The organism is Microcoleus sp. FACHB-SPT15 (assembly GCF_014849525.1).
Classification (GTDB): Bacteria; Cyanobacteriota; Cyanobacteriia; order Cyanobacteriales; family Coleofasciculaceae; genus Symplocastrum; species Symplocastrum torsivum.
Window position 1 is genome coordinate 1 of the sequence record NZ_JACJNU010000059.1, and the last position, 57,671, is coordinate 57,671.

The 57,671-nt window shown below is 44.7% G+C and carries 46 protein-coding genes (1 of these 46 running past the window's edge); 24 read left to right on the top strand and 22 right to left on the bottom strand.

What is annotated here, in order from left to right; all coding sequences use genetic code 11:
- Positions 1-67: 67 nt before the first annotated feature.
- From H6F98_RS34660 to H6F98_RS22965, 3 genes are all read left to right on the top strand, one after another.
- Positions 68-289, top strand: a complete 222-nt coding sequence (locus tag H6F98_RS34660; RefSeq protein ID WP_199348833.1) for an NYN domain-containing protein — start codon at positions 68-70, stop codon at positions 287-289.
- Positions 290-329: 40 nt separating this feature from the next.
- Entirely contained in the window at positions 330-1,025 is a 696-nt protein-coding gene (rnc, locus tag H6F98_RS22960) for a ribonuclease III (RefSeq protein ID WP_192221043.1), read from the top strand.
- A gap of 538 nt (positions 1,026-1,563) precedes the next feature.
- Positions 1,564-2,139 (top strand): pentapeptide repeat-containing protein, encoded by a 576-nt coding sequence (locus H6F98_RS22965; protein ID WP_242058658.1) that lies wholly within the window; start codon positions 1,564-1,566, stop codon positions 2,137-2,139.
- A gap of 105 nt (positions 2,140-2,244) precedes the next feature.
- Here the strand turns inward: H6F98_RS22965 and H6F98_RS22970 are convergent, their stop codons facing one another.
- Entirely contained in the window at positions 2,245-3,246 is a 1,002-nt protein-coding gene (locus H6F98_RS22970; RefSeq protein WP_242058659.1) for a tetratricopeptide repeat protein, read from the bottom strand.
- Positions 3,247-3,454: 208 nt separating this feature from the next.
- Between H6F98_RS22970 and H6F98_RS22975 the strand changes: the two genes are divergently transcribed.
- The 8 genes from H6F98_RS22975 to H6F98_RS34500 all read left to right on the top strand — a co-directional run bounded on the left by H6F98_RS22975 (position 3,455) and on the right by H6F98_RS34500 (position 17,521).
- A complete protein-coding gene (locus H6F98_RS22975) occupies positions 3,455-4,669 on the top strand; it encodes a DUF790 family protein (RefSeq protein WP_192221044.1) in 1,215 nt (404 codons plus the stop codon).
- A 111-nt stretch (positions 4,670-4,780) separates the two neighbouring features.
- Positions 4,781-5,857, top strand: a complete 1,077-nt coding sequence (locus H6F98_RS22980; RefSeq protein ID WP_313929924.1) for a sulfonate ABC transporter substrate-binding protein — start codon at positions 4,781-4,783, stop codon at positions 5,855-5,857.
- A gap of 19 nt (positions 5,858-5,876) precedes the next feature.
- Complete coding sequence (locus H6F98_RS22985) at positions 5,877-9,317, top strand: PAS domain S-box protein (protein ID WP_192221045.1); 3,441 nt, start codon at positions 5,877-5,879, stop codon at positions 9,315-9,317.
- Entirely contained in the window at positions 9,310-9,705 is a 396-nt protein-coding gene (locus H6F98_RS22990; protein WP_192221046.1) for a response regulator, read from the top strand. The genes H6F98_RS22985 and H6F98_RS22990 overlap by 8 nt, the downstream gene beginning before the upstream one ends.
- Before the next feature lie 228 nt (positions 9,706-9,933).
- On the top strand, positions 9,934-11,715 hold the full coding sequence (locus H6F98_RS22995) for a PAS domain S-box protein (RefSeq protein WP_192221047.1): 1,782 nt from the start codon (positions 9,934-9,936) through the stop codon (positions 11,713-11,715).
- Between the two features lie 296 nt (positions 11,716-12,011).
- The gene (locus H6F98_RS23000; protein WP_206759669.1) at positions 12,012-15,596 is read left to right on the top strand and encodes a PAS domain S-box protein; all 3,585 of its coding nucleotides are present in this window, start codon (positions 12,012-12,014) and stop codon (positions 15,594-15,596) included.
- Positions 15,597-15,872: 276 nt separating this feature from the next.
- Positions 15,873-16,253, top strand: coding sequence for a hypothetical protein (locus H6F98_RS23005; protein ID WP_199348835.1), 381 nt, complete (start codon positions 15,873-15,875; stop codon positions 16,251-16,253).
- 404 nt (positions 16,254-16,657) lie between these two features.
- Complete coding sequence (locus H6F98_RS34500; RefSeq protein ID WP_313929925.1) at positions 16,658-17,521, top strand: DUF29 domain-containing protein; 864 nt, start codon at positions 16,658-16,660, stop codon at positions 17,519-17,521.
- 101 nt (positions 17,522-17,622) lie between these two features.
- Here H6F98_RS34500 and H6F98_RS23015 read toward each other — a convergent pair whose 3' ends face one another.
- Positions 17,623-17,964, bottom strand: coding sequence for a DUF760 domain-containing protein (locus tag H6F98_RS23015; protein WP_192221049.1), 342 nt, complete (start codon positions 17,962-17,964; stop codon positions 17,623-17,625).
- 531 nt (positions 17,965-18,495) lie between these two features.
- Here H6F98_RS23015 and H6F98_RS33690 point away from each other — a divergent pair.
- Positions 18,496-23,217, top strand: a complete 4,722-nt coding sequence (locus H6F98_RS33690) for a PAS domain S-box protein (RefSeq protein WP_242058660.1) — start codon at positions 18,496-18,498, stop codon at positions 23,215-23,217.
- On the top strand, positions 23,210-24,676 hold the full coding sequence (locus H6F98_RS23040) for a response regulator (RefSeq protein ID WP_192221050.1): 1,467 nt from the start codon (positions 23,210-23,212) through the stop codon (positions 24,674-24,676). Before H6F98_RS33690 ends, H6F98_RS23040 begins: the two co-directional genes overlap by 8 nt.
- A 27-nt stretch (positions 24,677-24,703) precedes the next feature.
- Here H6F98_RS23040 and H6F98_RS23045 read toward each other — a convergent pair whose 3' ends face one another.
- Both H6F98_RS23045 and H6F98_RS23050 read right to left on the bottom strand, forming a co-directional pair.
- Complete coding sequence (locus tag H6F98_RS23045; protein ID WP_192221051.1) at positions 24,704-24,919, bottom strand: hypothetical protein; 216 nt, start codon at positions 24,917-24,919, stop codon at positions 24,704-24,706.
- A gap of 75 nt (positions 24,920-24,994) precedes the next feature.
- A complete protein-coding gene (locus H6F98_RS23050; RefSeq protein ID WP_192221052.1) occupies positions 24,995-25,972 on the bottom strand; it encodes an AEC family transporter in 978 nt (325 codons plus the stop codon).
- A gap of 154 nt (positions 25,973-26,126) precedes the next feature.
- Here H6F98_RS23050 and H6F98_RS23055 point away from each other — a divergent pair, with 154 nt between their 5' ends.
- Both H6F98_RS23055 and H6F98_RS23060 read left to right on the top strand, forming a co-directional pair.
- A complete protein-coding gene (locus tag H6F98_RS23055; RefSeq protein WP_242058661.1) occupies positions 26,127-26,954 on the top strand; it encodes a D-alanyl-D-alanine carboxypeptidase family protein in 828 nt (275 codons plus the stop codon).
- A 118-nt stretch (positions 26,955-27,072) separates the two neighbouring features.
- A complete protein-coding gene (locus tag H6F98_RS23060; RefSeq protein ID WP_192221053.1) occupies positions 27,073-27,756 on the top strand; it encodes an ATP-dependent Zn protease in 684 nt (227 codons plus the stop codon).
- Between the two features lie 65 nt (positions 27,757-27,821).
- Here H6F98_RS23060 and H6F98_RS23065 read toward each other — a convergent pair whose 3' ends face one another.
- Together H6F98_RS23065 and H6F98_RS23070 are read right to left on the bottom strand one after the other, a co-directional pair.
- On the bottom strand, positions 27,822-28,808 hold the full coding sequence (locus tag H6F98_RS23065; RefSeq protein WP_192221054.1) for a diguanylate cyclase: 987 nt from the start codon (positions 28,806-28,808) through the stop codon (positions 27,822-27,824).
- 732 nt (positions 28,809-29,540) lie between these two features.
- Positions 29,541-29,738: a heavy-metal-associated domain-containing protein gene (locus H6F98_RS23070; protein WP_242058662.1), complete on the bottom strand. Its 198-nt coding sequence runs from the start codon at positions 29,736-29,738 to the stop codon at positions 29,541-29,543.
- A 1,107-nt stretch (positions 29,739-30,845) separates the two neighbouring features.
- Here H6F98_RS23070 and alaS point away from each other — a divergent pair.
- Positions 30,846-33,545: an alanine--tRNA ligase gene (gene alaS, locus H6F98_RS23075; RefSeq protein ID WP_192221055.1), complete on the top strand. Its 2,700-nt coding sequence runs from the start codon at positions 30,846-30,848 to the stop codon at positions 33,543-33,545.
- Between the two features lie 226 nt (positions 33,546-33,771).
- Positions 33,772-34,083: a hypothetical protein gene (locus tag H6F98_RS23080; protein WP_192221056.1), complete on the top strand. Its 312-nt coding sequence runs from the start codon at positions 33,772-33,774 to the stop codon at positions 34,081-34,083.
- 266 nt (positions 34,084-34,349) lie between these two features.
- Here H6F98_RS23080 and H6F98_RS23085 read toward each other — a convergent pair whose 3' ends face one another.
- The 6 genes from H6F98_RS23085 to H6F98_RS23110 all read right to left on the bottom strand — a co-directional run bounded on the left by H6F98_RS23085 (position 34,350) and on the right by H6F98_RS23110 (position 40,357).
- Positions 34,350-34,889, bottom strand: a complete 540-nt coding sequence (locus H6F98_RS23085; RefSeq protein WP_192221057.1) for a Uma2 family endonuclease — start codon at positions 34,887-34,889, stop codon at positions 34,350-34,352.
- Positions 34,890-35,065: 176 nt separating this feature from the next.
- The gene (locus H6F98_RS23090; protein ID WP_192221058.1) at positions 35,066-35,491 is read right to left on the bottom strand and encodes a hypothetical protein; all 426 of its coding nucleotides are present in this window, start codon (positions 35,489-35,491) and stop codon (positions 35,066-35,068) included.
- Between the two features lie 39 nt (positions 35,492-35,530).
- On the bottom strand, positions 35,531-37,531 hold the full coding sequence (locus tag H6F98_RS23095; protein ID WP_192221059.1) for an FHA domain-containing protein: 2,001 nt from the start codon (positions 37,529-37,531) through the stop codon (positions 35,531-35,533).
- Between the two features lie 83 nt (positions 37,532-37,614).
- Positions 37,615-38,895, bottom strand: coding sequence for an RNA-guided endonuclease IscB (gene iscB, locus H6F98_RS23100; RefSeq protein ID WP_192221060.1), 1,281 nt, complete (start codon positions 38,893-38,895; stop codon positions 37,615-37,617).
- A gap of 260 nt (positions 38,896-39,155) precedes the next feature.
- The gene (locus tag H6F98_RS23105; RefSeq protein WP_192221061.1) at positions 39,156-39,695 is read right to left on the bottom strand and encodes an FHA domain-containing protein; all 540 of its coding nucleotides are present in this window, start codon (positions 39,693-39,695) and stop codon (positions 39,156-39,158) included.
- A gap of 416 nt (positions 39,696-40,111) precedes the next feature.
- A complete protein-coding gene (locus H6F98_RS23110) occupies positions 40,112-40,357 on the bottom strand; it encodes a hypothetical protein (protein WP_192221062.1) in 246 nt (81 codons plus the stop codon).
- A gap of 219 nt (positions 40,358-40,576) precedes the next feature.
- On the opposite strand from H6F98_RS23110, the gene H6F98_RS23115 reads away from it, so the two are divergent.
- Positions 40,577-40,723 (top strand): hypothetical protein, encoded by a 147-nt coding sequence (locus tag H6F98_RS23115; RefSeq protein ID WP_192221063.1) that lies wholly within the window; start codon positions 40,577-40,579, stop codon positions 40,721-40,723.
- A gap of 14 nt (positions 40,724-40,737) precedes the next feature.
- Here H6F98_RS23115 and H6F98_RS23120 read toward each other — a convergent pair whose 3' ends face one another.
- The 4 genes from H6F98_RS23120 to H6F98_RS23135 form a co-directional block, all read right to left on the bottom strand.
- The gene (locus H6F98_RS23120) at positions 40,738-41,526 is read right to left on the bottom strand and encodes a DUF928 domain-containing protein (RefSeq protein WP_206759670.1); all 789 of its coding nucleotides are present in this window, start codon (positions 41,524-41,526) and stop codon (positions 40,738-40,740) included.
- Positions 41,527-41,801: 275 nt separating this feature from the next.
- Positions 41,802-42,749: a DUF5996 family protein gene (locus H6F98_RS23125; protein WP_192221065.1), complete on the bottom strand. Its 948-nt coding sequence runs from the start codon at positions 42,747-42,749 to the stop codon at positions 41,802-41,804.
- 448 nt (positions 42,750-43,197) lie between these two features.
- Positions 43,198-43,644, bottom strand: coding sequence for a hypothetical protein (locus H6F98_RS23130; RefSeq protein WP_192221066.1), 447 nt, complete (start codon positions 43,642-43,644; stop codon positions 43,198-43,200).
- Positions 43,645-43,989: 345 nt separating this feature from the next.
- A complete protein-coding gene (locus H6F98_RS23135) occupies positions 43,990-44,706 on the bottom strand; it encodes a hypothetical protein (RefSeq protein WP_192221067.1) in 717 nt (238 codons plus the stop codon).
- Here H6F98_RS23135 and H6F98_RS23140 point away from each other — a divergent pair.
- Positions 44,695-44,946 carry a hypothetical protein gene (locus tag H6F98_RS23140; protein WP_192221068.1) on the top strand — a complete coding sequence of 84 codons (252 nt, stop codon included), beginning with the start codon at positions 44,695-44,697 and terminating at the stop codon, positions 44,944-44,946. The genes H6F98_RS23135 and H6F98_RS23140 overlap by 12 nt on opposite strands.
- 2 nt (positions 44,947-44,948) lie before the next feature.
- Here H6F98_RS23140 and H6F98_RS23145 read toward each other — a convergent pair whose 3' ends face one another.
- Both H6F98_RS23145 and H6F98_RS23150 read right to left on the bottom strand, forming a co-directional pair.
- On the bottom strand, positions 44,949-45,812 hold the full coding sequence (locus H6F98_RS23145) for a Uma2 family endonuclease (protein WP_192221069.1): 864 nt from the start codon (positions 45,810-45,812) through the stop codon (positions 44,949-44,951).
- An 86-nt stretch (positions 45,813-45,898) separates the two neighbouring features.
- On the bottom strand, positions 45,899-46,822 hold the full coding sequence (locus tag H6F98_RS23150) for a DMT family transporter (protein WP_192221070.1): 924 nt from the start codon (positions 46,820-46,822) through the stop codon (positions 45,899-45,901).
- A gap of 174 nt (positions 46,823-46,996) precedes the next feature.
- Here H6F98_RS23150 and H6F98_RS23155 point away from each other — a divergent pair, with 174 nt between their 5' ends.
- Both H6F98_RS23155 and H6F98_RS23160 read left to right on the top strand, forming a co-directional pair.
- Complete coding sequence (locus H6F98_RS23155; RefSeq protein ID WP_313929926.1) at positions 46,997-47,593, top strand: type II CAAX prenyl endopeptidase Rce1 family protein; 597 nt, start codon at positions 46,997-46,999, stop codon at positions 47,591-47,593.
- A 39-nt stretch (positions 47,594-47,632) separates the two neighbouring features.
- A complete protein-coding gene (locus tag H6F98_RS23160; protein WP_192221071.1) occupies positions 47,633-48,007 on the top strand; it encodes a DUF1823 family protein in 375 nt (124 codons plus the stop codon).
- A gap of 227 nt (positions 48,008-48,234) precedes the next feature.
- Here the strand turns inward: H6F98_RS23160 and H6F98_RS23165 are convergent, their stop codons facing one another.
- On the bottom strand, positions 48,235-49,803 hold the full coding sequence (locus tag H6F98_RS23165; RefSeq protein WP_192221072.1) for a PAS domain S-box protein: 1,569 nt from the start codon (positions 49,801-49,803) through the stop codon (positions 48,235-48,237).
- A 1,332-nt stretch (positions 49,804-51,135) separates the two neighbouring features.
- Here H6F98_RS23165 and H6F98_RS23170 point away from each other — a divergent pair.
- On the top strand, positions 51,136-51,387 hold the full coding sequence (locus tag H6F98_RS23170; RefSeq protein WP_192221073.1) for a hypothetical protein: 252 nt from the start codon (positions 51,136-51,138) through the stop codon (positions 51,385-51,387).
- A gap of 134 nt (positions 51,388-51,521) precedes the next feature.
- Here the strand turns inward: H6F98_RS23170 and nadB are convergent, their stop codons facing one another.
- Together nadB and psbU are read right to left on the bottom strand one after the other, a co-directional pair.
- Positions 51,522-53,291: an L-aspartate oxidase gene (gene nadB / locus H6F98_RS23175; protein WP_192221074.1), complete on the bottom strand. Its 1,770-nt coding sequence runs from the start codon at positions 53,289-53,291 to the stop codon at positions 51,522-51,524.
- A 218-nt stretch (positions 53,292-53,509) separates the two neighbouring features.
- On the bottom strand, positions 53,510-53,965 hold the full coding sequence (gene psbU, locus H6F98_RS23180) for a photosystem II complex extrinsic protein PsbU (protein WP_192221075.1): 456 nt from the start codon (positions 53,963-53,965) through the stop codon (positions 53,510-53,512).
- 379 nt (positions 53,966-54,344) lie between these two features.
- Between psbU and H6F98_RS23185 the strand changes: the two genes are divergently transcribed.
- Together H6F98_RS23185 and H6F98_RS23190 are read left to right on the top strand one after the other, a co-directional pair.
- Positions 54,345-55,217, top strand: a complete 873-nt coding sequence (locus H6F98_RS23185) for a cyanophycinase (protein ID WP_192221076.1) — start codon at positions 54,345-54,347, stop codon at positions 55,215-55,217.
- 323 nt (positions 55,218-55,540) lie between these two features.
- The gene (locus H6F98_RS23190; RefSeq protein WP_192221077.1) at positions 55,541-57,238 is read left to right on the top strand and encodes an ABC-F family ATP-binding cassette domain-containing protein; all 1,698 of its coding nucleotides are present in this window, start codon (positions 55,541-55,543) and stop codon (positions 57,236-57,238) included.
- 93 nt (positions 57,239-57,331) lie between these two features.
- Here the strand turns inward: H6F98_RS23190 and H6F98_RS23195 are convergent, their stop codons facing one another.
- On the bottom strand, positions 57,332-57,671 hold the 3' portion of the coding sequence (locus H6F98_RS23195; protein ID WP_192221078.1) for an ATP-binding protein. It continues 2,096 nt past the right edge of the window; only the last 340 of its 2,436 coding nucleotides appear in the window; the start codon falls outside the window, past its right edge; it ends in the stop codon at positions 57,332-57,334.

Here is a 57,671-nt window from a genome sequence, read left to right on the forward strand (position 1 = left end):
AAAGATTTAATCGATGCAATCGCCAACGCCATGCTTAATGTGACCCAGGAAAATATTCGTAACTGGTTTGCTCATTGTTGCTACTGTACCTCATAGATATGAGAATTGCTATAACATAGTTATCCTTGTATCAGGTGATGGGGACTTTGCCAACTTAGTTCGTGAACTGCAAGATAAGGGCAAAAAGGTCATAATTTTTGCTCAACCTCAAGTTAGTCAAAAGCTGATTATACTTGCTAATGAATTTTACTTAGTCAGCCAAATCCCTCTTTGTGGGCAGGCTGCCTGAAGTTGGTTGGTTGGATATCCCGAACTGTAAGAAGATAGAAATGCGAAAACTTCCAACTTTTAAAGATGAAAAGCTTCTGTGCCAAGCCCTCACCCACCGCTCTTATGCCAACGAAAATCCTGGAGTAGGCGAAGATAATGAGCGTTTAGAATTCTTGGGTGATGCCGTGCTGGGTTTTTTGGTTGGTGAACTTCTCTATCGTTACTCTAATGAGCGTTACCCAGAAATGAGTGAAGCTGAACTGACTCGTCTGCGCTCTAAGTTGGTGGACGAGAAGCAATTAGCTAAGTTTGCTATCCAGCTAGGCATAGACCAATTGATGCGATTGGGTAAAGGCGCATTCAAAGAGGGAGGTCGCCAAAACCCTTCGTTGCTTAGTGATACCTTTGAAGCCTATATCGCTGCCTACTTTCTGGACTCAGGTATAGAAGCTGTCCGCAAGTTTGTTAAACCACTGTTTACCGAGGTATCTGACAGTATTGTTTTTCCTCAATCTGATGCAAACCCTAAAAGCCTTGTAGACTCCAAGGGGCAATTTCAGCAATGGGCGCTGGCGAAATTTGTCCAAACTCCTGAATACATCATCACCGCTGAATCCGGACCAGATCACGCGAAGGAGTTCACTGTCGAAGTGCGCGTGAATGGCAGAGTATATGGTGTTGGCAAAGGTCGTCGCAAACAAGATGCTGAGAAATGTGCTGCTGAAATCGCGCTCAAGAAAGTCGGGCTAGTTTAGAGTAAGGCTTCTACAGAAAGGTAATAGCTCAGAATGTTGTGATAGATCTAACCAGCTATTTCTTGGTAGAAACTCTACGATCGCATCTGCTAAACCTCCAACGAGGAATTTCTCCTTGAAGAGATGATACATAACAAAACTACACCCTGTACTCAAGCAGACAGCATAATAAACTTCTGTTAAACGCTGGCTCTAAACAATTATCGCTGCTATAGAATTTTGGTAAAGTTGGCTACAAACCACTAGCTGCTACCACTGGTTAGCACTAAGCAGCCCTTAGCTTTCTAACCTAGGTTAAAAACGCCGAATACTACTTACTGACCACTATTCAGTAGCTATCTAGTCATAGCCGCCTCAACCGCCAGCTTATTGCAAGTTGGGCGGGAAATTTAACTTCATTTTAGACATGGTGTGAGATTTGTTCAGCTTGTTGATATTGCGGCTGAGGTGAGTGCATTGCTAAAGACAGCAATGAAGCCTGAAGCAAGAACTCTCCTAATCAACGCCGCTTGGATTAAAAAGATTTAGGAAAACAAGGATGATGAAAACGCAAGACCTTTTGAACCATTACGCCGCGAGAGAGTGGGATTTTCGGGAGGTGAATTTGGCTGAAGCTGCCCTCAGTGGCGTTAACTTGAGTCGGGCTGATTTGAGTCGAGCTGATTTGAGTCGGGCTGATTTGAGCCATGCTGAATTGAGTGGCACCTCTCTCCATCAAGCTAACCTGACGAATGCCGACTTAAGTGGGGCTGATTTAACTGGCGCAAATTTAACCGAAGTCAATCTAATTGGCGCTGATTTGAGTGGGGCAAACTTGAGTGGTGCTGATTTGAGTGGGGCTGATTTACGTTGCGCCAACCTTCATCATGCTAATCTCAGTGATGCTAACCTGACGGACGCTGAACTGAGTGGAGCAGATTTGAGCGGGGCTTCCTTGAGGAATGTAACCGTAAAGGGCGCTTCCTTAATTGGTGCTGATTTAATTGGTGCTGACCTAACTGGATCAGATGTGATTAAGACAGAGGCGAATCGGGAAGCAACGCCGAGTGGTGTATCCCACAAGTGGGTGACGTGGAACGGCAGTTGCCCAACAAACGGCAGTTGCCCAACATAGGAATAGTTTGACTGATTGGTAGTTCATGCCCGAAGAACAAACAAAACCCCAGCAACTGTGCTGGGGTTTTGTGATTTAGAAATTATTCATAGTTTTCTAAAGGTTTCAGCCACCAAAAACCAAAGCTTTAAACTCCTCATTGTCCCGGATACTGTCAAAGTCTGAATCAGTTTTAGCTAGCGCTTGATATTCAACGGGATTAAGCTCAATCACTTGTTTTAGGGAAGCGATCGCTAACTCTACATCACCCAGCAACGCATAGCAGCACGCTTGGTTGTACAATGCATATTCATCCTCTGGCTCAGGTTCTAGCGCTTTGTTGTAGCCAATAACAGCTTCCTGATAACATCCCAACTGCCGCAGCAACTCACTGCGCTTGTACCAACTCCAGAAATCTGACGGTTTGATTTCTAACGCTTTGTCGTAACTGGCGATCGCTTCTTCAAGGTGTCCCCAGTGACGTAAGGCATCGCCCCGACGATACCAACTCCAATAATCTGAGGGTTCACTCTTCAGTGCTTGGTCGTAGCTGTTAACGGCTTCCTGGTATTGTCCCACCTGCCGCAGAGCATCACCCAATCGGTACCAACTCCAGTAGTCATCAGATCGTACTTCGAGCGCTTTCTTAAAACTTGCGATCGCTTCTTCAAACCAATCCAAGTCCTCCAACGCTACACGTCCTCGGTTGTACCATGCCCAGTAGTCTCGTGGTCGTGCTTCCAAGGCTTTGTCATAGCTAGCAACTGCATCCTCATACCGCTCAAGGTGACGCAATATGCTCCCTCGCTCACACCATGCCCAGTAATCAGTCGGCTTATCTTCCAGCGCTTTGTCGTAGCTAGCCAGGGCTTCTTCGTAACGTCCCAAGGCATCCAAAACATCAGCCCGCCAGTACCAAGCCCAATAATCATGAGGCTTGTATTCCAAAGCTCTGTCGTAGCTGAAGAGCGCGTCTTCGTAGTGCCTACTATCACGCAACGCATTGCCCTGCTGATACCAATCCTGATAGCTATCGGGCCGGCACTCCAGAACTTTGTAGACCGTGTAGGATAAAGGTCGCTGCCTAGGCATCACTCTACTCATCTTCAACTCTCTTGTTCGTGACATCGGTTTGGCAAAACCAGCTACTGAATCTTAAGCAAATAGCTTTCAGCGATTAGCTCTCAGCTAGGAGTTGAATGAGTTTAACCTCCACAATCATAGGAGCCTCAAACCCACTAATAGCTGACCGCTCTCTAATGAACAGTAGCATTGCTTTGAGGGCATTAACAGGATGGCTTGTCAGTGTCTCGACTATCAAGTATCAAGTTAATCAATGTTACCGACTGAACTACTCATTAATCGACAAAATGGTGAAGAAATCATTCCAAAACGGTTGCCGATTAACCCGGAAAGCTGTGCGATCGCGAATGAAATAATTGCTGGGTTCCAGGAAGCCGTTGGTGGTACCCAAGGGGAACTCGATCGCAAGTTGTCAGAATTGGAAGGTGACAGCCCCGACTACCGCCTCAAACGAGGGCTTGCCCATCTTCTCAAAACCAGCTTCTGCACCTTTGAAATCGTCAGCCCCCTGGAACCTCCTTTACTGCGGCAGAGAGTCTTCGCCCTTGCTGCCCAATCCGTTCCCAGCCCTCAAGCAACAGAGGCAACCCTCGAACACTTGAGCCTTGCCCTTAGTAAAGAGCTAAACCACGAAATTGTACCTCAGCAAATTCGAGCTGGACTCTACGCAGATTTACAAGAAAATCGCATTCTCACCCAATTTGATGACCCTGCACCAGAAGCACTGCTGCACCGCTACAACTTGTCCCAAGTGCAGGGAATCTTCTACCGCGCCAGTCAGATGACGCTGAATGCTCACCGGAATGTCCCTGGCGAGTATAAGCTCTTATTTCGCTATTTGAAGTTGTTTCAGCTAATGACCTACATTGAGGGTGACGCTGACCATGGCTTCACAATCACTATTGATGGCCCAACCAGTTTATTTAAGCCGAGTACCCGCTATGGTTTAGCGATCGCAAAACTACTTCCAGCCTTGCTGCACGTTACCAAATGGAGTCTCAAAGCCACCTTACAAAGTCGCGATCCTTACACAGGTGCTAGGAAAACTGGGCGTTTTAGTCTCAACGACAAATGTGGCTTAGTCACTCACTATCCTCCTGGTAAGCCCTATGACAGTATGTTAGAAGCTGCCTTTGCTAACCGTTGGAACTCCTTGAAAACGGAGTGGGTGCTAGAGCGAGAAGTTGACCTTGTCCCTATCCCTGGTAGTGTGATGATTCCTGACTTTCGCCTTGTCCATCCCGATGGGCGTGATTACTTGCTGGAAATCGTTGGCTACTGGCGTCCTGATTACTTGCAGAAAAAATTTGCCCAGGTACGTCGGTCGGAGTGCGATAACTTGATTTTGGCAATTTCTGAGCGACTAAATTTAGAAAAAGCGGGTATCAAAATGGCAAATGTACCCGCCAAGATTATCTGGTTTAAGGATAAACTTTCTCCAAAAGCCGTACTGGAAGTTTTGGACTGAGTTTTTGCTACTTTCTGTGAGTTTCTTATAACACCGTTAAATTAAGGAAAAAGAGCATATAGCAGTTAGCGGTCAGCTATCAGCTATCAGCATTAAGAATAAATCCATCCTGTGTCAACCAAATCTCTATACGACTTAGCTGCTAAAGCTCCTGAAAAACTTGTCTGCCTGAAGTTGACTAGAATTAGACAACATGGGGCGTTTATTATCTCATTGCTGTTTGTTGTTGGCTTGTGCTTAAGCTTAGTTTTAGGAAGCTGTACCTCACAGCGATCGCTTTACTCTACCGCCAAAGCAGACAACTCGCCGTCAACCCCCACCAAAATCGTCCGCATTGGTCACCAGCCTCATGGAACAATGCTCTACCTCAAAGTTAGTGGCAGTTTGGAAAAACGTTTATCACCAATGGGTTTTTCCGTCGATTGGAACGAATTTTCCGCAGGTCGGTCAATCTTAGCGGCGATGGGAGAAGGAAAAATTGATATGGGTTCTGCGGGAGTTGTACCGCCGATTTTTGCACAAGCGAGTGGTGTGCCTTTTGTCTATATTGCCAACGAGCCAGCAGTACCTGAAAGCATTGGTATTTTAGTTCGCAAAGATTCACCCATTCAGACACTAGCTGACCTCAAAGGTAGGACAATAACAGCAACCAAGGCATCCGCAGGTCAGTATCTTTTAGTTCAGGCATTGATTAAAGGGGGTTTGACGCTAGAGGATGTGAAATTTGTCGATCTGCCACCATCTGAAGGGCGGACAGCGTTTGAGCAGGGAAAGGTCGAGGCTTGGGTGGGTTGGACTCCCTTTTTAATTGAGTTGCAGGAAAGTATGCCCGTTCGTCTCCTGACAAATGCTGAGGGACTGATGAATGACATAAACTTTCATTTAGCGACGCACTCCTTTGCTAACAACCATCCTGATATTGTCAAAATTGTCATGGAAGAAGCGCGAGAGGTCGGTATTTGGGCAATGAATCATCCTAACGAAGCGGCTGAGGTTCTCAGGGCAAGCACAGGATTGAAAGCTTCAACAGCGTTAAAGGTAACTAAAAGTCGCCAGTATGAAGCGCTACCGATTCAAGATCGAGCAATTGAGGAACAACAACGGATTGCAGAAACCTTCTTTCGCTTAGGACTACTGCCAAAGCGAATTTGGGTTGAAGATGCTGTATGGAAACAGGAATTGAGTTAATTGAACAAGTGAAACTGCAATGTCCCGCAATCAAATCTTTTCGATCGCCAACCAACTGCGCTACGGTTTGGTTTCAATTGTTGTCTCTACCGTTCTGCTCACAGGCAGTACGTTAACTTATCTTAGCTTTCGAGAACAGGCAGAACAGACAAGGTTGCTTCAGCAAGAGCGAGCGCAAGCAGCCGCCAACAAAATTAGTGCTTATTTAGATAACTTACAACGTCAGCTCAACTACCTTTCGGAGTTACGCGGATTAACAGATTTTACGCCTGAAACTCAACGCAGCCTTCTCGAAGGATTAGTCAATAGCAATAGTGCCTATGAAATTGTTGGCATTCTCAACAACAAGGGTGAAGTTGTACAAGCAATGTCGCCCTACGAGCCGATATCGCCATCCAGATTGTATTTTGCTCAAGCCTATGTTGATTCGCCTCTATTTTTAACGGCATTTAGAAGTGGTAGAAATTATGTCAGTCCAGTAGAAAATGACACTAAAATTGGTCTTCCTGTCGCTACTTTAGCAGTACCAATACGCAATAATAATAATCAGATTAATGGAGTTTTGTTCACAAAAATCAATCTCAATTTCCTCACACAGATTACCACACGAACTCAAGTTGGCAAAACTGGCTATAGCTACGTTCTCGACAACCAGTTAGCCCTTATTGCTGGGGGATTGGGGGCAGTAGAACGTCAAAAATCTAAACAACAATCCAACGTTGAAACGCGGCAAGATCTCAAAAACAGACCATTTGTTCAAGAGTTAGCCAAACTATCACGATCTCCAGGAATTCAACCCGTTATTGTCTATAAAGGATTGAACGGTGAAGACGTTTTCGGCACAGCTACCCTAGTTCGTAGGGTGCAGTGGATGGTTGTGGTAGAACTTCCGACAGATGAAGTCTATGCTCCGGTTCGCTGGATGATTTTAGTAATGGGTGGTGCTACTTTAGTGGGTACAGCCCTAGCTGTTGGTTTGGGAATTGCTTTTTCTAAGTCGATTACTGTTCCCTTAAAAAGCCTTACCGCTGCTGCCTCTAGAATTAGTAGCGGACAGTTCGACTCTCAAGTGAATATTGCTGCCTCTAACGAATTGGGAAATCTCGCTAAGTCATTCAACAGTATGGCAAAGCAACTACAAACATTCTTTGCCGAAATGAATGCTTTGAATGAAGAATTATCGAAGAGTCAGCGCCGACTAACCCAGTTTATCGAAGCGATGCCAGTGGGTGTATTTGTATCGGAGGCTAACGGTAAACCCTACTACACAAATCAAGTAGGGCAACAGATTCTCGGTAAAGGAATTGTCGAGTCAGCGACAGCAGAAAATTTGCAAGAAGCTTATCAAGCTTATCTAGCAGGGAGTGAACAACTATACCCGCAAGAGCGCAATCCGATTGTTAGTGCTTTAAATGGGAAAAGCGTGAGGGTGGATGATATGGAAATCCGCCGTTCAGACAAAATTATTCCCATAGAAAGTTTTGGGACACCGATCTATGACGAATTGGGCAACATTACTTATGCGATCGCAACGTTTACTGACATCACCCAACGCAAACAAGCTGAGAAAGTATTAGCCCAGTACAATCAAACACTACAACAAAAAGTAGAAGAACGCACCCAGGAATTAGAGCAGGAAATCGTGGAACACAGGCGGACAGAAGTAGCACTCTTGCAAAGTGAAGCACAAAATCGTGCCATCCTCTCTGCCATACCAGATTTAATGTTCCGAGTTAGTGCAGAGGGCATTTATTTAGGCTATGTCACTACCGCAGACTTCACAGACTTGTTACCGTCAGACTTTGATCCCATTGGCAAGCACATCTCAGAATTTTTGCCTCAAGAAGTTTATTCCCGCCACCTCCAACACCTGCAACAAGCACTCGATACAGGCAACAGCCAAATTTATGAGCAGCAAATTTGGATTGACGGTAAGTTGCAATACGAAGAAGTTCGGGTAGTCGTCAGCGGAGAGAATGAAGTGCTGTTCATGATTCGGGATATAAGCGATCGCAAACAGCTAGAAGAAGATTTATCGCAAGCTAACCGTTTCCTAGACAGCATTGTCGCCAATATTCCCTTGGCACTCTTTGTCAAAGATGTTCAGAATGAATGGCGTTATATCCTCTGGAATCAAGCGGCTGAAAAACTCTATGGTGTTTCGCAAGCTGAAGCGATTGGACGCAATAGCTATGATTTTGTTGATGCTGAACAAGCTAACCACTTCTTATCTGAAGACTTGAAAATTCTCGAACAAGGTACATTAACGATCATTGAAGAAGAGAAAATTGAACACAAAGTTCGAGGTAGCCTCTGGCAGCGATTTATCAAAGTGCCTGTATATAACCAGCAAAGACAAGCAACCCATTTACTGTGTATTGGGGAAGATATCACAGTTCGCAAACAAGCAGAAATCGCCTTACGTCAAAAAAATGAGGAACTTCTAATCACTCTGCAACAACTTCAAACGACTCAAGAAGAACTAATCCAATCTGAAAAAATGGCAGCCTTGGGTCAACTCATTGCTGGCATTGCTCACGAGATTAATACACCACTAGGCGCAATTCGTTCATCAGCGGGAAATATTTTCAAGTTCTTGGAGCAAATCCTAGAACAGTTACCCATACTTTTTCAATCTTTCTCAATCAGACAAAGAGATGATTTTTTCACTTTAGTACAACGTTCCCTGCAACAAGAAGCGACCTTCTCTACCAAACAAGAGCGTCAATTCAAGAAAGCCTTAATCCGCCAACTTGAAGCTGAGAACATCGATAACGCTGCGACGATTGCTGATATCTTAGTAACGATGGGAATTTATAGCGAAATTGATGTATTTCTCCCGCTTTTAAGAACATCAGATAGCTTACACATCCTCGAAATTGCTTATAAACTTTCCGGATTACAAAGAAGTGCGACAACGATTAATATCGCCACAGACCGTGCCTCAAAAGTCGTCTTTGCCTTAAAAACTTACGCCCGTTATGACTCATCTGGGAAAATGAGTCTCGCCTATCTAACTGAGGGAATCGAGACGGTCTTGACCCTCTACAACAACCAACTCAAACAAGGGGTTGAGGTAATTAAGAAGTATGGTGAGTTACCACTCGTGCTATGTTATCCCGATGAGCTGAATCAGGTATGGACAAATCTGATTCATAATGCCTTGCAAGCGATGGATAACCGAGGCACTTTGACAATTGATGTCAGCCAACAAGACCAGCAAGCTCAGATTACCATTACCGATAGTGGCAAGGGAATACCACAAGAGATTCAAGAGAGAATCTTTGAGCCATTCTTTACAACCAAACCTCCAGGAGAAGGTAGTGGTTTAGGACTTGATATTGTCAGAAAGATCATCATCAAGCATTCCGGTGAGATTACGGTAGAAAGTGAACCCGGACGCACGACATTTAAAGTTTTACTACCAATTCAGCCCAACCAGGAGACACAAGATGTCTAAACCAGTTATTCTATGTGTTGACGATGAAAAAGTCATATTAGACAGTCTCAAGACACAACTTCAATTAGCTTTTGGCAATGCCTACCTCTATGAAGTTGCTGAAGATGCTAATGATGCCCTAGAGGTTATTAATGAACTGAATGAGGAGTCAATCAGCATTATTCTAATTGTCTCTGATTGGTTAATGCCCGGAATGAAGGGAGATGAGTTTCTGATTCGCGTCCATCAGCAATTTCCAGCAATTATTAAAGTGATGCTGACGGGTCAAGCGGATGAGTCAGCCATTGAGCGGGTAAAACAGCAGGCAAATCTTCATTGCTGTTTATTTAAACCTTGGTCTGAAGAAGAATTAGTAGAAACTATCAAATCTGGATTGTCAAAACTATAAACAACAAGACACCTAAAGAATAAAGAGTTAAACTTAATTTTTTACCTTTATCCTTGATAGCTAGTGTATCTACAACTAGAAAATAGTGTATGACAGATAGTACGTTAGTATTACCACAACAAACGACTAATTAAGTAGATTGCAAGAGTAAAATAAAGCTTAAACACTTTCTTTAGAGATTGGTTTAAAGAGAATTAGTGGAACCCTAAAATCTGGTTCAAGCAAATTATGACAAAACAGGTAGTTATCTGTGTCGATGATGAGATGACTGTACTCAGAAGCCTTAAAGCAGAGCTGAAAGAGGCAATCGGCAAGGATTATCTGATCGAAATTGCTGAGGGTGGAGAGGATGCTTTAGCGTTATTAGAAGAGTTGCTAGAGGATGGATACGAAATTCCTCTAATCATATCAGACTATATCATGCCCGATATGAAGGGGGATGAACTATTAAAGCGCGTTCATCTCATCTCACCTCAAACCCTCAAAATTATGCTAACAGGACAAGCTGATCTAGAAGCAGTGGGGAATGCCATTAAGCAGGCAAAATTGTACCGCTATATAGCCAAGCCTTGGCAAGCCTCTGACTTGAGTTTAACAGTTAAAGAAGCCGTAAACAGCTATCTTCAGGATAAAAAACTTGCGGCACAAAACGTCCAACTCCAGCAAATGAATCAGGAGTTAGAACAATTAACTCGTGAGCAAGCTGGACTGATCGCCCAACTCCACGAGAATGAAAGTCGCCTGTTGAAGGCACAACAGAAGTATCGCAAAATTTTTGAGAATGCTCTTGAAGGCATCTTTCAGACTACGCCGGAAGGACGTTATATCAGTGCGAATCATGCACTTGCAAACATTTACGGCTACAACTCTCTTGAAGAGTTGATGACAATTCTCACTAACGTCCAACATCAACTCTACGTCGAACCTCACCGTCATCTTGAATTTATCAAGTTAATGCAGCAGCATGGTGAAGTGTCGGCGTTTGAGTCTCAAGTCTATCGTCGAGATGGCAGCATCATCTGGATTAGTGAGAATGCGCGTGCTGTTTGCGATATCAGTGGGAGAGTACTCTACTATCAGGGTTTTGTTGAAGATATCACTGAACGGAAACAAGCCGAAGCTGAGCGATTAAAGTTCACGTCAGAACTCTTTGAACTAAACCGAGCTTTCTCGCGCTTTGTCCCACGGCAATTTCTCCAGCTTTTAGATAAAAAAAGTCTTGTTGATATTCAATTAGGCGACCAAGTGCAGCAGGAAATGTCGGTGCTATTTTCCGATATCCGTGACTTCACTACCCTCTCTGAAAGCATGACACCTCAAGAGAATTTCAATTTTATCAATGCCTATCTTTCTCGTATGGAACCTGCCATCGTTGAGAATCAAGGCTTTATTGATAAATATATTGGCGATGCGATTATGGCTCTATTTAGTGGCATTGCTGATGATGCCGTGAAAGCCGGGATTACAATGCTGCAACATCTAGCACAATACAATCGACATCGTGTTCAGTCTGGTTATATACCGATTAAAATCGGCATTGGCATCAATACAGGTTCGTTGATGCTGGGGACAGTCGGCGGACAACACCGCATGGATAGCACCGTGATTAGTGATACGGTAAACTTAGCCTCTCGCTTAGAAGGACTAACAAAATATTATGGTGCGTCGTTGTTAATCTCTCAGCAAACATTAGGTCGTTTGCACAATCCAATGCAGTATAGTCTCCGCTTCATTGAGCAAGTTAAAGTGAAGGGGAAGTCAAAAGCTGTAGCAGTTTTTGAAGTATTTGATGGAGATGAACCAGACATGAAAGAGGGCAAGTTAGCCACAAAGCCCCTGTTTGAAGAAGGTTTGTTCCTCTACCATCAGCAGACTTTCAAGGAAGCGGCACAACGGTTTGATGAGGTTTTGAGGATTAATCCAAGGGATACAGTGGCTCAAATCTATCGATCGCGTTCTACGTCACAAGACAGTAAGATACAACGTATCCCTTCCTCACTTACAATGTGAGTTGGTACAGGAGTATCAGTTCTTCAATCTCCTCTAGTTGTCGTGTCCTAGGCGAATTGGTTGTCAGGAAAAGAGCAAGCAAAAAATATTAATCTTTCAGTTCCTGACTTGCATCTATCTTTAGGGGTACTTTTTAAGGCAGCTCATAGACAAACTAACCGTGGTAGGTTAGCGATCGCGCCCAGAATAAACTAGGCGATCGCGTTTTATCCTGCTAGTTAACCGCACCATCCGTTAAATGTTCTAAAGTATTAGTTTAGTGGTCAAGATTCGGGTGTTATCGAAACAGCACATTCGTGCAGCTCAACCTACTTTCTAGAATTGAGAAACTCCCCAAGCAATCTGGGACTGAACACAAGACAATGGCATTGACGGAAGTTTTCCCCCGTAGCACTTCATCGCAAGATTTTAAAGCAAACATTTTGTTGGTTGTCGATAATCCACAAAACTTGCGTCTTTTACGCACGATGTTGAGGCAGCAAGGGTATAAAGTCAGAACCACTTCCAATGAGGAACTTGCGTTAAACGCTGTAAACTTATCGCAACCAGACTTAATTTTACTTGATATTAATCTGCCCAATATAGAGGGCTATGCAGTCTGCAAGCAATTAAAGGCTAACCAGCAGACAGCAGAAATTCCAGTAATCTTTATTAGTGCCTTAGACGATGTTTTAAATAAAGTCAAAGGGTTTGAAGCTGGGGGAGTAGACTATATTACTAAGCCCTTTGACTCCCATGAGGTTTTAGTCAAAATCAAGAACCAGCTAACTCTGGTTCGGCAAAAAAAACAACTTCTTGAACAGCAAAAGCAACTAATTGGACAAAATACCCAGCTTCAACTTTTATTAACGACAACTCAAGCGATTAACGAATCTTCTAATTTCCAAAGCGCTCTAGAAGCCACCCTCCACCAAGTTTGTGAAAAAATTGGTTGGGACTATGGAGAATTTTGGATACCCAAAAATGATAGTGCAACAGATTTTGAATATGGTAAAGGTTGGTATGCCAGTGAGAAAAGATTTGAGGAATTTAGACACCAAAGTGAAGCCTTAACTTTTGCTCTCAACACGAGCATTGTTGGAAAAATTTGTCATAATCAAAGTCCCTATTGGCTCACTGATATTTCAGTTGAGCCATCCAACGTTTTTCTCCGTTGCCAACTTGCGAAGGAGATAGGATTAAGAGCCTGCTTAGGGGTACCTATTCTCTTTAATGACCAAGTACTCGCGGTTTTGGTGTTCTTCAAAAGAGAAGTGACAGAACCAGAACCGCGACTGATTGAGCTAGTCAAGGCTCTAGCTAGCCAGTTGAGTTCACTAATTCAGCGCAAGCGTTCAGAATCCGCGTTGCGTAAAAGCCAGCAACAGCTAGCGGCGATGGCGGCTAATATCCCAGGTAGTGTCTATCGGGGTGTGTTTCATGCGGATGGACGGTTTTCACTCCTCTATATCAGTGAGGGAGAACGCGGATTGAGTGGCTCAGCCCCAGAAGAGGTAATCGCTAATTCAGAGCGCTATATCGAACTGATTCATCCTGAGTGTCGGGCTAAATTTGAGACAAATTGGAGAGCAGCGATAGAAACGCTGGAGCCGAGTACTCAGGAATGCCGAATTATTTCCACAACTGGTGCAGTGAAGTGGATTCGAGATAGCGCTTGTTACTCTCGACTGGATAACGGCGATGTGATTATTGATGGAGTGAGGATTGACGTTAGCGATGTTCACGATGAGCTTCATTTGCGCCAGCAAACAGAAGCAGAACTCCAACGCACTCAAAGCTTCCTGAACTCTCTGCTAGAGAATCTGCCAGTGGGAGTGTTTGCAAAAGATGCTAAAGACTTAAGGTTTGTCTTTTGGAACAAGACAAGTACTGAACTGATGAACTACACAGCATCAGACGTTCTTGGTAAGAGTGACTATGACTTGTTTGAACCCCAGCAGGCGTGTTTCTTCACCGCGCAAGATAGAGAGGCACTCTCCAATAGAACACTCGTCGATCATCCAGCAGAGTTAATAGATACCCATCGGGGACAACGACTATTTCACGTCAAAAAAATTCCGATTTTTGATGAAGCGGAGAATCCCCAGTATGTCTTGGGGATTATGGAAGACATCACTGAGCGAAAGCTTGCAGAGGAGCGTCTACGAGTCCTCGAAAGAGCGATCGCAGCTTCTAGCAACGGTATCACCATTAGCGATCCAAGCCAACCGGATAACCCAATCATCTATGTAAATCCAGGGTTTGAGCGGATGACAGGTTACTGTGCCGAGGAAGTGATTGGCAAAAACTGCCGCTTCTTACAGGGTACAGAGACTGAGCAACCTGCAATCCCAGAGTTACGGCAAGCGATTCGGGCGGGTAAAGAGACTCAAAGAGTTTTACGCAACTATCGCAAAGATGGCACGTTATTCTGGAACGAATTCTCCGTCTCTCCGGTACGAGATGCTGATGGCAACTTGACCCACTACATTGGCATTCAAACTGATATTACCGCTCGCAAGGAGGCAGAGGAGGCACTACGACAGCAGAAAGAGTTGCTGCAAACTATCTTTGACCACATCCCTGTTATGGTGACTTTTTATGATGCTGCGGGTCAGCTTCAATTAGTAAACCGGGAATTGGAACGAGTCTTAGGTTGGTCTAAAGCAGAACTAGAGCAATGTGACGTAATGGCTGAATGTTATCCCAACCCCGAATACCGCAAGTCGGTTTTGGATTTTATGGCGGCAGCAACAGGGAGATGGCAAGATTTAAAGACGAAAACTCATGACGGTCGTGTCATTGATACATCCTGGGCGAATATTCGACTATCCGATGGAACGAGTATCGGCATTGGACAGGATATTACTGAGCGAAAGCTTGCAGAAGAATCATTACAGATATTCACCCAGCAAGAACGAGAAAGAGCTTTGCAGCTTGAGCAAACACTCAAAGAACTTCAGCGTACCCAAGCTCAGCTCGTGCAAAATGAGAAAATGGCAAGTTTGGGTCAGTTAGTCGCAGGGGTTGCTCACGAAATCAATAATCCGACAAGCTTTATCTCCTGCAACATTAATCCCGCAACTGAGTATACCCAAGACTTGCTAAACTTGCTGAGGCTTTACCAAAAGCACTATCCTGAGCCAGTTGCAGAAATCACTGAACAACTAGAGCGTGTTGAACCAGAGTTTATCGCCCAAGATTTCCCAAAACTGCTCGCATCGATGAGAGAAGGTGCAAACCGGATTAAAGAAATTGTGCTGTCCTTAAAAAACTTCTCTCGCCTTGATGAAGCGGATCGCAAACGGGTAGATATTCACGAAGGGATTGATAACACCCTGCTCATCTTACGGCATCGCTTGAAACCCCAGTCCAAGTATCCTGAGATTCAAGTCATCAAAGAGTATGGGCAATTACCCCTAATCGAATGCTATCCAGGACAGCTCAATCAGGTCTTTATGAATCTCTTGAGCAACGCTGTTGACGCACTCAGAGAATTGCATAGTGGTGGATTAACAGTTGTTGAGGGAGATGAGGAAGTAATTTCTGCCCTACCTGCCCTACCTTCCCCACCTTCCTTAACTAAGTGCCGTTCGTTTATAGCACCTAACTGCGAAGGTACAACGCCTTATATTCGCATTCGTACCGAGACAGTCGAACAAGATAAGGTAGTGATTTATGTTGCTGATAATGGACCTGGCGTGTCAGAAGAAGATCAGCAAAGAGTATTTGACCCCTTTTTTACAACAAAATCACCAGGGGAAGGGACGGGATTAGGATTGTCAATTAGTTATCAGATTGTAGTAGAAAAACATAAGGGACGGCTTAGGTGTCGTTCTACACCCGGTCAAGGAACGGAATTTATCATTGAACTGCCGACGATACAAGGGATGAAATCCTGAAAATTCTGTCTTGAGAGTGGAGCGGATGCTTATCTTTGATGCTCAATCTCTGTTCGCCAGTGAAACTTAATCCCTGAGATAGGTGCAAGTGGTTAAAGAGTTTTGTTAACTATTGATGATAAGCTCCCGCTTGAAAAGTCATGTTTAAGGCATAAATTAAGCCCAAAAACTCCCAAATAATTTGGGTTTCAGGGCTTAGGGAAAGTTGGTTCATCAGCATTGCGAGATGGGCAAAAGTCCCTATGGAAATTCTTATATGAATAGAGGTTAATTCAGATGCAGACTGATAAGTTTTTCAAGGTCGCTGCACTAGGAGAAAATCGTTTTAATCAGGAAAACGTGACTCAGATAGAACTAGCTAGGGCAGAACCTGATGGGATGAAACCGGATGTCACAGCCATGCCTGATTACGGGCTACTTTTGATTCCTATGGGTTTCATGATGGTTTGGACAATTGTTGTTTTGATGACATCAGATCTCTGGACAGTTGCACGACATGGAATGTTAACTGTCAAACACTTACATCAAGTTCCCTGTAGAAACTGCCGATTCTTTAAAAACAACCCTTATTTACAATGTGCAGTACACCCTTCTATGGCTTTAACGGCTGAAGCGACAAATTGCTCTGACTACTTGCCTCAGAAGGAATACAGATAAAGAGAAAATAATGCGATCGCACTATGAATCATTCAGCGATTAGCTGTATAAAATAAAAAACCCCAGAAGAAGACTGGGGTTCATTAGAGTTCAGGTCTGCACGCCTCTCATTACTACCAATAAGAAAGTAGCAGTATCAAATCCGGCTTTCATCTACTCAGAGACGGGCATGTATATTAAATAAAAGGGTGTAGAGGAACACACCTATTATTAATAAGTCGGTCGGTGGAAATAAAGCTTGTTGATTTAGTACTTGGGGGTTGAGAGATTTTACCCGTTCCAAGTCCCAAAAATGACAAGTTCTATTTAAACTAGTGTTGCAAACTAAAGACATTAACCAGTATTACCAAGGAACTGCAACCATGTAATACATGGCAAAAACATAGAGATATAGAGGTTGTGCCATGACCCTTAACGTAGTAGAGCAACAAATAATTCCCTTAAGAACCAACTCTGAGGAATTGGGGATTGATGTTTACCGAATGCCAAGTGGTGAGATTCGAGTTGGAGTCTCAAGTATTGGGCAGGTTTTAGGGTACACAAATAATTGGTTCAAGCGAATTGTTGGTTCACCATCAAAAAAGCCAAAGGCATTACAGAGCCTTGGTTTTACAGGGGAAGTTGAAACAGTTTTGATTGAAGGGACGAGAGAGCCTCAAGAGGTACAAACTATTAGCTTGGAAGATTTTGAGCGTTTGCTACATTATGGGGTACTCAATGGCAAGAAGCCTGCTTTGGCTTTCTTAATCTCAAAGGCTACTGTATGTTTCCTTGAGGCTTTGCGTTGTACAACTGTTGAGGGTGTTAATCAGTCCTTTGAGTTATACGAACTAGACTTCTACGCATGGACGCAACAACAAGCAGAGTTTCTCCAGCATAAAAAGTGGAGCTGCTTAGATGTCCCAAACTTGGTTGAGGAGATTGAATCGTTGGGCAAGCAACAACGACAGGAACTAAGAAACCGTTTGGGCATCTTACTAGGGCATCTACTGAAATGGGAATTTCAACCCAGTCATCGTTCCAAAAGTTGGTTGGCTACAATTCGGGAGCAGCGTCGCCAGGTTTTGCGGCTTCTCAAAGAAAGCCCAAGTTTGCAACCTTATTTACTAGAAGCCATGGAAGATGGTTATCAAAGTGCTTTAAACCTAGCTGTCAGCGAGACTCCGTTAGACTACGAAGATTTTCCTCAAGAATGTTCTTACTCTTCAGGTCAGGTACTAGACCCTCAATTCCTCCCAACGCAGCAGCCGAAGACAGATGAAGCATGAATTAGAGTTGGATGCTTGTCGCCTCCGCTGCTAGTTATTGATGTTGTATTGGAGTCGGTGGTTAATTGGTGCCTACCTGCGTAGTATTGAGTTACTGTTCCTTAGCTTTCGCTCTCATTCTTTGCTGCTGCTACTTGCAAGGACTTTTCAAACGCCATTCGTTGCTGAGCATTGTGCAGAAAGTAGCCATTAATCATTGCAGAAGCCAGAAGCCGACCTAGATGTTCACGGCTAGTGGTAATATCTACATCAAAGTGTTCTGAAGGTAAAGTTCCGAGCATTCCAACAATATTACGTTCTATCACCTGAACGACTTGAGGGTCAGGCTTTGAGAGTTGGGCAACTGTATCTGGATTTAGGGATTGGACGTATTGCCATAGCTGGTTGCCGCCTTCTGACTCGCTGCCAAAAGACTCTGGGACTCGATTTGACAGATTGTTCATGGTAGTAATCGGCAATGTGTGGAGTTGTTGTTTCTATTACCTACTTTAATGAGTTTGTCTGTATAACTCAGTGAGTGCAACCGAATCTACAGAGGACGGATTCTCCTACCAGGGGTAGCCGACGTACTTAGAGACTCAGAGGGTGGCGATCGCATTTTGCCCAAATCCTCCTCTTTAGTCCCTGCCACTGTTTATCCGAGTCTAGTTAATCGCCTAGATTCAGATCGTATTCATTCAACAGCATCCTTGCTTTCCTGATCAGGGTTTGGTTCTGGCTTAGCCTTCATGGTGTTTTCAGAGGCATTATCAGAAAGACCATTAACAACGTCACAACTTAAATATACGAAGCGATCAAACGGAGTTGATATGACATATTGAATACAAATCTGACATATTGAATACAAATCAGATTTGATCTTGACATATTGTCTTCAATTGCTCAAATTCACTCCTATAAGTCTCTAACTGTCTAACAAATGATTTTCAGTTAGAGTCGCTATTGCCCTTAACCCAACCAACACTATCCTAGAAATGAGCCAGGAGCCAAGTTATCTCTCCAAAGGAAACATTTTAGTTGTTGATGATACCCTCGCTGATTTGCAACTTCTAGCTGGGATGTTGTCTCAGCAAGGATATAAAGTGCGATCGGCATCAAACAGTGTAGTGGCGCTAGAGTCTGTCGAGTCAATCTTACCTGACTTGATTTTGCTGGACATCATGATGCCCCAGATGGACGGTTATGACCTTTGCTCTGTGTTGAAAGCCTCTCCAACGACTAAGGACATACCCGTTATCTTCATTAGTGCCTTAGATGAAGCGTTTGATAAAATAAAATCTTTTTCCGTTCGTGGTGCGGACTATATTACTAAACCCTTTCAGGTGGAAGAAGTTTTGGCTCGTGTTGAGAATCAATTGAGGATTGGTAGGCTCTCTCGGCAACTTGCGGAGCAAAATACACGGCTGCAACAAGAGATTCGTTTTTCTGAAGCGTACCAAAGACAAGCAGCCAAGTATCGTCAACAGGCAAAGCAATCCAAGAAAGCATTGCGAGAGAGTGAAGAGCGTTGGCAGCTAGCGCTCAAGAGCATCAATGGCGGGATTTGGGACATTAACTTTAAGACTGGGGCAGTCTTCCACTCAGTTCGCTGGAAAGAAATGTTGGGGTATGAAGACAACGAGGTTGAGAACAGCAATGATGAATGGATCAGGCGTGTGCATCCGGATGATCGGGAAGCGGTGATGGATGCCCGCCAAGCGCACCTGGATCAGAAAACCCCTAATTACGTTGCTGAGTATCGTCTCCGGTGTAAGGACGGCAGCTACAAATGGATTTTATCGCGAGCGCAAGCGGTATGGGATGAACAAGGAAATCCAATCCGACTCATTGGCTCCCATGAAGATATCACCGAGCGCAAGCACACAGAGGTAGCCCTAGCTGAGAGTGAACAAAAGTATCGCGCTCTGGTTGAAGCATCGCAGGATGTGATTTGGTCAGTGGATACTGAGGGGCGTTATACCTTCGTCAACTGTGCAGTTAAACAAATTTATGGCTATGAACCGGAAGAAATGCTGGGTCGTCTGTTTACAGATTTCATGCCACCGGAACAAATGGCTAAAGATTTAGAAGTTTTCCAGAGCCTTCTAGCGGGAGGATCTGTTTTCCAGTATGAGACGAAACACCTGGCGAGAGACGGGAAGCCAATTCAACTGATGGTGAATGCGATCGCACGGCGAGACCCTGAGGGAAACATACTAGGGGCAACTGGCACCGCTAGTAACATCACTCAACGCAAGCAAGCTGTTAACGAAGCGGCACGAAATGCTGCTGCGATCGCGAGTAGTGAGCGGCAATATCGTAATCTTGTTGAGACATCGCAGGATATTATCTGGTCAACAGATACTCAAGGATGTTTTACCTTCGTTAACCCAGCCGTCAAGCAAATTTTTGGTTATGAGCCTGAAGAAATTATCGGTCGCCAGTTTTCTGACTTCACCCCACTCAAACAAGTTCCTCTAGATCTAGAGGCTTTCCGGCACCTTTTTAATAAAGAAGAACTCCACCAGTATGAAACGATACGCTTAGCAAAAGATAGTAGACTAATTCATTTGCTGGTTAATGCACTTACGCTCTTGGATGAGCAAGGAAATATCGTAGGGACAACTGGCACGGCTAGCGATATTACGGCTCGAAAGCTTGCAGAGGCAGAAATCATTCGTAGTAGAGATTTACTAGAATCAGTTTTCAATGACTCGGCTGATGCACTTTTTCTAGTAAGTTCTGAAACGCTTTTGACCGTTGACTGCAATCAGCGTGCAGTAGAACTGTTTGAAGCGACAAGCAAATATGAACTAATTAATATTGAGGGGCACAGGCTTCAGAAAAAATTATTTACGCCAGAAGAACTGACTTCTATTGTGAATGACATGGCTCTCTACGGCGTTTGGACTCGCGAGTTGGAATATGTAACCAAAAAAGGAAAGATTTTTTGGGGCAGTTTAGCGGCAAAGCCAATTCATGTCGCTGATCACCAGATGAATCTTGTTCGCGTTACAGATATCACCGAACGTAAGCATCGGGAAGAGGCACTGCAATTAATTGTCGAAGGAACCGCCTCGGCAACTGGCAGTAACTTCATGCACTCCTGTGTCCGTTATCTGGCTCAGGCTTTGCAAGTTCGTTACGCCATGATTTGGGAGGTACTGGATGATAGAGCAACGGTTGTGTTAGAGCAAAGTCCAGTGATGCCGGAGCGTTCACCAAGAGTATCGGAGTGCAACCGAGTTCGGATCTTGGCGTTTTGGCAAGGTGAAAAATGGGGTGAAAACGGTGAGTATGAGTTAGTTGATACTCCGGGTAAACAGGTTTTAACTTGTGGGACAAAATGTCACTATCCTCAAGATGTACAAGTCTTATTTCCTAACGCTCCAGAACTAGTTCGATTGAACGCCCAAAGTTATTTAGGAATGCCGCTAACTGACTCCGACGGGAATATCTTAGGTGTATTAGCGGTGATGGATGTGAAGCCAATGCCTGATGAGTTGGGCAAAGAGATGATTTTGAAAATTTTTGCGGCGCGTGCTGGAGCAGAGTTAAAGCGCCAGCAGATAGAAGAAGCGCTACGGGAAAGTGCTAAGCGCGAACACGCGATCGCACGAGTAATTCAAAGGATGCGCCAGACACTGGACATTGACACGATATTCCGTGCGACAACCGAAGAACTGCGGCAAGTCATCGAATGCGATCGCGTAGCCATCTATCGTTTCAAGCCGGACTGGAGTGGAGAGTTTGTTGCCGAGTCGGTAGCGAGTGGCTGGATTTCTTTGGTGCAGGAACAAAAGGACAACCCTGAGCTTAAAAAGGATGCTGTAGAAGGCGAACGTTGTGTTGTCAAAACCTTCGATAGTGATCCAGATCTGGTGCAAGATACTTATCTGCAAGAAACCCAAGGCGGTATATACAGCGAAGGTGCAACTTACTGTTGTGTTCAAGACATCTACAAAGCTGGGTTTGACTCGTGTTACCTCAATCTCTTAGAGCAATTTCAAGCCAGAGCCTACATTATTGTCCCTATCTTCTGTGGTAGCCAACTTTGGGGATTACTCGCAACGTATCAAAATTCGGGTTCCCGCCAATGGGAAGCCGAAGAAATCAATATCGTGGTTCAGATTGGTGTTCAGTTGGGAGTCACCTTACAACAGGCGGAATTACTTGAAGAAACTCAGAGGCAATCGGCTCAACTCAAAGAAGCTAAAGAAGCCGCTGAAGTTGCCAATCGTGCCAAAAGTAAATTCTTGGCGAATATGAGCCACGAACTGAGAACCCCGCTCAACGCCATCTTGGGTTTTTCTCAAGTGATGAATCGCGATACCCTCTTATCTCGTGAGCAGCAAGAGCATTTGGCGATTATCTTACACTCTGGTGAGCATTTGCTGGAATTGATTAACGACATTCTCGAAATGTCAAAAATCGAGGCAGGTAGAATTACTCTCAAGGAAAATAATTTTGATCTCTATCACCTGCTCGATAGCATTGAGGAGATGTTACAACTCAAAGCCTCTTCCAAGGGTTTACGACTAATCTTTGAGCGAACAACAGACGTTCCCCAACATGTGTACTGTGATGAGGGAAAATTGCGTCAGGTTCTGATTAACCTCCTGGGTAATGCAATTAAATTTACGGAGTCCGGTACGGTGACGCTGCGCGTCGGAATTGAAACTGGGGAAGGGAGGCAAGGGGGACAAGGAGGATTTTCTAACGCTTCCCCTTCTTCGGTGTCTCCCCAATCCTCACTTTCTACTCACTACTCCCGAATTATCTTTGAAGTCTCTGACACAGGTCCCGGTATTGCACAAGAGGAAATAGACTCTCTTTTTGAACCCTTTACCCAAACAGCAACAGGTCGACAATCTCAGCAAGGCACTGGTTTGGGTTTACCGATTAGCCGCTCCTTTGTCCAACTGATGGGAGGAGATATCACTGTCAGCAGTATCGTTGGTCAAGGCGCTACCTTTAAATTTGATGTTCTGCTTAAGACATCGAGAGTAACTGACACTCAAGTTCAACAGCCAAGTCAGCGAGTGATTGGGTTAGCACCTGAGCAAGAAGAATACCGCCTTTTGGTAGTAGAAGATACGCGAGTTTCTCGCCTACTCTTGGTTAAGCTTCTAACATCGGTAGGATTTCAAGTACGTGAAGCTTCCAATGGGGAAGAAGCGATCTCTTTATGGCAGAGTTGGGAACCGCACCTAATTTTGATGGATATGCAGATGCCTGTGATGGATGGTTATGAGGCAACTCAACAAATTAAGTCTCATTTACAAGGTCAGGCGACGGTGATTATTGCCTTAACGGCAAGTGCCTTTGAAGAAAATCGCTCTCACGTCTTATCAGTTGGCTGTGATGATTTTATCCGTAAACCCTTCCGTGAGCCAGTGCTTTTTTCCAAGATAGCTGACCATCTGGGGGTATCTTATGTCTATGAACAAAGCGCTCAGCCTGCAGCTACGTTCACTCCTCAGCCAAAAGCAACTGAACGCTATGAACTGAGTGCTGCAAGCTTATCTGTGATGCCTTCACAATGGATTTCCCAACTTCATCGAGCAGCAGAAGGTTGCCAAGATGAAGAAATTCTTGCTCTAATTGAGCAAATTCCAGAGCCGCATTCGTCTTTGAAGCTAGCTTTGGCAGATTTAGTCGATAATTTTAGACTTGACTTAATCATTGATTTAATAAACGCATCTACTAATGAATAGCCACTCAATCCATACTTTTAAACCCGATATTTTATTAGTTGACGATAATCGGGATAACTTACGTCTTCTATCCACAATGTTGAGTGATTCTGGGTATAAAGTCAGGAAAGCAATCAATGGGAATCTGGCATTAAGAGCGATAGAGGTTGCCAAGCCTGATTTGATTCTCCTCGACATCAATATGCCGGAAATCAACGGGTACGAAGTTTGTCGGCGATTAAAGGCTCACAAGGAGACAGCGGATATTCCAGTCATCTTTATTAGTGCATTAGATGAAGTTCTAGATAAGGTAAAAGCATTTGAAATCGGAGGATTAGACTATATTACTAAGCCTTTTGAGGTTCAAGAGGTTTTAGCGAGAGTTAAAAATCAAGTAACAATATCCATACAAAAGAAAGAACTTCTATTCCAGCAAGATCAACTAATTGAGCAAAATGCGAAGCTTCAACTTTTATTAACAACAACGGTTGCAATTAGTGAAGCGGATGACTTTATCTCTGCTCTGGAAGCCACCCTCTGCCAAGTTTGTGAAAAAATCGGTTGGGATTTCGGCGAATTTTGGCTGCCAAACTCTCAGGCTTCAGTTTTTGAATTGGGTAAAGGTTGGTATGCCCGCGATCAAGGTTTTGAGAAATTCAGACGTAAGAGTAAGACGTTAGCTTTTGCAACCCATAGAGATTTACTTCGGCAAATTTGCCTCAGCCATCAACCTAGTTGGACTATAGATGTTTCAGTAGAACCCAATGACATTTTTCAAAGAAACCAACTTGCTCAAGAAGTCGGATTAAAAACCTGTTTGGGCGTTCCTATTCTCTTCAATGAAAAAGTCCTAGCAGTTTGGGTGTTTTTTAAACAAAAAGCCAGCTCACCTGACCCACAGTTAATTGAACTTGTCAATGCTCTTGCAACCCAGTTGGGTTCACTGATTCAGCGCAAGCATTCCGAATCGGCATTGCGTGAGAGTCAGCGACAGTTCGTGGCGATGGCGGCTAATATTCCGGGTTGCGTCTATCGGGGTGTCGTTCATCCAGATGGGAGGACAAAGCTTCTCTATATCAGTGAGGGAGAGCATGAACTCACTGGTTTAAGCCCGAAAACAGCAATGGCTGAACTAGAGCGTTTGCTTGGAACTCTTCCTCCTGACAGCCAAGCTGATTTCTATGAAGCCTTGAAAGCCTCAGCAAAATCGCATAAACCTGTGACTCAGGAATACCCAATCACCTCTGCGGACGGTGAGGTGAAGTGGGTACGAAATAGCGCCCGATATTCCCTTATGGATAATGGCGATGTCATGGTGGATGGAGTCGCGATTGATATTAGCGATTGTCTTCGTAACAGTTTTGCTTCAGATACGAAGGCTGGTGAGCGTGTACAACTCCTAGAAAATGCGATCGCCGAAGGCACAACGTCGCTTCAGTCTGCTTCCCACGATAACCTAACCATTAGAGACTCTACCTGAGCCAATCACCCAAGTTCATAAGCTAACTCAATCATCTTTAGCACAGGTACCTAACCGTTTGCTTTCACTAGAATTAAATCTCCTTGGGTATATCGTGCCAACAGATTGAAACCCATCTGGGCGAGAAGGGCTAGCAGGTGATTCTGACTCGGTGGATTTGGGGGAGCAGGCAGCAAGGGCTACTGGGAGGGAACTTGCGATACCGCCAACACCGACCCATGTAATAAACTCACGACGGTTCATAAAGGTTGTTAGTGCGTGTCTGTTTGGAAATCAGTCTGGGACGATGCACTCAAGAACAAGGGGATGAGGTTGCTTTTAAGGGCTAAACAGCAACAACCAAATTGGTAATGTCAACAAAAGAACACTAGACCCAACAGCCAGTGCTGTAACCGTGAGATCACGGTCAAGATCATAAACTTCCGCAATTACTAAAGTAGCAAAAGCTGGAGGCATTGCGGCTTGCAGAACGATGACTAATCGGGGTAGACCAGTAATGCCCAACTGCAATAACCCAATCCCTAAAATCAACGGGATGACAAGCATTTTGATGACCAGGCTCACTGATGCCTGTTTCAAGTTGCTCCAGGAATCTAGCTGGCTCAATCGCATCCCAATTAATACTAACGAAAGTGCGATCGCACTCCAGGCAATTCCTTGCAAAGCTTGTTCAACCAACTCAGGCAGTGGAATCTGACGAAAACCTAGCCCAAATCCCAAACTCCATAACGCTGGGTTTTGCAGTAGTGCTTGGACTAGCTGTTGGTAACTCTGTGACTCCTTGCCAAAACGAGCAGCAAGCAAGACACCCAAGCCGTAGGCACCAACTGTAGTCCCCAGCATGTCATAAAAAATTGCCCAACCAAAGTATTGTTCTCCTACCAAAGCGAGGGTAATTGGAAAGCCCAAGTAGCCTGTGTTACCAAGCATTGCCGACAGGAGAAAACTGCCTTGTGTTGGTCTACTCCAAGATGACTCCTGAAGTGGCTTGTTGCTACTATTGGCAGGCTGTCTGAGTGATTGTCCTTGAATCCAACTCCAGGCTAATACCGCCCCTAAAAAAATTGCTATCCAGGCAGCCACTGGCGCAATCCAAATTGCTCCGGATAAGTCGGCACCTCGGAGGAAGGTAATAATACTGAGGGGAACGCCAATCCAGAAGAGAAATTGACCAATGAACGTTGGTAGTGCCTTTGATGCATAACGTCCTAAAACCCATCCCAGCAAGACACCGCCTCCTAGCTGAATATAGAGTTTGAGTAGTGGTTCTAAAAGCTCAGTATTGAAGCTGGGCATAGCTTGATTCAGTAGAGAGGCAACTTCCAAAAATGGTAAGTCAGTCTCTAGAAAATGGGTGATTTGAGCTTACATACGGTGGCAACTGCTAGACTGGCTCAAGACTAAAATTTGGGTAAGTGTAAGTATTGATTCTCAGTGCAGGAGTGGATTCTTGAATAACGCGGGTCTCCCAAAAAAACCAGCTAAACTTTCAGCGCCACCTGAAGATGATATTCCGGAGGCGATGCGGGATACACCGGATGTCAAACGCGGTCGATTAAGTCCTGTGCTACTCATTGTTGGGCTAGTCGGGGCAGGAGCGATCGCACTCTTGCTCAGTTTCTCGCTTGCTAACAGTCCTAAACCGAAGCCAATTGCACAGTCCTCACCCCAATCAACCTCTACTGATACTTCAGTCTCCCCTAACCCACAAGCTACACAAGAGGATGCGATTCTAGGACATTTTGCCTACGAAGAAGCACCCGCCTCAGAGTTACGACCTATACTACCTGGTAGTCAAATCAAACTCCGGGCAGCGGCGGCTCAGCAATTTCAAGCGATGGTCGCAGCCGCACAGGCAAGTGGTGTCGTATTAGTGCCAATTTCGGGTTTTCGTTCCGCCTCTGAACAGCAGCATCTGTTTTTTGATATCAAGAAACAGCGAGGACAAGTTGCTACCAAGCGAGCAGAAGTTAGCGCTCCCCCTGGCTACAGTGAGCATCACACTGGCTACGCCGTGGATATTGGTGATGCTCAGACACCAGCAACAAACCTAAATCCTAACTTTGAGAATACAGCAGCCTTTAAGTGGCTTGAGCAGAATGCTGCTTACTACAGCTTTGAACTGTCTTTTCCCAGGAATAACCCTCAAGGAGTCAGTTATGAGCCGTGGCACTGGCGCTTTGTTGGCGATCGCAATAGCCTAGAAACCTTCTACAAGGCGAAAAACTTAACTAGTCCTGCACCGTCTCCAACAGCCGAGGCTTCCCCAAACCCTTGAATACGGGGAGATAAACTCCCCATTTCCCAATCTCCTTTGGTGACCTAGATTTGTAACAAAAGCTGAAAACGTTTTACAAATAGTAATCATCAGGAGTTCACCACCAACCGTAAAACGAATGCAGCAAACTGCCCTGAACTTAATTGCGATCGGTGTCTTTGGTATGACACTCTCAGCACTGCTGGGACCAATGTTCAACCTCTCACCCGCTATTCCTGCGGTTGCGACTCTTAGTGTCTTGAGCCTTGCCACACTTGATAGCTTCCGCTTCCAAGGCAGAGGGGTAACCTTGCTGTTAGATTGGTTGGCTAGTGCCTCCGGTCAGCATCGCGATCGCATTCTCCGCCACGAAGCGGGTCACTTTCTTGTTGCTTACTTCCTAGGAATTCCAATTACTGGCTACACTCTGACCGCGTGGGAAGCCTTCCAGCAAGGGCAACCGGGGCTAGGGGGAGTCACCTTTGATTCTGCGGGACTCTCAACAGGCACGCTTGCTGTTGGCGAAATGCGATTAACCTTAGAGCGTTTTTGTACTGTTTGGATGGCTGGGATTGCAGCAGAAACTCTAGTCTACGGCAGCGCTGAGGGAGGCGTAGAAGACCGACAGAAACTCATAGAAGCTTTAACTTCATTAGGGCGTCCTATTAGTGAGTTACAAATGAAAGAACGATGGGCAACTCGGCAAGCTCACACAATTATTGAAGAACACTGGGCATCTTATGAAGCGCTAGTTGAGGCAATGAAACAACGAGCCTCAGTAACAGCGTGTTATCAGATAATTCAGCAACATTGCCAAAATTAATTGGGTAAACCTCAATAGTTTTTGTCTTAACCTTCCTAATTCCTCTAACAACCAACAACTAACAACTAATAACCATCTTCACCACCAAAAACCTGATTACGACCACTAGATTTTGCCCGCAGCAGGTTGTGGTCAGCACGCCACAGTAAACTTTCTCCTTTCAGGTCATCTTCTGAATTAAGAGAAGCGCACCCTAGACTAATAGTAATTTCAAGAGCTAATGCCCCATCAATGTTAAAGGGTTGATCACTAATGAGTTTTCGTAGGCGTCCGGCTACAATTTGGGCTTCCTGAAAGTTAGTTTGACTGAGAATAATTACAAATTCTTCACCACCATAGCGAAACAGGGTGTCCTGAACTCGCAGGTTGTGTTGTAGACGTGCTGTGAGTAGTTGAAGAACGCGATCGCCTACTTGATGCCCATAGTTGTCGTTGACGGACTTAAAATAGTCCACATCCAGCATAATCAGGCTCAAAGGTGTCGATTGGATCAGAGCATTTTGAATTTGTCGGGGTAAATCCCATTCCATTGCCCGACGATTGCTCAATTCTGTCAAGGGATCGGCTAACGCCATCGTCGAGAGTACGTCATTCGTTTGCATCAACTCTCGGTAAAGTTTGACGCCTCTTAACCCAGCTTGAATTTGCGCCCTTAGCAGTCGCTTGCCTTCAATATCCTCTTGCTCCCCAGTTCCTGTTAGGGTCAGCCCTAAGTAAGCATCTGCCCCATTTTCTAGGGCTTCAGCACAAGCTACCCAATCCGGACGTTGGTCTGATAGCCTTTCGTCTTCACTGATATTGGACTGGTCGTTGACCAAAATACAGTAGATCCAGCCCAACTGAGTCTGTTCTTTAATCTGAGAACACAGTTCCAAACTCCCTATCTGCGTTGCTTGCAAAATCAAAACAGCAGGTTGTTTCGTTTGAATCAGGACTAAAGCCTCATCAATATTAGAAGATGCCTCGACTGTGCCAGACATCAGATAGCGAATCTGGTTAACGAATGTGGAGAGAAACCGCTCATTTCCAACCACCAATACAGAAGCATCCATTGTTGTATGTAGCTCTTGAAAGCAAAGGCATTGACCCTGACTAAAAGATGTCAAAACTTCCATCACCTAAATGTTTTAGTTGTGAGATATATCAATAACCCGCTCCGCTCTCTTCTAATAATCCCTGGTTTCTACAGGTCGCAGTAGTAGCGATTCCCTATTTAACTAACAAGTTTGCAAAATCTTTAAGAAAAGTCATCAATACACTGATTTTTTTGAAGCTGACGTGAACAGATTGCTTTGTTCTTGTTGACTGGTTCGCAACGACGAAGCCTCAGGGAAATATTCAACGCACGTTACAAAGCAATCTGCAAAGTCGGCAAAAGCTAAAATAAGTCCTTGCTAGTTCTGACAAAGTTGTCGAAAACTAAGTAAGCGTAGCTTTAGTTCTTTTAGTAAATGACGCAAGTTAAGCCAAATGCATTTAAGTTGCCTTTCGCTACCAGCCGTTAAAGCAAAAGATTAAGGAGCAAAGGAATACTTCCGAAACCTTTCCCTTCATCTTTGAATCTAAATTAATAATTTTGCCTTGCTAATGAAGGCTTATTAGCTTAAAAGGGCTAGGAAATCTTAGCTTAACCGCCAATTCCTAGCCCCCAGTTCCAAGACAACAAGTTCTGTTTAATTACGCTAGCGACTGAACTTGCACGTTGCTAATTAATAAGCTTTCTTGTGGGATAGGCAGAATAGCCCGTCCAGATTATGCTTTCTTAGAGGTACAGACGCTGATTCCTATTCGACAGAGTAGCCTACTGCTACGATCATCTGTTTTATTGATGCTTCGGAAGCTTCAGTTTCTACACTGACTGTCTTTGCTTGGACATCAACATCCACCTTAGCGTCTGACTCATGGGTGAGGATTTCGTCTGTAATAGTTTTTGCACAACCATCACAGGAGATATTTGGAACTTTAAACTTCATTGTCGCCATAGCTAAAACCTATTTGTGGAATTTTCCTTACATTCAATCTTTAATTGTAATACTCTATTGAACACTCAGCGCCTATTTCCACTAACGTTAGTCGAATCAGGCTTGAGACAATATTAGGTTAATGTTCTTGTTCCCATTCGCACTTATGAATCAAATGAGAGGTTACTGGCTAGTTTTTATGGCTTAAAAATTTAATGGGTCTAACCAAGTGCGGCTAGACCCATTTAAGTACAAAAGTTTGAGTTTTCAACAAGTTAACTGTTTGACGATCAATCGTGAAGTACTAGAGTTTACATCTCTCACAGCTTCACCTTATCTTGCTCCAACATAGTTGCGTCTTTACTAGACCTTGGTTTGGCTTTTTCCAGTTAATACTGGTATTTGCCCCATAAAGCTATGCTTGGTTGGTTTCTACTGTGGTTAGGTCATAGATCAGGGACATCACATCTATGCCTGGTTGGTTTTCTCCTGTTGCTTGTCCGGAGCTTGATGTCCACTCTTTAAAATTAACACGGTACTTATTAGCGGCTGAATGATATTTACCAAAGTTGATGAGTCTTTACGAACTGCAAGTCTTGTATTAAGAAGTGAGAATCGTCTCAGTTTTTGCAATGCCTAAAATGTCATGCGGTACAATTTATTGCTGCTAAATCGAATCAAGCCGTTTTCTAAGGACGGACTCTCGAACTCTCACAGCAGAGAACGGAAGTCTCTTACCCTAATTCATATCTTGCACCTGGCGGTTGAAGTCGCAGCTACACAAACACGCACCTGCCTGGAGCAGGCTACAAAATCCTCACTAAAGCTCCGGTTGATTTTTGGCTTTCTCACATTCGGGCAAGAAGCCTAATGCATGGCAAAGGCAGCAACATTGCATAAACAAATGTAAAAATAGATAACAACTTAACCGATAAGCGAAAGCTTTATAGGAGTGATGAGTCTAATAGCGCGGCTGGTTGCAGCTATGTCAAGGCTTTTCAGCTCTTGGTGCCTTTGGTACCGTTGCAAAGAGTGCTGACGCACTACGGTTGCGTTTTAACTCAAGGTGTGATTAAGCTCAAACTTCACGCCTCGAAATGTTTGATCTCTAGCCCTTTTTTTAAGACCATGTCTGTTCCCCATTTCCTCAGCGGTAGCGAAATCCGGCAAACATTCCTTGACTTTTATGCCCAACGGGGGCACAAGATGCTGCCAAGTGCCTCTTTAGTACCGGAAGATCCAACCGTGCTGCTGACGATCGCGGGGATGTTGCCCTTTAAACCGATTTTCTTAGGGCAGCGATCGCCTGAAGTTCCTCGCGCTACCACGTCCCAAAAGTGCATCCGCAACAACGATATTGAGAACGTCGGACGCACAGCACGGCATCACACATTCTTTGAGATGCTAGGCAACTTCAGCTTTGGGGACTACTTCAAAGAACAGGCGATCGCATGGGCATGGGAACTGTCAACAAAGGTTTTTGGCTTACCTCCAGAACGCCTTATCGTAAGTGTCTTCAGAGATGACGACGAAGCGTTTGCCATCTGGCGCGACCAAATCGGCATCCCCGCTCATCGGATTCAACGCATGGGAGAGGACGATAACTTCTGGACATCTGGCCCTACTGGCCCTTGTGGTCCCTGTTCAGAAATTTACTATGACTTCCATCCCGAACAAGGTGATGAACATATTGATTTGGAAGACGACAGTCGGTTCATCGAGTTCTACAACTTGGTGTTCATGCAATACAACCGGGATGCAGAAGGAAATCTGATACCGCTGAAAAATAAGAACATTGACACGGGTATGGGATTGGAGAGGATGGCACAAATCCTCCAAGGTGTCCCGAATAACTACGAAACCGACCTGATTTTCCCGATTGTTCAAACCGCAGCTAAGATTGCGGGAATCGACTACGACAAGAGTGACGAAACTACCAAAGTGTCCCTTAAGGTAATTGGTGACCATGTTCGGGCAGTTGTCCACATGATTGCCGATGGAATTACTGCTTCAAATACAGGACGAGGCTATGTGTTGCGCCGCTTGCTGCGCCGTGTAGTGCGTCATGGACGTTTGATTGGGATTCACGGTGAATTTACGTCTCAAGTCGCTGAGAGTGCGATCGCACTTTCCGAATCTGCCTACCCCAATGTCCGGAAACGGGCAGATGCCATCAAAGCAGAAATGCTACGCGAAGAATCCCAATTCCTCAAAACCTTGGAACGTGGCGAGAAAATGCTAGCGGATGTAATAGAAGCTTTCAAAAAAAATGTGCAGCAAGCACAGGACATACAAGACACGAGGTTGGGAGAAGCATTTAGAGAGAATGTGCAGCAAGCACAGATTTTGGGTCGAGAAGCCTTTATCCTCTATGACACCTACGGCTTTCCGTTGGAACTAACACAGGAAATAGCCGAAGAACAGGGTTTGACTGTGGATATCGAAGGCTTCAAGGAAGAAATGGAGAAGCAGCGTCAACGCTCCCAGGAAGCTCACGAAACTATCGATTTGATGGCTGTCGGTTCCCTGGAAGAACTGGCATCAGGTACTGCTACTACTGAGTTTCTAGGCTACACTTTACCGTCCACTACAGCTCAGGTGAGTGTACTTATTGCGGATGGTCAGCAAGTAGAATCAGCTCAGGCTGGTGCAAAGGTACAAGTGATTCTCGACCAGACTCCGTTTTATGCGGAATCTGGAGGACAAATTGGCGATCGCGGCTACTTAACAGGTGAAGATGTTGTAGTAAGAATTGAAGACGTTAAGAAAGAAACAAGTCTTTTTGTTCACTTCGGTCATATAGAGCGAGGTACGTTGCAATTAGGAGCCACAGTAACGGCTCAAATTGATCGTGTCTGCCGTCGTCGCGCTCAAGCTAACCACACGGCAACGCATCTGCTACAAGCCGCACTGAAACAGATTGTTGACCCTTCCATCTCTCAAGCTGGTTCCTTGGTTGCTTTTGACCGTTTGCGCTTTGATTTCCACTGCCCTCGTTCTCTAACACCCGACGAGTTGCAACAAGTTGAGGAACAGGTCAATACCTGGATTGGTGAGGCTCATACGGCTGAAATAGAAGTGATGCCGATTGCCCAGGCGAAAGCTAAGGGTGCGATCGCAATGTTTGGAGAAAAGTATGGTGATGAGGTGCGGGTAATTGATTTCCCTGGTGTCTCAATGGAACTGTGTGGTGGGACTCATGTGAGTAATACCGCTGAGATTGGGGTGTTTAAAATTGTTTCTGAAGCTGGGGTTGCGGCTGGTATCCGGCGGATTGAAGCAGTTGCCGGACCAGCCGTGTTAGATTACCTGAATGTGCGGGATAAAGTGGTTCGGGAATTAAGCGATCGCTTTAAAGCCAAACCGGAAGAACTAACTGACCGTATCACGAATCTTCAGAATGAACTCAAGACATCCCAAAAACAGTTGGAAGCCCTCAAACAAGAACTTGCCTTAGCAAAATCTGACCAACTTTTAGCGCAAGCTGAATCAATTGGTGAGTTCAAAATTCTTGTTGCGACGATGGGAGACGTTGATGCGGATGCTCTGAAAACAGCCGCAGAACGTTTGCAGCAAAAACTAGGAGAAAGTGCTGTGGTACTAGCTTCTGTTCCTGAAGCAGACAAAGTAAGTTTGGTGGCGGCTTTTAGTAGAGGTGTCAACGAAAAAGGCTTACAAGCAGGGAGGTTTATTGGCGCAATTGCTAAACTCTGCGGTGGTGGTGGTGGTGGACGCCCCAACCTCGCTCAAGCAGGTGGACGTGATGCCAGTAAATTAACAGAAGCTCTCTCAAGCGCACGCGAACAACTACACTCTGCGTTGAGTTAACCGAGTGCTAAGTTGTTATGCATTGAATTTGTAATATGCACTCATGGCGAAAAGGTTAAAGGGAAAGAGGAAAAGGTTATTCCTTTTTACCTTTCACCCTTTCCCTTTTCCCTAAAACCGATTCGTTAAATATGCAACGGAGATGCACAACAGCTTGGGTAGATTGGTATGATTAGCTTAATTAGAAACTTATCAACGAGGTAAATTTGTAGACGGAGGGAAGTTTATGCAGAGAATCGTAATTATCGCTCTGGTAGTTGTGGAGTTGGTTTTACTATCTCTATTAACACTAAAGCCTGCTGAAGCAAAGCTTAGTGACTCGCCAATGTATACTTGGGGCTTTGCTTCTGTTGGCAGTAATAAAGTGGTTTGTAAGAAGCTTGCCTTTCATCCAGAAAAATGGACACCACCAGCTTCTGCTAATCAAGGAACTGTGAAACTACACTCTACAACAGCGATTGTTAATGATAGCTATTGTGCTAATTTAGCTAAGCCAGTTGTTGCCAGCAATCAATCTCCTGAAAATAGAGGTCAGTAAACCTCTTGCATGAATCCTTGAGTACTCTCTTGCATCACCCAATCCTGGGGAAATTAGAATTCTTGTTCCCCCAAATTGGGGAGCGAGAACTTGATTCGTGCAAACCAATCAAGGCAATACGCCCCTACAAGAGAAACCTAAAGAGACTTTACTGTGGTAACTTCGTCAACTGCCGACGAAGTTCCTCCTTTGCCTCCTTCGCAAATTGAATACTGCTAAGCCTCGATTGTGAAAAACATTAAGCTGCTGCTAGAAAACATCCATTCTCAAGCCAACAAATCATCCAATAGCACACTAAAACCCTTTAAAACCTTTTGCGTACTGACCACTTGACCCGATGTAAACATCAACCCCTGATTTTCAGTAATTACCATCACCCATCTACTCTCAGGAAACACTAACCAAACTTCTTCGCCCCCAGACTCTAAATACTCCTGCGCTTTTAGCAACACATTTTCAGCGATATCTGTAGGCGAAACAATCTCCGCACACAAGGGAAAACTCTGTGGCAAAGTAGCCTCATTACCAAACTGCGCTACAAGTTCAGGAGTAAGATAAGCGACATCAGGAGAGCGTCCCTGCTTATTAGTACGGCAAGGTACATCTGTGTAAACTTCTCCACCTTTTCCGCTGGAATCCTTGTAGTTTTCCCAATGACGTCCAAGCCTTAACTGAATTTTGCCATGCCTAAGTGTCATGCCATTTTTCTCTACTAGTTGACCATCCACCCACTCCATATGATCGGGAGGATTCGCCACAAAATCTTCTAATGAAAAATTGTCTTTGACAAGAGTGGAAATTAGCATTGTTGTTTCCTCATCGCTGTCTCAATTATTCCTAATTTTCTGTCTCCCATCAGTGGGATAACAACATGGCTTTGCGATCGCCCATCCCAGTCTAGTCAGTGGGTATTGCTCGAAACGACCGAGGAAAGAGCTAATTTCTCTAAGCCTCTTTTTCGATATTCCCTTTCTCACATCTCTTAAAGCCACTGCCCACCTTTAAAACGCCAACGGGGAAACAAAATCCGCATCAGCGCCTGAGAAGCGGTAAAAATTCCGATCCAGACCAAGCTGTAGTGCAAAGCAAATGCTGGAAGGGGTAAATCGCGTGGTACTCCAGGTAAGCCAAAGGTTTTAATTGCAGTAGCGACAAAAATAGCTTCCCAAATACCAGCTAGCAGTTGAAAAGCGGCAGGCCAGTCGCGATCCCACCGAAACTGCTGGAGATAGTTGTAAACCACATCCCAAATTAATCCGAAAGCAGCAACATAGCCCAAAATCCAGTAATAAGCTAGGTTAGCTCCGGAACCAATGATGCCGAAACGAAAGGGTAAGGTAAGTAGGAGACCTACTGTGGCAAAGAGTAGGATTCGAGTTTGCCAACGCCCAAAGAGTGTAGGAGTCAAATCGCGAAAGCTCCAATTCAAAATTATCAGTTCAAAAAATCAGCAAGGAGATTGATTGGCTATCCACTTTAGCCATTGAGTGGAGGAACCTACAAGGTTCAATCGCCCGATTCCAGGAGCTTTGGTTGAGGCGATCCCATCTACTGATTGTAGAGCGGCATACTGCAAGCCGAGGAAGCTATCAACGGCTGCATAAGGACCACCGAGAGTAATTGCGCCTGCGGCATACATCCGACCTCGTGACCCACGCATTTCTACCAGTTCAAAATCGTTACTAACGCTCAAACGCCCTAAAGTATTGAGAGGTAAGCTGTACTGAGTGACCAAATCATTGAGTAGAGGGTTAGCTGTCACCTTCGCATCAAGACCTGTAGCATCAATAATAAAGTCAGCCTCCAGACGCATCTGCCCCTTGAATTTTTTCTCTTGGATGTAGGTAATCACGCAGTCTTGCTCACGCTCAACTCGTTCAACTTCCCCAAATTCAATTTTGTACCAGCCTTGATTCACCCCTTCATCAACAATGCGTTTCCAATCCCGACGGTCAGCCGTGGTTGTACCGCCCCAGTCAGCAATTAAGCGTTGTCGTTGTTGAGGGTCAGCTTTTTCTAGAGTTGCTCGGAGTTCGCCACCCCAGCAAGCTTTCGGCCAGTTGAAGGGTTGAAATTCATAGTGGTGTTTAACGAGACGTTGGGACTTGCCAAATTTGTTACCTTGAGGTCTTGGCGATCGCATTAAATGCACTAACCGAATCTGCGGGTTGTTCTTCCGTGCTTCATAAAGTCGCTGCACAATGCGCGACGCAACAATCCCCCGACCCCGAATCAATACAGTCCCACCACGCTGCTCTAACTGTTCGTAAACATGATCGTGTGGTTCATAAGCATTCACAACTGATTTAAAATCATTGGTTCGCTCCCGATACGCTTGCAAATCCGGAAGAAACTTAATCGCTGGATAGCCTGTTGCGATGTGAACATATCGGGCAACAAGGAAAGCATGGTCACGGCGTCCACCGCGAGTTCGGGAATAGGCTATGCAATACCGTCCATCTGTAGTTTTCCGAATCGAACGGACACTACCATAACGAAATATCTGCTCCCAACCAATTCGCTTCGCTTCCCGATCTAGTGAATCAAACACATTACCAGCACGCGGCGTGTAAGTTTGTGCAAAAGTCGGTTCAGCAAATACCTGCCATAAATACCCAAAAGCTTCACCCAAACGCCCTCGAACTAAATCGTGCCATGCTTCCCGCAACGCATAGCTGGGCCAACCCCAAATATTATCAGGGCAAGAATCAGAATTAGAGCGCAACCGCTCATGCAGGGGAATCTGTGAACTCAGACAAAGTTGTTTGTAACGACTGTAGGGCTGGGCTTCAATCCCCAAAGCGGCAATCTGAGAACTCTTCACCCCAGAAATTCTCAAAAAATCTACCCAAACAAAACTGCCCAACCCAGCCCCAACGGCTACATAATCCACTTCATCCACAGGCAATCCTGTAGCATGAAGGTCTTGCACAGCCACCTCAGAAGCCTGAAATACTGGCGGCGGAAAGGAAGGATGACCTGCTGGGTCGCCTCTGCCGGGTACTATTGGCTGTGGTGACGGTTGGCTGGGGTCTGGTAATTGTGTATTGGGGTTAAAGAAAATCTGTGAATTACCAGAAGGTGCAGGTACCTGTGTTCTCGCACCAAAGTTCACAGTAATCTGGTAGGGACCAATTTGTAGTGTGTCACCATTTGCTAAAGAAGCCCGGTTGTTCACTACAACACGAGTACCGTTCAAAAAGCTACCGTTGCGGCTATTTTGGTCAATCACTACCAACCCACCGCTATCTTGGTCAATCAAGGCATGGAAGTGAGACACCTCAAGACTATTCAGAACCATCCGAGAGACAGGATGCCCTTGAATCTCGGTTGGCATCCCATTAAAATCACGACCTAGGGCAATTGGCAGAGTTAGCCTAGGTTCTCGTCGGTCTCCGGTGGCTGGATCATCCCAGCTTAACTGAATTCGCAATGGTGCAGAATTCATCAAAACACCTCCGTTGCGGGAAACTCTGCGTCTTTAGACCAGAGAGGAACGCACATGAGAGCGAATTTATTCGCCTACAGACTTCAACAGGCATAGTTGTATCCATCCTTTCTATGAACAACTTGACAGTATTTGTGGCTGATTCCTTGAACTAGTCCAGTCTTGTCCGAGATATTGAAACTTCCGGTTGAACGCACAGCAACACGTCCAACGTAGAGTCCGATTTTCTTTCCTTGGGTAACAGCCGCTTTCACGATGTCACCCGTCTGGAATCCTCGAACAAACTTGTTTCTAGGAACATGACGAGAGGGGAACCCAAACTTATCAGTACGACACATCTGACGGGTTCCGTGACCTGTTGCCTTAATCAACAAGGGTTGAGTAGTGAGGATTTGTAGATTATCTACATTCCCCACGCAAGCCGCATCGATATAGTGATGCTTTGATAGCTCCAAACGAATGCGATTATATTTGGTTTTTCCACCACTTCCCGTTTCAACAGGTAATCCTGTCTGCTTGAGCCGATTGAACAATGCCCATCGAGTTGAGTTTACGGCTGCGGCATCTTTGAGTGGACGCTTAGCTTGAGTTAGAACATGACTCAAAACATCAGGTTTGTTCCTGAGAAAAACCTCAATATCTTGGGTTCCTTTTTTGAGATTGCAGGGTTCGCAACTCAGGCAGAGATTGGAGACTCTATCTGTACCCCCTTTAGCTCTGGGATGAATGTGTTCCACTTGCAAAGGGACGTTTTCCACTCCACAGTAAGCACACTTTCTTTCCCACTTTGCTAATAGATATTCGCGCACTTCATAGCCGAACAAGGTTCCCTGTTGGTATTCGATGCCCGATATCTCTGGGTTATCTTGCTTTTGCAAATCAAACCGCACTAACTCTTGAGAAATTCCAGTAATAGGTGCATATCGCCTAAGTCGATTCACCCAAGTTAAGGTTGTCTCTACTCGATGCTGAAGGCTTGGTGCTAGCCATCCTTTAAGACGACTGCGGTTCAAAAACCTTGCTTTACGATAGCGAGTTTTACGGTGTCTCCTCCCACGTCTTAACGCTCTACGAGATTCAAGCGAATCCTTAATTTGCTGTCCACGATGAGTTAGTTCTCCTGCCCAAACTACCTTTTCTTCCTGGAGCAAGGCGATTCCCGTAGTCTTGGAACCTGGGTCTAGTTTTAGCTGCATTGGCTTCGGCTTGTTCTCGACCGCTTGGTTCAGAATTATCGTGAATGGGTAGCGTCGAAACACCTTAGCCTTCTTTGCCTTGAGCAGGCTTCTGGCTACTCCTGGTGTACAAGGATTAAGTGGCTTCCGATTGGTATCGACAACGAGAACGTAGTTAGGTTTAGACATTGTTGCGTCTCTCCTGAAATTCGTAACGTTAGCTTCGCCAATGTTCAGAGTCGGTACTTTCCAAAACGCACTTCCTTAAACCCCAAGCGAGATGTTTAACGTTTTGGTTCTAGAGCTTGGATCTAGCTACGCAATCCAAGGTAGGAACTTTAACTCTTGCTCTGAACGTAGTCTACGACTAAGGCTGGTCAGCTACCTGAAATCGGAGGCTCGAAGCCCCGGTACTTCAGTCGGGGGTGCTGACCCTTTCTTACTCTTCATTAGGTGGGTGTCATCAAAACACTGACGGCTGCCGCTAAAGATGTTCCGCACCACTGACATCCAAAATCTATCCGTTCATAGGGAGAAGTGCGATGGCAATGAGGACACTGCAAGCCGTAGGATTCAATAGCTGAAGTTGGTTGATGGGGGGCGAAAAACGCTTGTGGTGACAGCAAAATTGTGGGAGGGATGCCAGCATTCGTTGTAAACAGAGAAATAGCCGTGACAGTTACTTCCACTTGCCCCAAATAGATCGTGCTACCTTCGCTTAAACGGACTTCATCCTGAATAATTTGCCGTCCATCTACCACCGGAGGATTACTAATGCGAAGGTTGCGTAGGGCAAATGAGTGCTGTTGAGGGTGATAAAAGATTTCGACGTGTAGCCCTGATACAGTTGGGTCACTAAAAACAAAATCACACCGCGCTGGGTCACGACCAAGCCTTACCGTGCCTGGATTCTTACTCGGCTGTTGGTCATAAATCGTTTCTGTTCTAGTCCGACCTGCTTCTTGCCACTCCAACGTTAATTCGTTCATTGCCCTGATTTTGAACTTACTAATAAAAATTTCAAGTGATAAGTGCTTGATTCCTAACTATGATTTTGGCTAGGAATAGATGGGGTTGGCTAGATAATGGAATAGAATTTAATGTGGATTGCCTGGAAAAAGCCAGGATTAGAGCATTAGATGGGCATATACCATACGCTCATACCACAGACTCACCCCCATGCTTGTGCAACTTAGAGCCACACTCTCAGGGGGAGTCTATGTCGATAAAGGCTTGTTTAGAGGATTTCCAGCAAACCTCTCAGTTGATGCTGATGGGTGAGTGATTGATTACCCTGAAACGTTTAGAAGAGCTTGGACTCAGTAAGCAAGTAGGAAAGAAGACGCGATCGCACTTCTAGAAAAGTTAGCCAAAAACTTCTTTTGTAGCCCCCCTACTCCTGCAACTACCGATAGTAGTCTACAATCACTCCCGCTTTTACCAACTTGACCAGTGAATCAAGATTAAAGCTGTTCAAGGCTTTACATAGATTTTCAAACTGTGCATATCTCTCCAAGCCATAGGCACTGTCTGCGTAGCCCATCAGTTTACAGAACTCCTCATAATCTGCCTTCCAATGAAGGGCATTAAGGGCTTCAACAAAAACTTTGATTTCCTTATAAGTTAATTCGTTTGTTACTTTAGTTACCATATTCTGCCTACCGTAGTTCGCACTTTGGAATGAGTTGCGGGAATCTTGCTTTTGAAACAGACGGAGCAAAAGGCTCTAACCAAGAACCACAGTTGAGCTATTTGTCTTCCACCTTATGAAGGATGTACTCTTAAACTCAACCAGTTCAATATCTGGCGAAACTCCCTGATTGAAAGTGATTGAGTCCTGTTCGACCTGTGAAAGTGATAGGCTTTTCTTGTGATTGCAATAATTCAACCCAGTGAGGCAAGACAGCTAGAAAGTGTGATCTCGATTACTGGTATAAAGATTATTTCCCAAACTGGACACAGTAAGTTGAGCGATTTGATAGATGCGATCGCTTCATTGACGATTAGGCAGGTGTAAAAACAGAGTTCTACTTAATTTCTAATAGTTGTGACTGAACCGACTAGTGGGGCTTGTGCGATCGCATCTAAACCAATCGACTGCAAGAGAGCTGTCCAGTCTTCTGCTAGTTGTGGATCATTGGGATTTGCCTCACGAAGCTGTACGAGACTAGTTACAGTGTCATACCAAAGACCTGCATTAGCATAGATGGAAGGACGATCTTTTGGTGCTGCCTTCTCTAACTCATTAGCAAGCGTTGGTGTCAGCTCATTTCGTTGAATCCAACCTTCTAGAACAATATCTTGACCTCGGTCAGTTGGGTCACAAACAATTGCAAAGTTCCATTTATAAGTTTTGCCAACTTCTAGTGAAGGTGAAGCAAGACTCTCCTTAGGAAGACTCACGCTAACTATACCTGGAACATCAGACAAGTCTACGGCTGTTTCGTAGACTACTTGATCATCTGAGTCTTGTAGGGTGAATTCAACCTCCTTAGTCGTCGGTTGAGGTATATGGAAAAAGAACGTTGGGTTTGCTGCAACTGTCAAACCAATTTGGGTTGAGGGTAATAAAGCAACGGGGCGCTGTACTTCAGAACTGCAACCGCCACGCGAGGCTCCTGCTGTACGGTTACGAGGAGCTTTGATGTTTGGCAGCCTAAATCTTAGCCTTGCCACCCAGACTGCTGAGTTCCGCTCAACTTGTGGAGAAAACCTTTGGGCTGATACATATCCCAGCGCTGGTAGGTGAATACCCATCGCCAGCGCTACTGTTAAGGAAAAAGACAGTGTTCGCAGATGTTTAGAAAGCATAGTTTCCATGGTCTTTTTAGATTACAGCGCGTTACTTATGCTCCATTATCAGAGCTAACAAATAATACTCGACGAAAGTAGAGTTTTAACGTAACGCTATTTTGTGTACAGCAGGGATTTCAAAACCGTTGAGTAGGTAGAGTGTAAATCAACGTCTGTAAAACGAGGACTCAAAATCCAAAATCTATAGTAATTTTCAGTTGAATGAAATACAAGGGTTAGATATACGTGGTGGTATGAGCAATTGTGCAAACCTTTACCTAGTTTTATGGATAGAAGCCAAGTCAAGTTTGTAAAATTGGAGTACTCTCCAATACGGCTCGATCCCAATTTCCTAAATTAGCTGCTGCCTCGTAGGTACTTTGGAGGAAGCTAAGGAGAACTTCATCAGGATTGTCAGCTTGCTGCACGACTTCATAAGGTAGGATAAACTCTCCCATCTGAGAGTTGTAAAATGCTTCTTTTGGCTGGATGAGATAGTCTGCAAATCCCTCCGGTGTAGGGTAGGCGTAAGCATAAAAAATAGGTTCTATCACTGCCCCACCCCCTGGCCAGAAACCACAGCTACTCACTTCATGCGAATACGCCTCTCGTGTTACCCAATCTGCCATGTTAGGAACTCCACCAGGATGTTCTGGAGCAAGCCGTCCAGAAAAGCGAGTCACGGCAAGGTCAAAACTGCCCCAAAAAAAGTGTACAGGACTGCTTTTACCAATGAAACGCGATCGGAACGTTGTCATTATCCGGTCTGCTTGCAGGAGAATACGCCAAAACCGCTGTGCGTACTCTGGATCATAAGCGGTATGTTTGTAGTCCTGCTCAAAGGGGATAGGTTCCTGTACTTCCTGCGGCATCGTCCAAATCTGAACACTGATATTGAGCGAACGTAATGTCTCCATCAGCTCTTGGTAAAATTCCGCCACAGAGCGGGGAACAAGCGCAATTTTACGGGTTGTGCCGTCGCTGGTGTCGATTTGTAACTGGTGTTCGAGAAAATTGAAGCTAATCTCAAACGTGCGCGTTCCACAAGCGATTGAAGAGGTTGTCAGTCCACGCGGCGTTACATACAAAGTAGAATGCCACCAATGATTAATTTTCGGAGCTAACGTTAGCCGGATTTTGCCAACGATCTGAGTCCACATATGGAGTGTTTCATAAGTGTCTTGCCACTCTGCAAGAGGCAGACTCGGCCAGGTAGTATCAATGAGCGTGCCATGAACGGGATCTGCCATGATGCAAGCCTCCGGTGGGAATTCAGATTAGGGAGAGTACCAGATGGAAACGGCTGTATGGATTAGCTCAATGCTCTGTTAAAGCTAGGCTACAGCTTACTGAGATAGACAAGTACATTAAATAGTATGCATATCTAGCAATATGTGCAAATAGCAGTAAAGGTTTGTCAATAACTGTCAGTGCGATCGCGCTTCAGGACTCATTTGGATGATGGTCGGACTAAATCATTCGATGCTTGAAGGCGAGCGCTCTTTTATTGTGCCGACGGTATCTAAAACTAAGTTCCGCAATGGTGCCTCTCCCGTACTTATGGTGGAAACTCCCCTATTAGTGATAGCTTCCCAAAAAATGTTGTCCTGGAGGCCTTACCCTAAAAGGTTTTATTACTAATCACCTTTGTTTATCACCCTAGCTACGGGAGAGCCGAGAGCGTAGACAATTCTAAAACTAGATGTGGGCAATCTCTGCTGTAGGCAATCCATCACGCTTGAACCTCTTATCTTCTGGTGTCATTACGATACCTGTAATTTTTTTCCAGGTTTGAGAATCTGTGGCAGCGATAAATTTTCGTCCATCATTAAGTTCGCACGTAAAGGTGATTTCAGTTCTTTGCCCTTTAGCCATTGCTCCAGCTACTCCGCCAGCGATGAGACCTAGACCACCAGTGAGGAGTCCGGCAGCCAACCCAGTGGCGATTCCCCAACCAGCGGACGATGCAATACTTTTGATCTGTTCCTGGTCAACCATCTCTGCCGATTTGATAGTATTCAGATCTAATTTCCTGTACTCACTTCCAACATTAGTGACTACTTCAGGAAAAACATCGATAAACAAGAACTTAGTATCCCACTTGCCCGCAGGAATTTCTCCACCAAGCACATTAATTCGTGCCACTGTCATTCCTCCCTTCATTAAACTGCCAGACTGAATTTTTGGCTCAATTCCCCTGACTCAACCGACCTACTCTACTCAGACCTAAATATTTATTCAATTGCCCAGTGCGGTTTAACACTCGTATCTGGAACACTATTCACACTTGGTAATCTAAATCCGGAACTCTAAAGGTTAGTGAAATAGATGCAGGAGACCAGGGAACAATTGCTCCTCTTCGCTATTGATTGGTTGTGAGGAACTTAGTTAGTTATCTCAAATTCTCTTGAGAAACGCTTATATTTCGTACTGGCTAACTTTTTTACTATCAAGCCGATATAGCGGTGTAATAGCTTATTGGTTTACCAGCTACTCTCGTCGAATTTTTTCACCATTGAGCCTTTCGCCTAAATTGGTGAATAACTCTATCAGGCGGTCATCAACTTGCCGTAACTCGCTCTTAAATCGTTTGTGAGACACTTGATTGTAAAACTGCCTGAGAATAATGATGCTTCCCAACCAAATAGCTATCTTATACTGAGAAGATTTCATACAAATGATTGCAAAGAGCTTGATGAGTTCATGCACATCATACTGGTCTTCACCCTTTTGAGGCTGAACTTTGCTTTCATCCGTATGACCCCACTTGAAAGCTTTGTTGAATCCTTTCTTATTCAATCCTTTCTCATCTGCATCTGGGAGATTAGCAACAAACTGCTCTAAGCTAAGATTAACATTGGATACGTCGTGAATGAGTTTGTTTCTGACTTCAGACAATGTTTTAATAAATCTTTTGGAGTTAGATTCCAAGAGACCCATGCTATTCAAAAAAGCTATCTTACCCGTTCTAGAATTGCTCAGTTCTAGAAAGCTTATAACATCCCGCGCTTCCGGTTTGTCCAGAACTTCAACCAACAGGTGAGTGGCTGCCGCTTCGATGAGCGAATGCAGTTTTATAACGAACGACCAATCATCTTCTTCCAGCAAACCGTTAAAGAAAGCTGGAGTAACGCCTAACTCAGCTTCCAAATCCTTGAAAAAAGCAAATTGAGGGATATCTAGAAAAAAGGGAGTATGTTCGGTCATTGTAGTAGCCTTACGTTCAAGAAATTTGCTGCATCGAAACGCCGCGCCCAAGGAGACACTAGCTTTGTAAAATATCTGTTGCAATGGGCGCAAGAAGAGCGCACTATCCTCCTCGAAGTCTACTCCTCCAAAGCTGAGGCAGCACGAAAAGCGATCGCACTCCTCATCGAAATCCACACTTCCAAAGCTGAGGCAGCAAGAGAAGTGAGATGCTGTGAACTACCCAAATTTCCAACTTAAACTTAGCTCTGACCCCTCAAAAACGTATTAGGGTCGATTCCCGAATTCCGAAGTCGCTCAAGTAAAGACTCTAATCTAGCTTCCGCTTCTTCAGCCCTAGATTCAGCTTGTTCGGCTCGCTGTCTCTCCTGTTCCGCTTCAGTAGGAATCCAATTACCTTGAGCATCATAGCAACGCAACCACAACCGTTCGATTCCTTGAAACTCCCCTTGCCACAACATTAAGCCCAACTCTAACTCCGGCATCCACACTTGCGACTGCTGTAAGTCCAGTTCTAGATAATGCGCCCCATCCAGTTTAAAAGCTCGTAACTGATTGGTATAACGACTAAAAACTACATAGTAAGGAATCCGTAAAATCTGCTCGTAAACCTCCCATTTTCGCGGTGGTTTCTCCTCACTCTGAGGTTCAATCGTTTGCCCATTATCTGCAACCTTCTTAGATTCAGGAGGCAGTTTTTCCTCGTCAAATTCCCCTAAGTCTTCTTTCTCTGTACCTGGAGAAAGCAATTCCACAATCACATAAGGATTTATGCCCTCTTGCCAAACGACGTAAGATAAGCGCATATCGACTTCATCATAAAGTCGGGGTACCCCTACAACGCCAAACCAGTCCGGTCGCTTGTACCATTGAGCATGACGCACGTCATAGTAGAGGTTCATGTCACTAGCGCTGAATACTTGAGAAGCCGGATAGTTTGGCGGGCAAAACGTGAGACTTAATAATTGCGGTTGCAAGTCATGGAATTCGTCAGGCAAACCAGGTTCCTCTGGATCTTCGCTAGGCAGATCATACATCGTAGGGAGCGTTTCTCTAGGCGACAAGGGCGGGTCAGTTTGAGGAACGGGGTATTTGTACGGAAACATAGAGGTTGGGGAATGCTGGCTCTATGCTAACAGTACACGCTCGTTTGACCTGTTCCCTACAGGCAATTTGAAGGCACATTAGCTTATTACGACGTAGATTTTTCCCTCGCTCCGAAAACAGCGATCGCAACTCCACCCAACAACACAATTGCACCCACTAGTACCAGCAATCCAGGCACTTCATTAAAAATTAAATAGCCAAGAAAACTAGAACTAACAGGTTCAAACAAAATCGCCAGCGTAACAAGTGTCGGAGAAATCCAGCGCACCGACCAATTTAACGTTGTATGCCCTACCACTTGTGAGGCAACAGCCATTAGAAGGATGTAGAGGTAAACCGCAACTGGGTAGCCACTGTAGTTTGTACCAAAGATTAACGGTAGAGGCAAAAGTACCAAAGCTCCTGTGCTGTAGGCAACAACAACATAACTACCAATGCCTAAACCCCGCCGCTGCGCTTCACGTCCCAAGAGAAAATACAAACTTGCCATCCAAGCCCCTGCCAGTGCAAGAAAGTTACCGAGTAGCGGATTAGTCGCCGCACTAACTACCCCCACATCCCCCGATGCAATCAGCACACCACCCATAAACGCAACTCCAATCCCAAGAATCGTTAGCTTGGTTGGTTTTTCCTTAAACCAAAGCCAAGAAAATAAGGCAACCCAAACAGGATTAGTTGTAACAAGAGTAGTAGAGACGGCAATTGAGGTGAAAGACAGTGAGGTGATCCAAGTGCCAAAGTGTACAGCAAGACAAATACCCGCCGCGATCGCATAACGCAATGCACCCGGACTGAGTTGACTTGGCTGGAGGTTCCGCCACGCAGGAAGTAGTAATAGAGAAGCGATCGCTAAACGTGAGGCAGAGACAAAAAGGCTAAATCCTACCCCACTGACACCCGCAGAGGCGATGGCTAGCCGAATAAAAATTGCGGCTGTCGAAACCGCAAAGACACCAGCAACTAGAATCAATCCCACCTGCCACTTCAGTGGCTGATCGAGAATTCTCAATGTTTTGCCTTAAATCAATTAATTAGCCACCGTGAAGCATCATATCGACTTGGCAGTGACTTAAGCTATGCATCATCAAGTAAACTGCCCATCTTGGCATATTACATGGCAATCCATTGCACTAAGCTGTTCTAAGCCTGGTTCATCCTATTCAACACTCATCCCCCGATCCCCGTGGACATCGTAACGGTGCAACAGTTCCAAGACAACATTTTTGCTAACTTGAGTGTGATTCACGTAGTACGCGATCGCATTTATGCTGCTATCTCCACGATTCCTGAAACCGAGGCATGGCTACAAACACTTGGGCTACTAATGCTTTTTACACTAATTGCTTTGCCACTCGGATTTCATTCGGGATTCCTGCAAGTTGAGGTTTTAAAAACGTCTTGGAAAACAGGACTTGGGATTATCGCTACCTCTTTAATAACCCCAGCAGTAACAGAAGAGTTATTTTTCCGTGTTTTATTTCTCCCACAGACGACTGAACATGTATCTATATCAAAGCTGTGGCTCTGGGGAATTATAAGTTTGGTGATATTTGTTGTCTATCACCCCCTCAATGCCTTGAGCTTTTTTTCACAGGGACTTGAGACGTTTTTTAATTCAGCTTTCTTACTCTTAGCAACACTATTAGGTATTACCTGTAGCCTTGCTTACCTACAAAGTGGCTCCCTTTGGACACCTGTTGTCATTCACTGGCTAGCTGTTGTTGTCTGGTTACTCTTTCTGGGTGGTTATAGAAAACTGTATGAAGTTGTACAAAAATAATCTTAAATATAGAAGCCAACAACCAACAACTAATAATCTATGCCTGATTTACCACCACTAACCAGCGACACAGTTTGGGCAATTTTGAATGAAAAAATTGATGATGACACAGTAAACAAGTTAGTTTGGCACTGTCTGGGTTATCACTACGATGCCGTTGCCGCCAAATGGAACGCTACAGAGGTTACTCCTGACTGGCAGGAGGCATATCCTGAACCGCCAGATTTCATTGAAAGCCGTCCTGCAACAGTGAAACTGACTCGCTCTATTCCCCAAGAAAACAAGCAGTTGCTGAAAGAGCAGTTAGGTTTTAAGGGGTACAAGATAGGAGAATTTGGCCCTCGACAGACTCGTCGAGCTACTGCCGCCAATTGGTTACTGAGTTACATGAAAGAGAAAGGCTTAACAAAGTAGGTTCGATAACGTTTCTTAGCTAAACGAGGTACAGTTCAAAGCTGTGAAACAAGCGCGACTAGTCAGGAAAATAAAAAAGCTGATGGCTGATAGCTGACCACTAACTGCGATAAAGCTATAGATACTGAGGTAGAGTAGACCCTGAAGATAGTGAAAAAGCGATCGCTAAAACCCTGGAAGTTATTCACTCTACAGGATTTTGCTGGAATCGGACTTAGCGCTTTTCCTTAAAATGGCTTGTGGTCAGTGAGGTTGCGTTTAGTTTCTACATAGTAGATAGGCTCACCAGTATCATTGCAGACAACAAACGTTTCCAGTTCCAGCGTTAGTAAGTGTCCGCTCTTGGTATAACTGGTGACTTGACCACAAAAGCGACCATTGTTAAGTAACTCCTTCCGGATGAGCGCAAACACCTCTTCTCCTAAGTGGAAAGCAGCGGTAAGTTTTGCAAGCTCATCATCACTGTAGCCCAGTAGCAAGGAATGAGCAGGATTCTGTTGAATGTAGCGACCTTTGAAATCAAGGATCGCCATCGCCTCGCTATATTGAGCAATAATTGCCCAATACAAATCTGCTCTTTCTTCCGCCTGTTTACGCTGGGTAATATCACGAACAAAGCTTTGAATTGCTAGCTGACCTCCATATTCAACCACACGACTACTAATTTCTACTGGCATCTGTGAGCCTTGCTTACACTGGTGAACGTGCTCAAATGTCACGCTGCCTGTCTTCCACAAATGCTCAAGTATGTCTGCACGGTGTTCAGGGTCCATTGGTGGACTAAATACCTCAGCCGGTAAACTCAAAAGTTGCTTGCGGGTATATCCTAATCGTCGTGCCCCATGCTCATTAACATCCAAAAGGACTTGGGTTGAGGAATCGGTGATAAAGATTGAATCGTGTGCCCACTCAAACAAGTTGCGGTAGTTTTTTTCCGATTCTCGTAGCAACTCTTCAGCTTGCTTACGCTCAGTAATATCTCTAGCCGTGTATACTACTGCCTCAATACTACCGTCAGGCGTGTTGATGGGGCTGAGAATGTACTCGTAGTCTCTAACGCCATTAACCGTTGGCAGACTAATTTCCTCCGCAATCGACTGCCCTGTCGCAAAGGCTATTTGACGTTTTGCCTCGAAAGGCTTCATTGTATCTGCTGGTAAGCCGAGTTGCTGCCAAGTCTTACCATACAGATCAGACTGCTCTAACCCGAATGACTGCATGAAGGCACGATTGGCATAGGTGTACCGCCCTAACCTGTCATACATACAAACATGATCTACAGATGCAGAGAGAACCTGTTCGAGCATCCTCGCTCGCTGCTCAACCTTTGCGGCTAGGACTTGCAGAGCCTGATGAACTCCACCGTTTTGCTCTTCAGCAGATTTTGACTCTTGGCTGATAACGTTGCTAGCGTCTGTCACATCCTCAGACGCATTAAGACTTTGTGCTTGGGACACTTGTTGGGGTGGTAACAAGACATCATCAAGGAAAGCTTGACCAGCAACCGTATCATGATTTAACTCCTCTATACGATTAACGCTGTTGTATGACAGCGTGCCTCGATTCAGCTCAACCAACGATTGATTCAAGCCAGCAACCCCTTCGCTTAATGCCTCCTGTTGTTCTTGAAGCTTTTTTATTAAAGTGGGTGCTGCTGTACTCGTTCGTAATTCAAACACTTGCTTGAGCGCATCAATTACCACAGCAGTTTTGCATTTACCTGTTGCAGTAGCTTGAGACGTAATCGCTTGTATCAGGTCTTCTGGCAGCCTGAATGTCACTACCCTAGTAGCCATTTTATGTCCCATTAAGTTAAGTCCATAAAACTTCTCAATTTTATCTAACTTAATACATTGAAATTAATATTAATATAGCTCTTCTGTAAATAGTCTGTAAATCTTTGATGAATTTGCTGATTAGCCAATCAGTTTCTTCTTAGTTGAGCAATATTTGGCGAGAGGCTTTCTTGCGACACCAAGGAAAAAGAGAGCTTCATCCAGTGATTGTCATTATAGCTCATTATTGCCTTTTACTAAGTTTTATGAGAGTAATAAAGAACGTTGGCTACTTCCTTCTCTCCTCATTCAGGGAGTCCAAGCTTCTACTCAGACAGGCTTAGACCTTTGTAAATTGCTTTTGTTTGGATAACCTGAAATGACGTATAGTTATCGGTCTACAGTCTGGGAACACAATATTAGAAATTTTAATCAAAGATATTAGTTTTATATATTTAAGTTAGATACTTAAGCTCAACTGATTTAGGTTGAGAAGGCAAAGCGAAATCTGTATGTAGTTTTTGGGAGATAATTCTGCAAAGAAAGGATTATACATCCGAAAACTAAGAGGCTCTGACTGAAGCCAAGTTTTTGCTACCCATCGAAACGTTCTTGTCATAAACACTTTTGAGCTTTCACAAGCTAGGTTTCTATTAAAGCTAAATTAGCCGAAGTAAGTGTTTTACTAATTCTACAGTCAGCTAAAAAAGTCGCTATAAATTGATTGCTTTAAGTATTAAATTGGAAGTTTTAGAGATTTACTACTAGTCGTCCCTCTCACCTCCCACGTTGTATCCTGTTGTCCCCGAACAATGGCAATAGAACAAAGGTGAAAGCTTAATTATTCCTTGCTTTTTTCTCTCGCTAAATTAACAGTCTCTTTGAAAAAAGCTTGGTATCACCGCTGTCATACACAGGTGTTAAAACAGGAAACAGTATTACATTTAGCCAATTCACGTAGGACAAAAAACGGTACTGGTACTACGCTCATCAGCAAAACATAAATAAGTAACCTTGATTTGATTACAAGGCTTAAATCCTTGATAACACGTTAGCTCAATGGTTGGGGTGTTGATTTTGAACCCAATTTTTACCCTGGCTGGAGCATCTTCAACTTAGGAGTAGACAAAGGTTTTATAAATAAACTATAAACTTCCGGTAAATTCAATCGATAAATTCATAAAGTTTTCTTGTAAACCAGACGCTGATTAGTTTTTATCTAGATTAGTTATTAATTTACTGATTCATAAACCTTCTGTAAATGGGTTGTGAATCTTCCATAAATGCTCTTACAACTTGTAAATTTACTGAATATACTGAACATGTGAACCCTAGAACAGTTGATTTACAGTTATGTGTCTTTGCCTACGTCTCACTAGCATTGCAACTTTGCTAATTGGTTTACAGCTATTCGCTCCTAAGCTAATTGATGCTCAAGGAGAGCTTAGTTCTTTAACTTCGAGTTCATCGAATTCATCAGTTGTCGCTTCTTATGGAAGCACATTACAAGCATTGAAGCGAGCTAATCTCTCCAGTTTGAATGGAGAATTTAACCCACCCGATAATGGTGGACCAGACAATACTAGAGGTTCTGGAACTCGTTAAAAACAAAATTGTTTTTTAGTGGAACAAAACAGTGAGTACATACGTCAAGACTCTGTTTCCTCCAATAGTTCTCCAAACACGAACTACCTTTTTAGGATTAGGGTTAGATTACTTGCTGATTGTCTGTCTAATCATTAAATTCCTATTGGTGACGATTTCCACCACTGCTTCTTTTGCACCAATGTATGGACTTGCCAGTTGGGATCGGGTTGTGGATAGTCCAGTCGGTAATGTCCACCTCGGCTTTCTGTACGAAAAGCAGCGCTTTTAAGAATTAAGCACGCCACGTCGAGTAAATTATAAGTTTCTCCCCAAAGTCGCAGTTGTCGGTCAGCATCCGGTAAGTCAAATCTGACCGTATCGACAGGGGTTAAATTTAGTAAGTATTGGCTTAAGGGAAGAGCAGCAAATTCCTGTCTTCGGGAATCTAAGGTTGCGATCGCATTCTCCAAGACATCCTGTTGCCGACAAATCCCCGCACTTTGCCACATGAGTTGTCGTAACTCGAAGCGCAGGGCAGTCATTCTATCCATTTGAGTTGCCCAGTCTTGCACTGCCAAACTGGGAACCGGGGATGGGGAATGGGGAAGGGAGGATTCCTGATTCGTTATTGATAATTCATCAGGAGTGATTCTTGCTAGCTGGGCACCGAAGACGATGCATTCTAGCAATGAATTGCTGGCAAGACGATTTGCACCATGAACACCTGTGCTTGCGGTTTCCCCAACAGCATATAAACCAGGAATTGAGGTACGGTTCATCAAATCCGTTGTAATCCCACCCATCCAGTAGTGAGCGGCAGGTGCAACGGGAATCGGTTCATTGAAAATATCAACTCCCCACTGCTGACAGACTTGGATAATGTTGGGAAATCGGTAGCGAATTGTCTCAGCAGGAATTGATTGTAAGTCTAGATAGACACATTGAGGAGTAGGGAGTACAGAGGAGGACAAGGGAGCTTTTTCTTTCGTATCGGCAGTCTCTTCTTTTGCAGTCTCAGCTTGACGTTGCAAATGACTAAAGATTGCCCGACTGACAATATCTCTTGGCGCAAGTTCTCCATCTGGGTGGTAATCAAAGGTAAATCGGTGTCCTTGTGCATCGACTAAGTGAGCGCCTTCTCCTCGCACCGCTTCACTAATCAGAAAGCGTGGGGCACCGGGTTTGGTTAAAGCTGTGGGATGAAACTGGACAAATTCTAAATCTTGTAGGATAGCTCCGGCTCGCCATGCGATCGCAACTCCATCTCCTGTACTTACTTCTGGGTTAGTGGTTTGAGCAAATACCTGTCCCCCTCCACCTGTTGCAAGTACTACTGCCCCAGCTCGTACCCAACTAACTTGACCGTTGTAGATTAGGCTTATCCCTTGACAACGACCCGTTTCGGAATTTAGCCACAACGATACTGCAAAGGCTTGCTGTAAAACCGTGATGTTTTGGCGTTGCAACACCTGAGACGTGAGCGTGCTAACGACCTTTCGGCCTGTGGTATCAGCCGCATGTAGTACACGAGGACGAGAGTGAGCCGCTTCTAGTGTCAAAGCCAACTGATTTTCCTTGCGGTCAAAGGCAACACCCATGTCTACTAATGACTGAATGCACTCTGGGGCATATTCGACCAGAAACTTCACAGCATCTAAGTCACAAAGACCAGCACCCGCCCGTATCGTATCCTCAACATGCAATGCTAGTGAGTCAGTGGGGTCAATAACAGCCGCAATACCCCCTTGTGCCCAATCACTCGCACCTGTCGATAAAGTGTCTTTCGTAATTAAACCAACCTGCAACGTATCTGGCAAACAAAGCGCTGCATAAAGCCCAGCCGCACCAGCACCCACTACCAGGATGTCAAACTGGGTAGGACTATCTAGCTCAAGGGAAGAATCGGACGGGAGCAGAGTCAACGTTGATATAGTTCCTGATAAGGATTTAATAAATTTTAATAAATAAAACCCACTCCTTGATGGGGTGGGTTGGGTAATAACTTGTCAACTTTTAGCGTTTTTTAAGTGGCTATGTCTGCAAGGGTTCTAGCTTTAGACTGCCGTTCTGTAGTCCGTTGCTCTTGAACACTAACAAACAAGCTTTAGAAAGAACAGTGCCAAGTTAAATGCCTAGGCGTTTAATAGATGCCGTTGTTGTAGCGATCGCCACCTTCTACAAACGTTGTATCAACCTTCGTGATCGCAAAATTCTCAAGGTTGGCTTGCAGTAGTTCTTTTTGGCGAGTGCTTAATCCTGGGATTTCCAGAACATCCTCAACTGACTTGTAGGGAGCATTGTCCACAACTTTGCTAGCGAGGGTGGGGTACATCCCAGGATACTTACGAAAGGCTCGAACATTGGTGTTGTTCAAGTCAATTTTCTTGCCAAATTCAGTAGCCAGCTTGTCATCAGCCGTGTTACGCAGATTCAGCTCAGCGACCAAAATTGGCAATGATGGCGAAGTAACATTACTTAAAGAAGCTCCATACACCAAAGGTGTCGGCGAAGCCAAGGCACTTTGAGACATTCCAAACCATCCTAGACAGCCTACTAACAGGCACAAGACTGATAGGAGACGAACAAACTTTTTCATCAACTTAACTCCTTACCTACACAACGCAGCCTGAAGAGAGAGGTGCCTCTCTTCGATTAGTTTAATTTTTGTTTTCTATCATCTCATTTTATGGAATATGGCGTAAAACCCATAGCGATTCAGTGGCTATATCCACCCTCACGCAACAGGATTCATTTTACGCGACTACTCGCCAAACCATTTAGTTACTGGCAAAGCCTTGGAAGCGAGTCAAATTCCTACTTTGAGCGGATTTCACCGTAGTTTGATTTTACCAAACCGGAAGGGGGCTTTTTTTGCCAGTTTATTAATTTCTGTATAAAAATCTACCGTTTGGCTGTGTGAACAACCAGATGATGTCCGGCTTAATAGGAGTTATTAGCAGAGAATCGAGGGGAATATGGCAACTGATAGCAGTGGGCAGTTGGTAATTATTGGTGGTGCGGAAGACAAGGAAGGAGATTGCACAATTCTTCGAGAGTTTGTTCGACGTTCCGGAGGACTACAAGCCCGAATCGTTGTAATGACAGTCGCAACCGAACTACCGAGGGAAGTGGGAGATAACTACACTCGCGTGTTTGAGCGGCTGGGAGTTGAGAATGTTCGGATTGTTGATACCGTTTATCGGGAAGATGCCACTGATGCCAGTGCTTTGGAAGCAATAGAAAAAGCAACAGGTGTCTTTTTTACAGGTGGTGATCAAGCTCGCATCACTAGTGTTCTCAAAGATACGGAGATTGATCAAGCTCTACACAAACGGTTTTCTGAAGGCATCGTAATTGGCGGTACCAGTGCAGGTGCAGCGATGATGCCCGATATGATGATTGTTGAAGGAGACGGTGAAACCAATCCTCGTGTAGAAATCGTGACAATGGAGCCTGGAATGGCTTTTCTACCGGGTGTGGTAATCGATCAACATTTCGCACAGCGTGGACGGATAGGACGTTTACTCTCAGCCGTGGCACAGCAGCCAGTAGTTTTAGGATTTGGTATTGACGAGAATACAGCGATTGTCGTGAACAACAATCAGCTTGAAGTGATTGGAGAAGGTGCTGTTACTGTTATTGATGTCTCAGATATTACACATACTAATCTTGGGCAGATTTTGAAAGATGAGGACTTGGCACTTTGCGGCGTTAAGCTTCATATCCTTCCCCATGGCTATCGATTTGATTTAAGCACTCGCAAACCGATTCTTGAAGACGACGCTGCTAATACAAATCAAACGCAGAATGCATCCGAGCAGATGCCATTAGTAGAATCCGCTAGTTAAGGTCTAGTTCCCTCATACTAGTGATTTAGCGTCCGGAAGAATAAAAAGGCACGACTTACGCACTTCAATACTCTAAAGGGCTTGGCAATGCCAAGCCCTTTAGCTTGAAATTAGGTTTGTTCAGAATAGGCGATCGCATTCTTAATTCACAAACGCACCAACCTCAATCAATAGACTGTAGGTGATGGACACGACAACTCAATCTGACCCATCGCCCAATCCGTAATTAAATTTTGTTACGATTAACTCGGATATTAAGCAATCTGCGACTCTAGCTTCGTATATCGCTATCATCTCCCCTACACCTGTCCTGGAGACTTTTGATGCTGCGACTCGAACATATCAGTAAAATTTACCCGACTGGCGAAGTTCTTAAGGATGTCAACTGGGAAGTCAAACCAGGCGATCGCATTGGTCTTGTTGGGGTCAATGGTGCAGGCAAATCCACGCAACTCAAAATTATTGCGGGGGAGATTGAACCGACGGCTGGGGAGGTGATTCGTCCTGGGAGTTTGCACATCGCCTACCTCACTCAAGAATTTGAAGTCGATCCCACCCGTACCGTTAGGGAAGAATTTTGGACAGTCTTTAAAGAAGCTAACCAAGTGCAGCACTCACTAGCGCAGGTGCAGCGAGACATGGAAACGGCTGATCCAGAAAAACTCGACCAACTCATTCACAAGCTAGACCGCTTGCAGCGACAGTTTGAGGGCTTGGACGGCTATGGTTTAGAGTCGCAAATCGAGAAAATCTTACCCGAAATGGGATTTGAGGCAGAAGATGGCGATCGCCTTGTGAGTGCCTTTAGTGGTGGCTGGCAGATGCGGATGAGTTTAGGCAAAATCCTGCTGCAAAAACCCGATTTGTTACTGCTGGACGAGCCAACTAACCATTTAGATTTAGAAACGATCGAATGGCTAGAAACTTACCTCAAAGGGTTAAAAACCCCGATGGTCATCGTCTCGCATGACCGGGAGTTTCTTGACCGTCTCTGCACTCAGATTGTAGAAACTGAACGTGGTGTCTCTAGTACTTACTTAGGTAACTACTCCGCCTATCTGCAACAAAAAGCGGAAGCGCAGGAAGCACAATTAAGTGCTTATGAACGTCAGCAGAAAGAACTGGACAAGCAACAAGCGTTTGTTGAGCGATTTCGAGCCAGTGCCACCCGTAGTACCCAAGCCAAAAGCCGTGAGAAGCAATTAGACAAAATTGAACGAATCGAAGCGCCAACAGGTGGATTAAGAACCCTCCATTTCCGCTTCCCTCCCGCGCCTCGTAGCGGTCGTGAGGTGGTGGTAATTAAAGATTTAGTGCATACCTACGGGGAGAAGATTCTGTTTTTAGGAGCAGATTTGCTGATTGAACGAGGCGATCGCATTGCCTTCCTAGGCCCCAATGGTGCTGGAAAATCCACCCTACTCCACTTAATGATGGGTATGGAGCAACCTACCGAAGGCACTGTCGAATTGGGACACCATCAAGTCATCCCTGGCTACTTCGAGCAGAATCAGGCAGAAGCCCTAGATTTGAGCCGAACAGTCATGCAAACGATCCATGATGAAGTACCCGACTGGAAAAACGAAGAAGTCCGCACTTTACTAGGACGTTTCCTATTTAGCGGCGAGACTGTATTTAAAAAAGTTGAGTCCCTAAGTGGTGGTGAAAAAGCGCGTCTAGCTCTAGCTAAGATGCTCTTACGTCCTGCCAATTTACTTATCTTGGATGAGCCGACCAATCATTTGGATATTCCAGCTAAAGAAATGCTGGAAGAAGCAATCCAGAACTATGATGGCACGGTAATCATTGTCTCCCACGATCGCTATTTCATCTCCCAGGTTGCCAACAAAATTGTTGAAATCCGAGATGGAGAATTTCGCACCTATTTGGGAGATTACCATTACTACCTAGATAAGATTGCCGAGGAGAAAGAGCAAGCAAGACAAGAAGCGATCGCAGCCGATAAAGCCGCCAAGAAAGCTGCAAAAGCCGCCAAGAAATCTGCCGCCAAACGTCAATAAACAATTAGCGTTCTCCTGTGCTGACCGTTATAGTCGTAGAGACGTTCCGGCGAAACGTCTCTACAAGTTTTATTGGTAGCTAACCCAGTAGTATCACATATCCCACTCTGCTTTAAGTGCATCGATTTTAGAACTCTTTACACTCAACCGCTTGCATTCATCTAGAAAGTCCATAACCTGATCTTCATTAAGCGTCAGCCCCCCATCCTGGATGTTACTGATATAAGTAATTATGTCTGAAGTTGTCAGCTCAGAAGTCATCTCTTCCAGCAATATTGCATTTCTAACCTCCCTACACACCAGTTGAATGTCAGACGAGGTGAATCTTGAACTTTTCTCTGCCAAGATATCGAAGTTAACAAGCTTCAGATTGATGTTGCTAAATTGTGATAGGTAGTATTCAAACAAGTCTTTTCTTTCCGCTTGATTGGGT

What these genes read in the sequence shown, in the direction of transcription:
- rnc (WP_192221043.1), top strand. Translation starts at nt 330, where the DNA reads ATGCGAAAACTTCCAACTTTTAAAGATGAAAAGCTTCTGTGCCAAGCC.
- H6F98_RS22965 (WP_242058658.1), top strand. Translation starts at nt 1,564, where the DNA reads ATGATGAAAACGCAAGACCTTTTGAACCATTACGCCGCGAGAGAGTGG.
- H6F98_RS22970 (WP_242058659.1), bottom strand. Translation starts at nt 3,246, where the DNA reads ATGTCACGAACAAGAGAGTTGAAGATGAGTAGAGTGATGCCTAGGCAG.
- H6F98_RS22975 (WP_192221044.1), top strand. Translation starts at nt 3,455, where the DNA reads ATGTTACCGACTGAACTACTCATTAATCGACAAAATGGTGAAGAAATC.
- H6F98_RS22985 (WP_192221045.1), top strand. Translation starts at nt 5,877, where the DNA reads ATGTCCCGCAATCAAATCTTTTCGATCGCCAACCAACTGCGCTACGGT.
- H6F98_RS22990 (WP_192221046.1), top strand. Translation starts at nt 9,310, where the DNA reads ATGTCTAAACCAGTTATTCTATGTGTTGACGATGAAAAAGTCATATTA.
- H6F98_RS22995 (WP_192221047.1), top strand. Translation starts at nt 9,934, where the DNA reads ATGACAAAACAGGTAGTTATCTGTGTCGATGATGAGATGACTGTACTC.
- H6F98_RS23005 (WP_199348835.1), top strand. Translation starts at nt 15,873, where the DNA reads ATGCAGACTGATAAGTTTTTCAAGGTCGCTGCACTAGGAGAAAATCGT.
- H6F98_RS34500 (WP_313929925.1), top strand. Translation starts at nt 16,658, where the DNA reads ATGACCCTTAACGTAGTAGAGCAACAAATAATTCCCTTAAGAACCAAC.
- H6F98_RS23015 (WP_192221049.1), bottom strand. Translation starts at nt 17,964, where the DNA reads ATGAACAATCTGTCAAATCGAGTCCCAGAGTCTTTTGGCAGCGAGTCA.
- H6F98_RS33690 (WP_242058660.1), top strand. Translation starts at nt 18,496, where the DNA reads ATGAGCCAGGAGCCAAGTTATCTCTCCAAAGGAAACATTTTAGTTGTT.
- H6F98_RS23040 (WP_192221050.1), top strand. Translation starts at nt 23,210, where the DNA reads ATGAATAGCCACTCAATCCATACTTTTAAACCCGATATTTTATTAGTT.
- H6F98_RS23045 (WP_192221051.1), bottom strand. Translation starts at nt 24,919, where the DNA reads ATGAACCGTCGTGAGTTTATTACATGGGTCGGTGTTGGCGGTATCGCA.
- H6F98_RS23050 (WP_192221052.1), bottom strand. Translation starts at nt 25,972, where the DNA reads ATGCCCAGCTTCAATACTGAGCTTTTAGAACCACTACTCAAACTCTAT.
- H6F98_RS23060 (WP_192221053.1), top strand. Translation starts at nt 27,073, where the DNA reads ATGCAGCAAACTGCCCTGAACTTAATTGCGATCGGTGTCTTTGGTATG.
- H6F98_RS23065 (WP_192221054.1), bottom strand. Translation starts at nt 28,808, where the DNA reads ATGGATGCTTCTGTATTGGTGGTTGGAAATGAGCGGTTTCTCTCCACA.
- H6F98_RS23070 (WP_242058662.1), bottom strand. Translation starts at nt 29,738, where the DNA reads ATGGCGACAATGAAGTTTAAAGTTCCAAATATCTCCTGTGATGGTTGT.
- alaS (WP_192221055.1), top strand. Translation starts at nt 30,846, where the DNA reads ATGTCTGTTCCCCATTTCCTCAGCGGTAGCGAAATCCGGCAAACATTC.
- H6F98_RS23080 (WP_192221056.1), top strand. Translation starts at nt 33,772, where the DNA reads ATGCAGAGAATCGTAATTATCGCTCTGGTAGTTGTGGAGTTGGTTTTA.
- H6F98_RS23085 (WP_192221057.1), bottom strand. Translation starts at nt 34,889, where the DNA reads ATGCTAATTTCCACTCTTGTCAAAGACAATTTTTCATTAGAAGATTTT.
- H6F98_RS23095 (WP_192221059.1), bottom strand. Translation starts at nt 37,531, where the DNA reads ATGAATTCTGCACCATTGCGAATTCAGTTAAGCTGGGATGATCCAGCC.
- iscB (WP_192221060.1), bottom strand. Translation starts at nt 38,895, where the DNA reads ATGTCTAAACCTAACTACGTTCTCGTTGTCGATACCAATCGGAAGCCA.
- H6F98_RS23105 (WP_192221061.1), bottom strand. Translation starts at nt 39,695, where the DNA reads ATGAACGAATTAACGTTGGAGTGGCAAGAAGCAGGTCGGACTAGAACA.
- H6F98_RS23110 (WP_192221062.1), bottom strand. Translation starts at nt 40,357, where the DNA reads ATGGTAACTAAAGTAACAAACGAATTAACTTATAAGGAAATCAAAGTT.
- H6F98_RS23120 (WP_206759670.1), bottom strand. Translation starts at nt 41,526, where the DNA reads ATGGAAACTATGCTTTCTAAACATCTGCGAACACTGTCTTTTTCCTTA.
- H6F98_RS23125 (WP_192221065.1), bottom strand. Translation starts at nt 42,749, where the DNA reads ATGGCAGATCCCGTTCATGGCACGCTCATTGATACTACCTGGCCGAGT.
- H6F98_RS23140 (WP_192221068.1), top strand. Translation starts at nt 44,695, where the DNA reads ATGTTCGGTCATTGTAGTAGCCTTACGTTCAAGAAATTTGCTGCATCG.
- H6F98_RS23135 (WP_192221067.1), bottom strand. Translation starts at nt 44,706, where the DNA reads ATGACCGAACATACTCCCTTTTTTCTAGATATCCCTCAATTTGCTTTT.
- H6F98_RS23145 (WP_192221069.1), bottom strand. Translation starts at nt 45,812, where the DNA reads ATGTTTCCGTACAAATACCCCGTTCCTCAAACTGACCCGCCCTTGTCG.
- H6F98_RS23160 (WP_192221071.1), top strand. Translation starts at nt 47,633, where the DNA reads ATGCCTGATTTACCACCACTAACCAGCGACACAGTTTGGGCAATTTTG.
- H6F98_RS23165 (WP_192221072.1), bottom strand. Translation starts at nt 49,803, where the DNA reads ATGGCTACTAGGGTAGTGACATTCAGGCTGCCAGAAGACCTGATACAA.
- H6F98_RS23170 (WP_192221073.1), top strand. Translation starts at nt 51,136, where the DNA reads ATGTGTCTTTGCCTACGTCTCACTAGCATTGCAACTTTGCTAATTGGT.
- psbU (WP_192221075.1), bottom strand. Translation starts at nt 53,965, where the DNA reads ATGAAAAAGTTTGTTCGTCTCCTATCAGTCTTGTGCCTGTTAGTAGGC.
- H6F98_RS23185 (WP_192221076.1), top strand. Translation starts at nt 54,345, where the DNA reads ATGGCAACTGATAGCAGTGGGCAGTTGGTAATTATTGGTGGTGCGGAA.
- H6F98_RS23190 (WP_192221077.1), top strand. Translation starts at nt 55,541, where the DNA reads ATGCTGCGACTCGAACATATCAGTAAAATTTACCCGACTGGCGAAGTT.